The sequence below is a fragment of the Bradyrhizobium sp. UFLA05-109 genome (genome assembly GCF_054185165.1).
This window is the reverse complement of sequence record NZ_JBBIAR010000039.1, coordinates 1-57,671: the sequence shown is the minus strand read 5'-3', so window position 1 is coordinate 57,671 and position 57,671 is coordinate 1. Positions and strand designations below refer to the sequence as shown.

51 protein-coding genes and 2 pseudogenes are annotated in these 57,671 nt (G+C 64.5%); 40 read left to right on the top strand and 13 right to left on the bottom strand.

Annotated features, from left to right (window positions below; genetic code table 11):
• Positions 1-15 precede the first annotated feature (15 nt).
• The 3 genes from Q3C01_RS26605 to Q3C01_RS26595 all read left to right on the top strand — a co-directional run bounded on the left by Q3C01_RS26605 (position 16) and on the right by Q3C01_RS26595 (position 2,006).
• On the top strand, positions 16-801 hold the full coding sequence (locus tag Q3C01_RS26605; protein ID WP_458148254.1) for an alpha/beta fold hydrolase: 786 nt from the start codon (positions 16-18) through the stop codon (positions 799-801).
• A 3-nt stretch (positions 802-804) separates the two neighbouring features.
• A complete protein-coding gene (locus Q3C01_RS26600) occupies positions 805-1,143 on the top strand; it encodes a hypothetical protein (protein ID WP_458148284.1) in 339 nt (112 codons plus the stop codon).
• Positions 1,144-1,334: 191 nt separating this feature from the next.
• Positions 1,335-2,006: a dienelactone hydrolase family protein gene (locus tag Q3C01_RS26595; protein ID WP_458148253.1), complete on the top strand. Its 672-nt coding sequence runs from the start codon at positions 1,335-1,337 to the stop codon at positions 2,004-2,006.
• Positions 2,007-2,028: 22 nt separating this feature from the next.
• Here the strand turns inward: Q3C01_RS26595 and Q3C01_RS26590 are convergent, their stop codons facing one another.
• Positions 2,029-3,804, bottom strand: a complete 1,776-nt coding sequence (locus tag Q3C01_RS26590; RefSeq protein ID WP_458148252.1) for a sigma 54-interacting transcriptional regulator — start codon at positions 3,802-3,804, stop codon at positions 2,029-2,031.
• Between the two features lie 419 nt (positions 3,805-4,223).
• On the opposite strand from Q3C01_RS26590, the gene Q3C01_RS26585 reads away from it, so the two are divergent.
• The 4 genes from Q3C01_RS26585 to Q3C01_RS26570 all read left to right on the top strand — a co-directional run bounded on the left by Q3C01_RS26585 (position 4,224) and on the right by Q3C01_RS26570 (position 8,388).
• Positions 4,224-5,699, top strand: coding sequence for a benzaldehyde dehydrogenase (locus tag Q3C01_RS26585; RefSeq protein WP_458148251.1), 1,476 nt, complete (start codon positions 4,224-4,226; stop codon positions 5,697-5,699).
• A gap of 94 nt (positions 5,700-5,793) precedes the next feature.
• Positions 5,794-6,894: an NAD(P)-dependent alcohol dehydrogenase gene (locus Q3C01_RS26580; protein ID WP_458148250.1), complete on the top strand. Its 1,101-nt coding sequence runs from the start codon at positions 5,794-5,796 to the stop codon at positions 6,892-6,894.
• A gap of 19 nt (positions 6,895-6,913) precedes the next feature.
• Complete coding sequence (locus tag Q3C01_RS26575; RefSeq protein ID WP_458148249.1) at positions 6,914-7,804, top strand: alpha/beta hydrolase; 891 nt, start codon at positions 6,914-6,916, stop codon at positions 7,802-7,804.
• 101 nt (positions 7,805-7,905) lie between these two features.
• Positions 7,906-8,388: a hypothetical protein gene (locus Q3C01_RS26570; protein ID WP_458148248.1), complete on the top strand. Its 483-nt coding sequence runs from the start codon at positions 7,906-7,908 to the stop codon at positions 8,386-8,388.
• A gap of 39 nt (positions 8,389-8,427) precedes the next feature.
• Here Q3C01_RS26570 and Q3C01_RS26565 read toward each other — a convergent pair whose 3' ends face one another.
• The 5 genes from Q3C01_RS26565 to Q3C01_RS26545 all read right to left on the bottom strand — a co-directional run bounded on the left by Q3C01_RS26565 (position 8,428) and on the right by Q3C01_RS26545 (position 11,937).
• Positions 8,428-9,093: an SGNH/GDSL hydrolase family protein gene (locus tag Q3C01_RS26565; protein WP_458148283.1), complete on the bottom strand. Its 666-nt coding sequence runs from the start codon at positions 9,091-9,093 to the stop codon at positions 8,428-8,430.
• 109 nt (positions 9,094-9,202) lie between these two features.
• Positions 9,203-9,589, bottom strand: coding sequence for a contact-dependent growth inhibition system immunity protein (locus Q3C01_RS26560; RefSeq protein WP_458148247.1), 387 nt, complete (start codon positions 9,587-9,589; stop codon positions 9,203-9,205).
• A gap of 305 nt (positions 9,590-9,894) precedes the next feature.
• Complete coding sequence (locus Q3C01_RS26555) at positions 9,895-10,647, bottom strand: polysaccharide biosynthesis/export family protein (protein WP_458148246.1); 753 nt, start codon at positions 10,645-10,647, stop codon at positions 9,895-9,897.
• Positions 10,648-10,829: 182 nt separating this feature from the next.
• Positions 10,830-11,486, bottom strand: coding sequence for a peptide-methionine (S)-S-oxide reductase MsrA (msrA, locus tag Q3C01_RS26550; RefSeq protein WP_458148245.1), 657 nt, complete (start codon positions 11,484-11,486; stop codon positions 10,830-10,832).
• 133 nt (positions 11,487-11,619) lie between these two features.
• Complete coding sequence (locus tag Q3C01_RS26545; RefSeq protein ID WP_458148244.1) at positions 11,620-11,937, bottom strand: hypothetical protein; 318 nt, start codon at positions 11,935-11,937, stop codon at positions 11,620-11,622.
• Positions 11,938-12,324: 387 nt separating this feature from the next.
• Between Q3C01_RS26545 and rpsT the strand changes: the two genes are divergently transcribed.
• From rpsT to Q3C01_RS26490, 11 genes and pseudogenes are all read left to right on the top strand, one after another.
• Positions 12,325-12,591: a 30S ribosomal protein S20 gene (gene rpsT, locus Q3C01_RS26540; protein WP_458148243.1), complete on the top strand. Its 267-nt coding sequence runs from the start codon at positions 12,325-12,327 to the stop codon at positions 12,589-12,591.
• 1,312 nt (positions 12,592-13,903) lie between these two features.
• Positions 13,904-15,322: a chromosomal replication initiator protein DnaA gene (dnaA, locus tag Q3C01_RS26535; RefSeq protein ID WP_458148242.1), complete on the top strand. Its 1,419-nt coding sequence runs from the start codon at positions 13,904-13,906 to the stop codon at positions 15,320-15,322.
• Positions 15,323-15,574: 252 nt separating this feature from the next.
• The gene (gene dnaN, locus Q3C01_RS26530; protein WP_458148241.1) at positions 15,575-16,693 is read left to right on the top strand and encodes a DNA polymerase III subunit beta; all 1,119 of its coding nucleotides are present in this window, start codon (positions 15,575-15,577) and stop codon (positions 16,691-16,693) included.
• A gap of 258 nt (positions 16,694-16,951) precedes the next feature.
• The gene (locus tag Q3C01_RS26525; RefSeq protein WP_458148282.1) at positions 16,952-17,317 is read left to right on the top strand and encodes an endonuclease domain-containing protein; all 366 of its coding nucleotides are present in this window, start codon (positions 16,952-16,954) and stop codon (positions 17,315-17,317) included.
• A 90-nt stretch (positions 17,318-17,407) separates the two neighbouring features.
• Positions 17,408-18,544, top strand: a complete 1,137-nt coding sequence (recF, locus tag Q3C01_RS26520; RefSeq protein ID WP_458148240.1) for a DNA replication/repair protein RecF — start codon at positions 17,408-17,410, stop codon at positions 18,542-18,544.
• A gap of 433 nt (positions 18,545-18,977) precedes the next feature.
• A complete protein-coding gene (gene gyrB / locus Q3C01_RS26515) occupies positions 18,978-21,413 on the top strand; it encodes a DNA topoisomerase (ATP-hydrolyzing) subunit B (protein WP_458148239.1) in 2,436 nt (811 codons plus the stop codon).
• 18 nt (positions 21,414-21,431) lie between these two features.
• Entirely contained in the window at positions 21,432-22,727 is a 1,296-nt protein-coding gene (gene murA, locus Q3C01_RS26510) for a UDP-N-acetylglucosamine 1-carboxyvinyltransferase (protein ID WP_458148238.1), read from the top strand.
• Between the two features lie 233 nt (positions 22,728-22,960).
• Complete coding sequence (locus Q3C01_RS26505; RefSeq protein WP_458148237.1) at positions 22,961-24,349, top strand: MATE family efflux transporter; 1,389 nt, start codon at positions 22,961-22,963, stop codon at positions 24,347-24,349.
• Complete coding sequence (locus tag Q3C01_RS26500; RefSeq protein ID WP_458148236.1) at positions 24,346-24,828, top strand: DUF2867 domain-containing protein; 483 nt, start codon at positions 24,346-24,348, stop codon at positions 24,826-24,828. Before Q3C01_RS26505 ends, Q3C01_RS26500 begins: the two co-directional genes overlap by 4 nt.
• Positions 24,828-25,472 (top strand): annotated as a pseudogene (locus Q3C01_RS26495) (DsbA family protein); the annotation flags it as partial. The gene Q3C01_RS26500 and the pseudogene Q3C01_RS26495, both read left to right, overlap by 1 nt.
• A 95-nt stretch (positions 25,473-25,567) precedes the next feature.
• Positions 25,568-26,878, top strand: coding sequence for an SMI1/KNR4 family protein (locus Q3C01_RS26490; protein ID WP_458148235.1), 1,311 nt, complete (start codon positions 25,568-25,570; stop codon positions 26,876-26,878).
• Positions 26,879-26,884: 6 nt separating this feature from the next.
• Here Q3C01_RS26490 and Q3C01_RS26485 read toward each other — a convergent pair whose 3' ends face one another.
• Positions 26,885-28,000 (bottom strand): FUSC family protein, encoded by a 1,116-nt coding sequence (locus tag Q3C01_RS26485; protein ID WP_458148234.1) that lies wholly within the window; start codon positions 27,998-28,000, stop codon positions 26,885-26,887.
• Between the two features lie 117 nt (positions 28,001-28,117).
• Between Q3C01_RS26485 and Q3C01_RS26480 the strand changes: the two genes are divergently transcribed.
• Complete coding sequence (locus Q3C01_RS26480) at positions 28,118-29,488, top strand: MmgE/PrpD family protein (protein ID WP_458148233.1); 1,371 nt, start codon at positions 28,118-28,120, stop codon at positions 29,486-29,488.
• Between the two features lie 55 nt (positions 29,489-29,543).
• Here Q3C01_RS26480 and Q3C01_RS26475 read toward each other — a convergent pair whose 3' ends face one another.
• Complete coding sequence (locus Q3C01_RS26475; RefSeq protein ID WP_458148232.1) at positions 29,544-30,971, bottom strand: serine hydrolase domain-containing protein; 1,428 nt, start codon at positions 30,969-30,971, stop codon at positions 29,544-29,546.
• A gap of 145 nt (positions 30,972-31,116) precedes the next feature.
• Positions 31,117-32,178 (bottom strand): helix-turn-helix domain-containing protein, encoded by a 1,062-nt coding sequence (locus tag Q3C01_RS26470; protein WP_458148231.1) that lies wholly within the window; start codon positions 32,176-32,178, stop codon positions 31,117-31,119.
• Positions 32,179-32,370: 192 nt separating this feature from the next.
• On the opposite strand from Q3C01_RS26470, the gene Q3C01_RS26465 reads away from it, so the two are divergent.
• From Q3C01_RS26465 to Q3C01_RS26455, 3 genes and pseudogenes are all read left to right on the top strand, one after another.
• A complete protein-coding gene (locus Q3C01_RS26465; protein WP_284261466.1) occupies positions 32,371-33,288 on the top strand; it encodes a pirin family protein in 918 nt (305 codons plus the stop codon).
• 218 nt (positions 33,289-33,506) lie between these two features.
• Positions 33,507-34,421 (top strand): phosphoribosylaminoimidazolesuccinocarboxamide synthase, encoded by a 915-nt coding sequence (locus Q3C01_RS26460; protein ID WP_458148230.1) that lies wholly within the window; start codon positions 33,507-33,509, stop codon positions 34,419-34,421.
• A 2-nt stretch (positions 34,422-34,423) separates the two neighbouring features.
• Positions 34,424-34,714, top strand: a pseudogene (locus tag Q3C01_RS26455) (cyclic nucleotide-binding domain-containing protein); the annotation flags it as partial.
• Positions 34,715-34,819: 105 nt separating this feature from the next.
• On the opposite strand, the gene Q3C01_RS26450 reads toward Q3C01_RS26455, so the two are convergent.
• Both Q3C01_RS26450 and Q3C01_RS26445 read right to left on the bottom strand, forming a co-directional pair.
• Positions 34,820-36,313 carry an NAD-dependent succinate-semialdehyde dehydrogenase gene (locus tag Q3C01_RS26450; RefSeq protein WP_458148229.1) on the bottom strand — a complete coding sequence of 498 codons (1,494 nt, stop codon included), beginning with the start codon at positions 36,311-36,313 and terminating at the stop codon, positions 34,820-34,822.
• A 123-nt stretch (positions 36,314-36,436) separates the two neighbouring features.
• Entirely contained in the window at positions 36,437-36,757 is a 321-nt protein-coding gene (locus tag Q3C01_RS26445) for a hypothetical protein (RefSeq protein ID WP_458148228.1), read from the bottom strand.
• 339 nt (positions 36,758-37,096) lie between these two features.
• On the opposite strand from Q3C01_RS26445, the gene Q3C01_RS26440 reads away from it, so the two are divergent.
• Together Q3C01_RS26440 and Q3C01_RS26435 are read left to right on the top strand one after the other, a co-directional pair.
• Complete coding sequence (locus Q3C01_RS26440) at positions 37,097-38,290, top strand: serine hydrolase domain-containing protein (RefSeq protein WP_458148227.1); 1,194 nt, start codon at positions 37,097-37,099, stop codon at positions 38,288-38,290.
• Positions 38,291-38,406: 116 nt separating this feature from the next.
• Positions 38,407-40,101 carry an AMP-binding protein gene (locus Q3C01_RS26435; RefSeq protein ID WP_458148226.1) on the top strand — a complete coding sequence of 565 codons (1,695 nt, stop codon included), beginning with the start codon at positions 38,407-38,409 and terminating at the stop codon, positions 40,099-40,101.
• A gap of 149 nt (positions 40,102-40,250) precedes the next feature.
• Here Q3C01_RS26435 and Q3C01_RS26430 read toward each other — a convergent pair whose 3' ends face one another.
• Positions 40,251-41,264 carry an adenosine kinase gene (locus Q3C01_RS26430; protein WP_458148225.1) on the bottom strand — a complete coding sequence of 338 codons (1,014 nt, stop codon included), beginning with the start codon at positions 41,262-41,264 and terminating at the stop codon, positions 40,251-40,253.
• A gap of 187 nt (positions 41,265-41,451) precedes the next feature.
• Between Q3C01_RS26430 and murJ the strand changes: the two genes are divergently transcribed.
• The 16 genes from murJ (at position 41,452) to trmB (ending at position 56,559) form a co-directional block, all read left to right on the top strand.
• Entirely contained in the window at positions 41,452-42,987 is a 1,536-nt protein-coding gene (murJ, locus tag Q3C01_RS26425; protein ID WP_458148224.1) for a murein biosynthesis integral membrane protein MurJ, read from the top strand.
• A 102-nt stretch (positions 42,988-43,089) separates the two neighbouring features.
• Positions 43,090-44,142 carry a tryptophan--tRNA ligase gene (trpS, locus tag Q3C01_RS26420; RefSeq protein ID WP_458148223.1) on the top strand — a complete coding sequence of 351 codons (1,053 nt, stop codon included), beginning with the start codon at positions 43,090-43,092 and terminating at the stop codon, positions 44,140-44,142.
• Positions 44,143-44,251: 109 nt separating this feature from the next.
• Positions 44,252-44,746, top strand: coding sequence for a universal stress protein (locus Q3C01_RS26415; RefSeq protein ID WP_458148222.1), 495 nt, complete (start codon positions 44,252-44,254; stop codon positions 44,744-44,746).
• 158 nt (positions 44,747-44,904) lie between these two features.
• Positions 44,905-45,474, top strand: coding sequence for a NifU family protein (locus tag Q3C01_RS26410; protein WP_458148221.1), 570 nt, complete (start codon positions 44,905-44,907; stop codon positions 45,472-45,474).
• A 201-nt stretch (positions 45,475-45,675) separates the two neighbouring features.
• Positions 45,676-46,371: a tRNA (adenosine(37)-N6)-threonylcarbamoyltransferase complex dimerization subunit type 1 TsaB gene (gene tsaB / locus Q3C01_RS26405; RefSeq protein ID WP_458148220.1), complete on the top strand. Its 696-nt coding sequence runs from the start codon at positions 45,676-45,678 to the stop codon at positions 46,369-46,371.
• On the top strand, positions 46,368-46,853 hold the full coding sequence (gene rimI / locus Q3C01_RS26400; protein ID WP_458148219.1) for a ribosomal protein S18-alanine N-acetyltransferase: 486 nt from the start codon (positions 46,368-46,370) through the stop codon (positions 46,851-46,853). The genes tsaB and rimI overlap by 4 nt, the downstream gene beginning before the upstream one ends.
• A 38-nt stretch (positions 46,854-46,891) precedes the next feature.
• Positions 46,892-47,347: a Fur family transcriptional regulator gene (locus tag Q3C01_RS26395; protein ID WP_254101272.1), complete on the top strand. Its 456-nt coding sequence runs from the start codon at positions 46,892-46,894 to the stop codon at positions 47,345-47,347.
• On the top strand, positions 47,347-48,027 hold the full coding sequence (locus Q3C01_RS26390; RefSeq protein WP_458148218.1) for an HAD family hydrolase: 681 nt from the start codon (positions 47,347-47,349) through the stop codon (positions 48,025-48,027). The genes Q3C01_RS26395 and Q3C01_RS26390 overlap by 1 nt, the downstream gene beginning before the upstream one ends.
• 192 nt (positions 48,028-48,219) lie before the next feature.
• Positions 48,220-49,617, top strand: coding sequence for a tRNA (N6-isopentenyl adenosine(37)-C2)-methylthiotransferase MiaB (gene miaB, locus Q3C01_RS26385; protein WP_458148217.1), 1,398 nt, complete (start codon positions 48,220-48,222; stop codon positions 49,615-49,617).
• Between the two features lie 64 nt (positions 49,618-49,681).
• Positions 49,682-50,677 carry a PhoH family protein gene (locus Q3C01_RS26380; protein ID WP_458148216.1) on the top strand — a complete coding sequence of 332 codons (996 nt, stop codon included), beginning with the start codon at positions 49,682-49,684 and terminating at the stop codon, positions 50,675-50,677.
• 56 nt (positions 50,678-50,733) lie between these two features.
• Positions 50,734-51,231 (top strand): rRNA maturation RNase YbeY, encoded by a 498-nt coding sequence (gene ybeY, locus Q3C01_RS26375; RefSeq protein WP_458148215.1) that lies wholly within the window; start codon positions 50,734-50,736, stop codon positions 51,229-51,231.
• Between the two features lie 13 nt (positions 51,232-51,244).
• On the top strand, positions 51,245-52,363 hold the full coding sequence (locus Q3C01_RS26370; protein ID WP_458148214.1) for a hemolysin family protein: 1,119 nt from the start codon (positions 51,245-51,247) through the stop codon (positions 52,361-52,363).
• Positions 52,360-53,973: an apolipoprotein N-acyltransferase gene (lnt, locus tag Q3C01_RS26365; protein WP_458148213.1), complete on the top strand. Its 1,614-nt coding sequence runs from the start codon at positions 52,360-52,362 to the stop codon at positions 53,971-53,973. The genes Q3C01_RS26370 and lnt overlap by 4 nt, the downstream gene beginning before the upstream one ends.
• Before the next feature lie 217 nt (positions 53,974-54,190).
• Positions 54,191-54,604: a helix-turn-helix domain-containing protein gene (locus Q3C01_RS26360; RefSeq protein ID WP_027550026.1), complete on the top strand. Its 414-nt coding sequence runs from the start codon at positions 54,191-54,193 to the stop codon at positions 54,602-54,604.
• A 117-nt stretch (positions 54,605-54,721) separates the two neighbouring features.
• Positions 54,722-55,849, top strand: coding sequence for a M20 family metallopeptidase (locus tag Q3C01_RS26355; protein WP_458148212.1), 1,128 nt, complete (start codon positions 54,722-54,724; stop codon positions 55,847-55,849).
• The gene (trmB, locus tag Q3C01_RS26350) at positions 55,846-56,559 is read left to right on the top strand and encodes a tRNA (guanosine(46)-N7)-methyltransferase TrmB (protein WP_458148211.1); all 714 of its coding nucleotides are present in this window, start codon (positions 55,846-55,848) and stop codon (positions 56,557-56,559) included. Before Q3C01_RS26355 ends, trmB begins: the two co-directional genes overlap by 4 nt.
• A 3-nt stretch (positions 56,560-56,562) precedes the next feature.
• Here the strand turns inward: trmB and Q3C01_RS26345 are convergent, their stop codons facing one another.
• On the bottom strand, positions 56,563-57,645 hold the full coding sequence (locus Q3C01_RS26345; RefSeq protein ID WP_458148281.1) for a DUF2336 domain-containing protein: 1,083 nt from the start codon (positions 57,643-57,645) through the stop codon (positions 56,563-56,565).
• Positions 57,646-57,671: the final 26 nt, after the last annotated feature.

Sequence of the window (57,671 nt, the reverse complement as noted above, 5' to 3'; positions counted from 1 at the left end):
ACACGGCTGAGCGCGATGCCACAGATCGATCGAGACGGAGTTGCGATCCACTACGAAGTCCACGGTAGTGGGCCGCCGCTGCTCCTGACCCACGGCTATTCCTCGACCTCCGCGATGTGGCACGGGCAGATCGATGCACTCGCCAGGCACACCACGCTCGTGCTGTGGGACATGCGCGGTCATGGCCAGTCGGACTATCCCGACGACCCCAATGCCTATAGCGAAGCGCTGACCGTCGGCGACATGGCCGCAATCCTCGACGCGATCGGCGCGCAGCGCGCCATCATCGGCGGGCTGTCGCTCGGCGGTTACATGTCGCTCGCCTTCTATCGCGCACATCAGAAGCGCGTGCGCGCGCTCTTGATCATCGACACCGGTCCGGGCTTCAGGAAGGACGATGCGCGCGAGGCCTGGAACGCGCGCGCACGCGCCACAGCCGACAAGCTCGACCGCGAGGGTCTCGACGTGCTGCAATCGGCGACCCGCGAACGCGCGACCGCCAGCCACCGCAACGCCAAGGGGCTTGCGCTCGCCGCGCGCGGCATGCTGACCCAGCGCGACGCGAAGGTGATGGAGCTCTTGCCCGACATCAAGGTGCCGTCGCTGATCGTGGCCGGCGCCGACGACACGCCGTTCCTCGCCGCGTCCGACTACATGGCGGCCAAAATCCCCGGCGCACACAAGGTCGTGATCCCTTCGGCCGGGCATGCCGTCAACATCGATCAGCCGCAGGCTTTTGTTGACGCGGTGGTCCCCTTCCTGAAAAATCTGCCGCACGAGGCGGGCCGCGAAGGGATCTGAATGATGAAGCCGACGATGGTGACAACTGTCGCGATAGTGCTGGGCATGATGACGGCCGCGGCCCAAGCCGAGCAATGGGTGCCGCCGCGCCAACCCTTCGTCACGACATTGTCGAACACCGCACCGTTGGCCTTCGGGATGGATGCCGCCCAGGCGGCGCAAGCGTTGGGCCAGCCGCTGCAATATGTTCGCGGACGCCCCGGCAACGAGATCTACCTCGCCTTGCGCAATCTCGGCGGCAGCCGGCTCATCCCCTACCGTCACCGCCTGTTCCTGCAATTCCGCCATGGTCGCCTCGCAGGCTGGAAGGAGGACTACGGCGAGAACTGGATGTGGGAGTAGGACGCAACAGAGCCCTCCCCTCATCCTGAGGAGCTTGCAAAGCAAGCGTCTCGAAGGATGAAGGCCCCGCTGCTGCCGCTCGGCCTCCATCCTTCGAGACGCGCACAAGAGCGCGCTCCTCAGGATGAGGGGAGAGAGCGAAATCTCGGAACCAACAACTCACTCAACAACCAACAACGAAGGACAACCTCGTGGGACAGGACATCAGGCTGACGGCCTCCGACAATTTCCAGCTCGGTGCGTATCGTGCCGACCCCACTGGCGCGCCGAAAGGCGCGGTGGTGGTGATCCAGGAGATCTTTGGGGTCAATCATCACATCCGCTCGGTCTGCGACCGGCTCGCCAAGGAAGGCTATGTCGCAATCGCGCCGTCAATCTTCGATCGCACCTCGCCCAATTTCCAATCGGGCTATTCGCCCGACGAGATCGCCGAGGCGCGCAAATTCGTCGCCAATCCCGACTGGGCGGCGATGCTGCGCGATACGCAAGCCGCGATCGAAGCGGTGAAGAGCGCCGGCCCGGTCGGCATCATCGGATTCTGCTTAGGCGGCAGCATCGCCTATGTCGCAGCGGCGCGGCTCTCCGGCCTCTCGGCCGCGATCGGCTATTATGGCGGCGCCATCGTGCGCTTTGCCGATGAGAAGCCGAACGTACCGACACAGCTGCATTTCGGCGAGAAAGACGCCGGCATTCCCCTGACCGACGTCGAGACCATCAAGGGCAAGCGGGCAGACGTCGAGGTCTTCATCTACGCGAGCGCTCAGCACGGCTTCAACTGCGACGAACGGCCGAGCTACGACAAGGCCAGCGCCGACATCGCCTGGCCGCGCAGCACGGCGTTCTTTGCGACGCATTTGAAATGACGAAGGCATCTTCTCGATCCGGCTAGGGCCGCACGCCAAGCCTCCGCAGCCGGTAGTCGAGCTGCGCCCGGCTGATCCTCAGAGCACGCGCGGCGGCCGAGACGTTGCCGCCGGCGCGCGCAAGGGCCGCCTCATAGGTGGCGCGCTCCACATCCGCAAACGATGCTCCATGTTGGGACGACGGCGCAGCCAGCGCGTCCACCGGCTCAATGCCGTCTGCCTGAAGCGGCATCCGTCCAAGCCGTCCCTCGCTGGTAAGCTGGATCGAGAAGGGCGGCAGGAGCTCAGAACCGCTGAACAGATGGGCCACATCGATCATGCCGCCATCATCAGCATAAACGACGCCACGCTCGATCAAATTCTGCAATTCGCGGATGTTGCCGGGATAGTTATATTTGAGCAGCGCGTCGGTCGCACGACGGCTAAAGCCGGTGAGGCGACGGCCGTGCCGCGCACAGTAGACGCCGAGGAAGTGCGCCATCAGCAGCGGAATGTCGTCGCGTCGCTCGCGCAGCGGTGGGATCGCGATCGGAAAAACGCAGAGACGGAAATAGAGGTCCTGTCGGAAGCGTCCGGCGGTCACCTCCGCGCTGAGATCGACGTTGGATGCCGCAGCCACCCGGACATCGAGAGAGATGGTCTTTGTGCCACCGACGCGCTCGATCTTCCGCTCCTGGAGCGCGCGCAACACCTTGCCCTGCGCCGAATAAGTCAGCGAGGCGATCTCGTCGAGGAATAGCGTGCCGCCCGAAGCGCGCTCGAAGTAACCTGCGCGTGACGCGATCGCGCCGGTATAGGCGCCCTTCTCGACTCCAAACAGCTCGGACTCGACAAGCTGCTCCGGAATCGCGGCGCAGTTGATCGCGACGAACGGGCCCGCGCTGCGCCGGCTCATCGCATGCAACTGGCCTGAGAACAGCTCCTTGCCAACACCGGACTCGCCGACAAACAGCACGGTTGCATCGGTGGCAGCGACACGCTCGAGCTGACGCCGCGTGCGAACGAAGGCTGCCGAAACGCCGACCGCAACATCGCCTTTGGCGTCGACCTCGGCAGGAGCCTCCTGTTCGGCAACAGAAACGGCCGCGGCATAAAGAGGGCGGCTCTTCCATTCCAAACCGAAATATTGCCGCTCCGGAGCATTGTCGCCCCAGGCGTCGGCATGCTGACCGATAACGACACAGCGCGGCGCCCCCATGCCTGCGCACTCAATCTCGCGAAAGATCACCGGCCTGCCGAACAGTTTTGTGGTGTAGCCCGAGGGATAGCCAGCCTGGAGCCAGCACACCGGCTCGGTGGCGAGACCATAGCTGGCGACATGCTCGGCCGCTTCCGACGAATCGTCCCAGTAGAACTCACCGAAATAGGTGCCCCTGTCGCGATCAAACTCGAAGTGCCGCGTCGTGACCTTGACGAAACCCTCCGGCGTGTGGACACGCGGTCCCGCAGCCAGCGCGTGGGTCAGGTCTTCGTTCGGAAAGCGTTTCTGGATCAGCGCGGCGTCACGCGCGCCCTGCATGTAGCCCACCCGCATGAAGATCGCCTTGGCGGTTTCCATCCCGAAGGCGTCGATGATCTCGGCGCGCAAGCGCCCGAGCACCTGCGATTGCATCAGGATCATGCGCTGGTCGTTGAGCCAGATGCGGCCATCGCCGAGCGCGAAATGCAGGGACTCCGCAAGATCGTCGAAGGTCGGCGGCGCGCCGGTTTCGATCTGGCTGCTGGCCCCGCGCTTGAGGATCCCCTTCGCGCGGCGCGATGCCTCGGCCAGCGAGACCAACGATTCCTTCTCCGACACGAGGCCCCCCGAATTTCATTAAATGATAAAATCAAGCTTAGAGAAACTTCTCCATTTCAGGAAGTGTCCGCCCCGGTCACCCTGCCCGCCGCGGCCCGCCGGCTCTTGAAGTAAATTACTATCCCATTGATGGGCCTTCCATATCTCGACCGGCCGGCGCTCGGCGCATCCGCCCCGCTGCGGCTGGCACCGGCCTTGCTAATTACCTGCCCATTCGCGGGAGGAAGCGAAGCAAGGGGCCCATCCACGGTCTCCACGACAAGATGCGGGAGCATGAATTCCCGTGCGATCGAGCCGGTGATCCATCGCGATCATCAGCACCCGGCCTTGCGCCTTGGCCTCCTCCCTGCACCCGCGGATCGCGCCCCGCGGGCAGTCAACAAGCGCCGCACCATGCGGGCATAAGGGAGGTTTGTTCGATGAACATGCAGGCTCACGATTTCATCGCCGTCGAGCGCTGGCGCGGCAAGGCATTTTTGGGGGAATGGGTCGCGACCGGCGGCGGCACGATGGACATCAGCGATCCTGCAACGCGCGCCACGCTCGGCTCGGTCGGCATCGGGGATGCGACCGACATTGCGAAGGCTGCGCGCGAGGCGCGCCACGCCCAGCCCGCCTGGGCTTCGATGCTTCCGCAGCAGCGCGCTGCAATCCTGAACAAGGCGGCCGATCTGCTCGAGGCGAACGGCGAGGAGCTGATCGGCTGGATCATGCGCGAGAGCGGATCGATCCAGCCCAAGGCTGCAATCGAGATCGAACATGGCGCAGGCTTCGTACGTCACGCAGCGGCTGTCGCGCTCGAACCCAACGGACTCCTGCTGCCGTCGATGGAAGCGGGCCGCTCGAACATCGCCAAGCGCGTTCCGCATGGCGTGGTCGGCGTGATCTCGCCGTTCAACTTCCCGTTGGTGCTGTCGATCCGCGCCGTCGCCGCCGCGCTCGCGGTCGGCAATGCCGTGGTGCATAAGCCCGATCCACGCACGGCTGTGTCGGGCGGCATCATCATCGCGCGCATTTTCGAGGAAGCGGGCCTGCCGAAGAGCGTGCTTCAGGTCGTGCCGGGTGGCGCGGCCGCGGGTGAAGCCATGTGCGCCGATCAAAACATCGCAATGATCTCGTTCACCGGCTCGGCCGCCGGCGGCAGCAAGGTCGGCGAAGTCGCCGGCCGGCATCTGAAGAAAGTGCAGCTCGAGCTCGGCGGCAAGAATTCGCTGATCGTGCTGGACGATGCCGATCTCAACGTCGCGGCCTCCAACGCCGCCTGGGGCGCATTCCTGCACCAGGGCCAGATCTGCATGTCGACCGGCCTCGTGCTGGCGCAAAAGCGCATCGCCGAAGGCCTGGCGAACCGGATTGCCGAAAAGGCGCGCCATCTGCCGGCCGGCGATCCGTCATCGGGCCGCGTCGCGCTCGGACCGATCATCAGCGACGCGCAGGTCGCAAAGATCCAGTCGATCGTCGACGATGCGGTGGCCAAGGGCGCGCGGCTGCTCGCCGGTGGCAGCCATGACGGCCGCTACTATCAGGCGACCGTGCTGGCCGACGTGAAGCCCGGCATGCTCGCCTTCGAGGAGGAGATCTTCGGGCCCGTGGCTTGCCTCGTCGCTTTCGAGACCGACAACGACGCGGTCACGCTCGCCAATTGCTCCGAATATGGATTGGCTGCGGGGGTCATCTCAGGCTCGGTGGCGCGCGCACGCGCCGTCGGCGAGCGGTTGAATGTGGGCCAGCTCCACATCAACGACCAGACCGTGAATGGCGGCCCGTTCGCCCCCTTCGGCGGCCGCGGCCGTTCCGGCAATGGCAGCCGCATCTCCGGCCCCGCGATCTGGGAAGAGTTCACACAGTGGATGTGGATCTCCGAGAAGCCGCAAGCAACGCCCTACCCGTTCTGACCTTCATCAGGGCGTCCGGCGCATGACGCGCCGGACGAGATGACGAGTCCATCTCCTACCGCAGCAACCGAAATTCGTGACCGGAGACCCCACAATGAAAATCCGTGCCGCCATCGTCCGCGAAAAGGGCGCGCCGCTCAGCCTCGAGAACATCGACCTCGAAAGCCCGCGTGCCGATGAAATCCTCGTGAAGGTCGCCGCCACCGGCGTCTGCCACACCGACCTCGTCGTGCGCGACGGGATGCTGCCAACGCCGCTACCGGTCGTGCTCGGCCACGAAGGCGCCGGCGTCGTCGAAGCCGTCGGGGCCGCGATCACCAAGGTGAAGCCGGGCGATCATGTCGTGATGACGTTCAATTCCTGCGGTGCCTGCCCGAGCTGCCGCGATCACGCGACCACCTATTGCCATGAATTCTTCCCGTGCAACTTCTTCGCCGCACGTGTCGACGGCAGCAGCGGCCTTTCCAGGGACGGCGAGCGCATCAACGGCAACTTCTTCGGCCAGTCGTCTTTCGCGAGCCACGCGCTGTGCCACGAGGCCAATGTAGTGAAGGTCCCGAACGATGTGCCGCTCGATCTGCTCGGCCCGCTCGCCTGCGGCGTTCAGACCGGGGCAGGCGCTGTCCTGAACGCGTTGCGGGTCTCGCCCGGAAAATCCTTCGCCGTATTCGGCGCCGGCTCGGTGGGACTGTCCGCCCTGATGGCTGCGGTCGTGGTCGGCGCGACGACCATCATCGCCGTCGACACCAAGCCGTCACGGCTCAGTGTCGCCACGGCGCTTGGCGCCACCCACACGATCGATCCGACCAAGGTCAATCCGGTCGAGGAGATCATGCGGATCACTGGCAGCGGGCTGAACTTCGCGCTCGACACGACCGGCCTTCCAGCCGTGATCCGCAGCGCCGTCGAGAGCCTCGGTCCACGCGGCGCATGCGGCATCCTGGGCGCCTCCGGGCCGGACGCCGAAATCGTTCTCAACGAGACCCACTTCATGAGCGGCGGGCGCCGGCTCATCGGCATCGTCGAAGGCGAGTCGAACCCGGACACGTTCATCCCGATGCTGATCGACCTTTATCGACAGGGGCGCTTCCCGTTCGACAAGCTCGTGAAGTTTTACGCGCTCGACGAGATCAACAAGGCGATCCACGCCTCGGAAACCGGCGAAGTCATCAAGCCGATCGTGCGGATGAGCTAGGCATCATTCAGGAGGAACCATGTCCAGCGAACAACTCTCGGCCATCCTCGAGATCAGCGCCCAATTCCCGCCGCCCGCGAATGCCGGCCCGGCCGAAATGCGCGCCTGGTTCGAAGCCATCAATGCACCAACGCCCATTCCCGACGGGATCGCGATCGAACGCGTCGCGGCGGGCCCTGTTGGCGGCGACCTGATCCGCTATGCCGGCGCAGACGAAAAGCGCCTGATCATCTACTTCCATGGCGGAGCCTTCTTCTTCGGCTCGTCGCGCTCGCATCGGGTCGTGGCTGCAAATCTTGCGCGCCTCTCGGGCATGACGGTTCTCGCCGCCGATTATCGGCTGGCGCCGGAACATCCTGCGCCGACGGCGCATGACGACGCATTCGCCGTCTACAGATGGGCGCTGGATCGCGGCTATGCGCCGTCGGCAATCGCCCTGACCGGGGATTCCGCCGGCGGCAATCTTGCGCTGGCGATCGCGGTGCGGGCACGCGAGGCAGGTCTGCCGCAACCGGGCGCGCTGGTGCTGATGTCGCCAGCGCTCGACTTCACCGGCGAGAGCGAATCCTATCGCACGATCGCGGATGCGCCGCTGCTCACGCCGCAACTGATGGCGCTGTTCACCAATGTCTATGTCGGACAGGGTGATCCGAAATCACCGCTGGTGACGCCGTTCGACAGCGACCTGTCGAAACTGCCCCCGACCCTCATTCATGTCGGCTCTTGGGAATTGCTGCGCGACGACAGCGTCCGGATCGCTGAAAGGCTGCGCAAGGCCGGCGTGAAGACCGACCTGAAGGTCTGGGAAGGCATGTGCCATTCCTGGCAGCTCTTCGCGCCGATGCTCGACGAGGGCATGGCCTCGATCCATGAAGCCGCCGCCTTCGCGAAAACCCAACTGAAGGCGTGAGCAGCATGCCGCGCCCGCCTCGACGGAAATCGGGTGGGCGCGGCGCGGGCCGCGGCTATAAGGCTTGCAGCATCACGTTGTCGCAAGCCGAGAGGTTGCTCATGCCGCAGCAAGCCACAGCCCGCATCATCCGCAATCCGTTTGGCACGATGGACGTACCCGACGCGGCCGATCGGGAGGTCACGGATTATGCCGCAACCGTGATGCTCGCGGGCGAGGCGGACGACAGCAACGCGGCACAATGGGCTTCGATCCCTGCACCATCTGATCCTCTCGACGGCGCCTGGGCGAGCCGCTGGAACGGCGGTGCCGATCCGACCATTCCGGGCGATGCGCCGGGCAAGTGGAAACAGGGCCGGGCCGAGCTCCGGGTCGCAGGGAATCGGATCTATCTGCGCTTCGACTGGGACGATGGCCGAAGGCACGGGCTCATCGATTCCGCGCGCGACGGTGCACATCGCCTGATCGGAAAATACATCAACTTGACGGACCCCGGCATCACGCGTCCCTGGGTAGGACTCGTGGTCGACGCGGCGCGCATCGACGGATGCTTTCCGAACGGGCGACTCGATTTCAGGCGGTGAAGCGCGAGCCATGACCGGCGCAAGCTTCACTACCGACATTCACTGTGCTGTGCGTGAAAAGATCTCTAGAACTTTGTCAGCCAGAGCGTTGCCGAGATCCGCATTGTTTTGCCCGGAGAAATGGATTCCATCCAGACCGCCGGTCGAGATCACGCTTCCGGCGTCGAAGAACTCGACCTTCATGAAGTTGGCCAGGGACCTGAACTGTGTCGCAAGCTCTGCCGTCTTCTCGCGGCCACCCTCAAACATTCCCTGGAGCCAGGGATCGGCTACGGGCGCAAGTGGAGGCGGCGCCACGACGAGCACCTGCGGGGCCCCGTAAACCGTGCCAACGCCACCAGTCGAAGTGAGCACCTGGCCGACCAGCTTCGACATGCCGACCGCAATCTCATAGGCCGTGCGATGATAGTAACTCTTCGCATCGTTCGTTCCGAGCATGATGATCACGAGGTCCAGCGGAAGGTGACTTGCCAGAGCGGAGGGCAGATAGAGGGATCCGTTCAGGCGCGGATCAACCGGATCATCGATCGCCGTCGTTCGCGCACTCAGACCTTCCTCCACGATTTCGTAATCCGACCCAAGCTTGGAGGCCATGATCCCCGTCCACCGCTCTGGATAAGGAAATCTCGTCGTTGGCGCTCCCTCGCGAACAGCAATCCACCCCCAGGTGAGAGAGTCGCCAAAACACAGAATTCGCCTGCCCATGAGAACCTCGCTCAGTTGAACTAGGAACGGATGCTGCGGAAGATTGCGGCGAATAGAACTAGCACTGCCTCCCGCACTCCGCAGCCCAATTCGGCACTTCCCGGTTGCATCAGGCTGACAAGAACGCTTGGCACTCATCGGCAATCTTACCGCCGCGGGGCACGACAGCCCGAGCAATCAACGCGAGCCGTTCCAATTCGACTGAGTTGTCAGACCAATATGCTTTGTCAACACGCAACAAGGCGCTTAGGAGGTCACCGGGGAAAAATTCCGTTTCCAACAGCGGCTCATTTGAAACCAGCTGAAGTGCTTTTGGAACGAGTATTGATAGCCCGATCTTCTGACTGACCAGCATACGCAGATCGCCCGAGGTGAAATCCTTCAACGGCGTTCGACGCAACCGCAAGCACCTCGCCACCATACCTGTCGGAGCCGTCTCCGGGTCCCCCCAATTCTGCCCATCAATTTGCTCGAGCGTTCGGAGCTCATCAAACATCGGCATCCCCACAGTTCCGGCGACCTTAGAATACTGTGTCAGGTCCTTCTTGTCTTTTAGGCGTGACAGGATTTTCCGTGTGGGGTCAATCGCGTTGCTTCGTCCCCGCAGCTATGGCGTCCAGTCAACCCTGATGAACGGACGTCTTCAGCGCGGATCGTCACGGCTCTCTCAGCATGTCATCCCCATTGCGCAATGGGGATGCGCCGACAGGCGCAGGCCGGAATCCATCGCGCCTGGAGTCGGCGGCAAGATGGATTCCGGGCTCGCGCCTCGCGCGCCCCGGAATGACGATGAGGAGAGATTTAGAACCAGCGCTCGCCGACGTAGACGGTGTCGCCGGGGCCGACGGCGGTGCCGAGCGGCACCACGGCACGCATCGCGCCACCGGCATCGCTGCGGGTCACGGTGACCACGTCGCGCTTGGCGCGCGGCGAGAAGCCGCCGGCGATCGCGACCGCGCTCTCGACCGTCATGTTCGGCACATAGGGATATTGGCCGGGCGCAGCCACTTCGCCCAAGATGAAGAAGGGACGATAGGATTCGATCTCAACCGCCACTGACGGTTCCCGGATGTAGCCGTTGCGCAGGCGCGCGGCGATTTCGGAGGCGAGCCCGGCCGTGGTGCGGCCGCGCGCCGGCACCGCACCGATCAGCGGCATGGTGATCGCGCCGCCGGCATCGATCGCGTAGGTGTTGGTGAGACCTTCCTGGCCGTAGATCACGACGCGCAGCTTGTCGCCGGCATCGAGATGATAGGATGCGTCATAGCGCACCCGCATCGGCGCAGGCATCGGCGCGGCATAGCCGGCCGCTTCGGGCGCGGGAGCTGCGGCAAAGGAATTGCGAAGCGCGCTGATGGCACCGCCACCGGAATTGTCGACGACGGCGACCGGCTGCGGCCCGGCGGGTTGACCGTAGGCCATGTAATCGAGATCGCTGCGCGGCTGCGCGACGGCGACGGGACCGACGGTTTGCATGCAGCCGCCAAGGGCAAGCGCGGCGGACGCTGCCAAGATCGACAATCGAAACGCGCGCGCAACCCGCACTGGAGCCATCCCTAGAACCGAGATGGCTCCAGTCTTGCACCCGTCATGGTTAATAAAGCGTTGAGGGCAGATTACCGGCGTGCGTCACGCTGTCATTCCGGGGCGCGCAAAGCGCGAACCCGGAATCCAGAAGTTGTGGCGCGAGATTCCGGGTTCGATGCTTACGCATCGCCCCGGAATGACGGTGTGGATCACGCGCTCACACCGACGCCGATCGGGCAGGAGACGCCGGTGCCACCCAAGCCGCAATAGCCGGCTGGATTCTTGGCGAGGTATTGCTGGTGGTAGTCCTCGGCGAAATAGAACTCGCCGGCGGGCGCGATCTCGGTGGTGATGGCGCTGAGTCCCTTGGCTGCGAGTGCCTTCTGATAGAGCGCCCTGGACTCGTCGGCCGCCTTCTTCTGCGCATCGCCATAGGTGTAGATCGCGCTTCGATATTGCGTGCCGACGTCATTGCCCTGACGCATGCCCTGCGTTGGGTTGTGGTTCTCCCAGAACGCCTTCAAGAGCCGCTCGTAGGAGATCTTCTTCGGATCGTACACGACCAGCACCACCTCGGTGTGGCCGGTGCGGCCCGAGCAGACCTCTTCATAGGTGGGATTGGGCGTATGGCCGCCGGCATAACCGACCGCGGTGACGTAGACGCCCTCGCCAAGCTCCCAGAATTTGCGCTCGGCACCCCAGAAGCAGCCGAGCCCGAACACGGCCTGCTCGAGACCCGCGGGGTAAGGCGGCTTGAGCTTCTGGCCGTTGACGAAATGGGTGGTGGCGGTGGGTAAAGGCTGCGCACGGCCCGGCAGCGCCTCGGCTGCGCTCGGGAGTGCAGTGGTCTTGCGCATGAACAGCATGGTCGGATCTCCGAAACGAGTTGTCCGTCGCCCAAGCAGGGGCGCCTGAGGCGGCGTGCTCGCGATACCAGTTGAATATAGGCAATTACGCCTGGAGAGGCAGCCCTGTTACGTCGCCGCCTTTCCGGGGTCGTCAGTCCCGCGAATAGCCGATCAGGGGCTTCCGCGGCCGGAACAGGATCATCAGGAGGATGCCGAGAATGCCGAGCACGGCGAAAACCGGCTGGTCCAGGATCAGCCGGATCACCGAGGTCCAGAGCCAGGGGGCCTTGGCCTCGACCCAGGTCCGGAACGCCTGCTGGCTGGACTGATGGATATCGTTCCAGAACTGGCCGAACCGGGTGAACCGCAGGGTCTGGTCCGCCACCCAGCGGGCGCCGTCATAGACCATGAAGATGAAGCCGCCAGCCAGCAGCAACAGGCCGATCAGTCGGAAAAAGCCGCGGATCATGCATCACCCTAAATAGGCCCGTCCGGCCGGGACGAAGCGAAACGCCGCAAGCCAATACCGGGGCGAGAGCGGAAATTCAACCTCGTCAGTACGTTACGGAAGTTCCCGCGTTGGGAGGGGAGCCTTTCCGGCCCCCGAAGCCGTTGACGGTGCCGTAGACCCCCTCTATAAGGGCGCCAACTGGCGGCGGGCGCAATCCCGCCGCCGCTGTTCTTTGAGCCGAGTGAGGCCACCGTATAAGGCGATAGCCGTAAGGCTGGCGCGCGGGTTCTAAAGAACAGCCTTAGCAATCGAACACCCTAAAACCGAGCGTCGATTTCGCGGTTCAAGCAGCCGGCGCTAATCCGAGCAAGAAGCGACCGGTCACCGCAGAGGATTTTTGAGACTATGGCCAACACCACTTCCGCCAAGAAGGCGACGCGCAAGATTGCCCGTCGTACCGCCGTCAACAAGTCGCGTCGCACCCAGATGCGCGGCGCAGTCCGTACCGTCGAAGAGGCGATCAAGTCCGGCGATCGCACCGCTGCGCTGAAGGCGCTGGCGAACGCCGAGCCCGCCTTGATGCGTGCCGCGCAGCGCAACATCATTCACAAGAACAACGCGAGCCGCAAAGTGTCGCGGCTGACGCATCAGATCGCCAAGCTCGGCAAGTGATCTGACCGCATATCGCATAACGCGGATGAAGCCCGGCACGCGCCGGGCTTTTTCGTTTTGTTGCTGCGCGCGGCGGCGAGCGATGCGCCTCAGCAGGCGCGTCTGGCTCGGCGCTCCGCGATCGGAGCTCTTGATCCGAGCTCTGTGACAGGAGCTTGCTGGCAGATGAAGGCACTTTGATCGAAGCTTCTGGAAAAATTCTTCGGCGCTATTTTACCTCCCGTAATTTTACCTGCCGGCGATTCTGTCACACTGGAAACTTTCATCGCAGTTGCGAAAAGCTTGTGTGGACACAGCAGAACGGCTTCCTGCCTCGCCATTATTTTGCCCACCGTAGTTTCCAGGGGAGCCGTGCGACGACAGGGTTACCCTGCAAAACGAGACTCGAAAAACGATGTCTCGATAATCACTTATCCACATAGTGACGGGAAGCATTTGGAAAATTGGCTCGCACGGCACTCGCGTGACGCTTTTGTAAATTTTTTTTGCGCGCCGTCGGAGAATTGTCACATGACGCGCATTGCCTTCGATTCTGCACGGCGATTCAAAAACTTGGTTCTCGACCCTGTGAACAACTCTGCGCGCACGTTAACGCAGATCAGGATTTAAGCTCCTCAACTGTGAATCAATTCCGTTGCGAGTCTCCCCGCATCGTGTATTTCTTAAAGCCGTCCGCAGCGCCCACGATCTTGAGACCAGCGCGGTTTTGGAAACGGGGCGAGCGTGCAAATCGGCGGCGGTGTGCACGTGGGCGACGCTTTACCAAGCGATTGTCGGTTTGAAACCCATAGCAATATGGGAACGGTGGTGCTTTGTGCAAATTTCTCCAAGCGGGGCATTCGTGTCTCGTTTGCGTTCAGGCGCGACGGAGAGACGGCAACGGGCGACCCGACAAGCGCAAAGGCAGCGCCACCCGGACGAGTTAGGAACGACGGGCGGACTTCGCGTTGGGAATGTGGAGTTCCTGCACGAAGTTCATAGGCGACACGCAGGACCTTGCCGTGCGCAATCACGGCAGGACGGGGAGGCACCATGTCGAACGAACGTAACGCGGTATTGAATCACACATCATCATCCAACGATGCCGTTTCGAATTCGTCGTCCGACCAGCCTCCGGCGAGTCCTTCCGCGCTGAGTACGCGCTGACCTCGCGAACCCTCCATTCTTGACATCACTGGTCTGCCTCGCGGCGTTCGCGCCGAACGGATGACCTTTGCCTTCAGGATGGCCTCGCTTGAGGTCGTGCCGTGGCAGGAAACCTGCAACGGCACTCGCAACGCAACACCTTATCTCCAAAGAAAAGTTACAAACGATGACATCGGAACAGGATCGCTGGTCACGCGTGAAGGGGCGACTGCGCTCAAGCGTTGGTGAGGACGTCTACACGAGCTGGTTTGCGCGCATGGATCTCGAAGGGGTGCAGGACGAGAGCGTGCGGCTGTCGGTCCCTACGCGCTTCCTGAAAAGCTGGATTCAAGCCCACTATGCCGAGCGCGTGCTCTCCTGCTGGCAGGCCGAGATGCCGGAAGTGCATCGTATCGACCTCACCGTGCGCACCGCTGTGCGCCCGACCATTGCGCTCAAGGAAGCGCCAGCGCCGATCGAGGCCAAGCGCATGGACGGCCGTCCCTCGGCCGAGCTGCGCGCCACCGCGATCGCGCCGGTCTCCGCCAGCCATGACGCGCTCGGCGGCTCGCCGCTCGATCCGCGCCTGACCTTTGCAAGCTTCGTCGTCGGCCGCGCCAATACGCTGGCGCATGCGGCGGCACGCCAGGTCGCGGAAGGACGCCGCGGCGATCCCGTGATGTTCAACCCGCTCTACATCCATGCCGGCGTTGGCCTCGGCAAGACGCATCTGCTCCAGGCAGTGACCTGGGCCGGCAATTCCGGCAGCGAGCGCAAGGTGCTCTATCTCACCGCGGAAAAATTCATGTACGGCTTCGTCGCCGCGCTGAAGACGCAGACTGCGCTCGCCTTCAAGGAAGCGCTGCGCGGCATCGACGTGCTCGTCATCGACGACCTCCAGTTCCTCCAGGGCAAGTCGACGCAGGCCGAGTTCTGCCACACGCTGAATGCGCTGATCGATGCCGGCCGCCAGGTCGTGATCGCCGCCGACCGCCCGCCGTCGGATCTCGAGAGCCTGGACGATCGCGTCCGCTCGCGGCTTGCCGGCGGCCTCGTGGTCGAGATGGGATCGCTCGGGGAGGATTTGCGGCTTGGCATTCTCAAGTCGCGCGTCGCAGCCGCCCGTGCCCATCATGCAAGCTTCGACGTGCCCGAGGAGGTGCTGAACTATCTGGCGCGCAGCATCACCCATAACGGCAGGGACCTCGAGGGTTCGATCAACCGGCTGCTTGCTCACTCGAAGCTGAACAACCAGCCGGTGACGCTGGAGATGGCCGAGCGCGAGGTGCGCGACCTGATCCGGCCGCAGGAGCCCAAGCGCATCAAGATCGAGGACATCCAGCGCGTGGTGGCGCGGCAATATAATGTCAGCCGCTCCGACCTCCTGTCCTCGCGCCGTACCGCCAACGTGGTCCGGCCACGGCAGGTCGCGATGTACCTCGCCAAGACGCTGACCCTGCGCTCGCTGCCGGAGATCGGCCGCCGCTTCGGCGGACGCGACCACACCACCGTGCTGCACGCGGTGCGCAAAATCGAGGCACTGGTCAGCAAGGATACGGCGCTGTCCGAAGAGGTCGAATCCTTGAAGCGGCAGCTTCAGGAATAAACCCCTAGAGCCATTCCGAGCTGCCATTGATCGTCCCGGCTTCGCCGCCGGGACGGGGGCAAAATCGGGATGTAAATCGTGGGGAACAGCACCCCAATCCCTTGAATCGGATGGCTATACGCGCCACCTTGCGCGACCTTGACGGCTTTGATCATATCGGCTGGATGATCCGGCTCTGTCGGGTTTCTTCCGTGCCGCGGCGCCGTTTTCGGCCGCCCGGCTTTTCCATCCTGGGATCGGGCGGGTAGTGCAATGAAGGTTACGGTCGAACGCGCGCAACTCCTGAAATCGCTGGGCCACGTCCACCGCGTGGTCGAGCGGCGCAACACGATCCCGATTCTCGGCAACGTGCTGGTGCGCGCAGAGGGCGCAAAATTGTCGCTGAAGGCGACCGACCTCGACCTCGAGGTGACGGAGACGCTCGCCGCGGAAACCGCGACCGCGGGTTCCACGACCGTGCCGGCGCACATGTTCTACGACATCGTGCGCAAGCTGCCCGACGGCTCGCAGATCGTGCTGGAAGGCGACGGTGATCGCTCGGTACTGGCGATCCGCGCCGGCCGCTCGCGCTTCACGCTCCAGACGCTGCCGGAAAATGATTTTCCCGATCTTGCAGCCGGCGACATGTCGCACTCCTTCAATCTTGCCGCCAAGGACGTGAAGCGGCTGATCGACCGCACCCAGTTCGCGATCTCGACCGAGGAGACGCGCTACTATCTCAACGGCATCTATCTGCATGCCGCAGGCTCTGCCAAAGCGGCGACCTTGCGCGGCGTCGCCACCGACGGCCACCGCCTCGCCCAGCTCGACCTGGTGCAGCCCACGGGCGCCGCCGGCATGCCCGGCGTGATCGTGCCGCGCAAGACCGTCGGCGAGGTGCAGCGCCTGATCGAGGACAGCGAGGCCGAAGTCACGATCGAGCTGTCGCAGGCCAAGATCCGCTTCACCATCGGCAATGTGGTGCTGACCTCAAAGCTGATCGACGGCACCTTCCCCGACTACGGCCGAGTCATCCCGCAGAACAACGACAAGGAGCTGGTCGTCGACAAGAAGGACTTCGAGGCCGCGGTCGACCGTGTCTCCACCATCTCCAGCGAGCGCGGCCGCGCGGTGAAGCTATCGCTCTCCGCTGGCAAGCTGGTGCTGTCGGTGACCAATCCGGATTCCGGCAGCGCCACCGAAGAGCTCGAAGTCGAATACGCCTCGGATGCGCTCGATATCGGCTTCAACTCGCGCTATCTGCTCGACATCGCCGCCCAGATCGAGGGCGAGGTCGCAACCCTCAAGCTCGCCGACCCTGGCTCGCCGACCCTCGTCCAGGACCGCGACGACAAGAGCGCACTGTACGTTCTGATGCCGATGCGGGTGTGAGGCGCGTGGATCCGCGCCGATGCGAAGCAATCTCTCATGACCTAGGAGCGATGCGCATTGCTGTGCCCTCTCCCCTTGCGGGAGAGGGCAGCTCCGACATCAGCGACAACCTCACGGGGGTGAGGGGTCCTCTCTCCGCACATTCGATGCGGAAGCAACCCCTCACCCGCCGTCGCTTCGCGACGGCACCCTCTCCCGCAAGGGGAGAGGGTGAAGCGCCGCCAACACTTCACGAACAGTGCGCGAGGCGAGGAAGCCGTGCCACAGGACCCGCACCATCGGCCGACCGCCAAACATCTCCGCCAATTTGCGAAGAATATGCGGCACGAACCGACCAATGCAGAAGCCGCAATGTGGCGCTTGCTCAGGGATCGACGGCTTTCTGCCTTCAAGTTTCGCCGACAAGTCCCGGTCGAGAATTACATTCTCGACTTCGTCTGTTTTGAGAAGCGGCTTGTGATCGAGATTGACGGCAGTCAGCACGCGGAATCGAAAGGCGACGCAACCCGTGAAGCAGCGCTCTCAGCCGAAGGATTTCAAACCGCCCGCTACTGGAACAACGATGTGTTGCAACAGCCTGCGGCCGTATTGGAGGACATCCTTGCAAAGCTCAGTGCGCGGTAAGATACCCCTCACCCGTCGCCTCACTTCGTGAGGCACCACCCTCTCCCACAAGGGGGAGAGGGTGAAGAGTCCGGTTTGCGCGAATAAAGCATGACCCCCTCCCGCATTCATCGCCTGACGCTGACGCAGTTTCGCAATTACCGGGCGGCGGGGCTCGAGACGGCGGCTGACATGGTGGCGCTGGTCGGACCCAATGGTGCGGGCAAGACCAATTGCATCGAGGCGATCTCGTTTCTGTCGCCGGGCCGGGGCTTGCGGAGGGCGACGCTGGAAGACGTCGCCGACAATCAGGGCGACGGCTCCTGGGCCGTATCGGCGCAGGTCGAGGGCGCGCTGGGCCTTGCCACGCTCGGCACCGGCATCGATGCGCCGCGCGCCGACAGCGCGGTGAGCCGGCGCTGCCGCATCGACCGCGAGCCGGTCAATTCGGCGAGCGCCTTCGGCGACCACATCCGCATGGTGTGGCTGACGCCGGCAATGGACGGCCTGTTCATGGGCGCGGCCTCCGAGCGGCGGCGCTTCTTCGACCGCCTGGTGCTCGCGATCGACAGCGAGCATTCGGGGCGCATTTCCGCGCTCGAGCGTTCGCTGCGCTCGCGCAACCGGCTGCTCGAAGTCCGCAATTATGACGACCATTGGTGCGACGCCATCGAGCGCGAGACCGCCGAGCTTGCGGTCGCGGTCGCAGCGACGCGTGGCCAGACCGCTGCAAAACTCACCGATATGCTCAATGCCCGCGCGCAGTCCTCCGCCTTCCCATCGGCGCAGATCGCGCTCGACGGTTGGATGGAAAACGCGCTGCTCACGGAGACTGCAACCGCGGTCGAGGACCGCTACCGCCAGATCCTGCGCGACAACCGTCCGCGCGACGCGATCGCCGGACGCACCACGGACGGACCGCATCTCACCGATCTGCAGGTCGTCTACGCGCCAAAGGGAATGCCGGCGCGCGATGCCTCGACCGGCGAGCAGAAGGCGCTGCTGATCGGGCTCGTGCTGGCGCATGCAACGCTGGTTGCCGAGATGACCGGCATCGTGCCGCTCTTGCTGCTCGACGAGGTCGTCGCGCATCTCGACCCCAATCGCCGCGCCGCCCTGTTTGCCGAGCTGCAAAAACTCGGCGCGCAGGTGTGGTTAACCGGCGCCGATCCCGCCGCCTTTGCCGAGATCGGCGGCTCCGGAGAGGTGTTCGACGTCGAGAACGGGGGCATCACGGCCCGCCGGTAGGGCGTCACCCTTGAACCTGACGGGTTGCCGCAGCGACTAGTTTCTCGAGGCCGCGCCGACAGCGGCTGAGCAGGCGGAGTTGACGTTCACATCCCCGGAGGGGCCGGCCACCCTCAAGCTTGGCCGCGCCAAGGGCGAGACCACGGTCAGCCTCGTGCAGCAGAGTACGCAGGCCGCGGCCAAGGCCGATATCCTGCCGATGCCCGGAAAAGCGCGGTCATTTTCGACGCGAAAAAGCGCCCTCGAATCGGGCTTTTTGCGTGCTTCAGAATCGGCCCTCGATCGCCTTGAAAGCTGGCTAAAAATCCCTATCTCGTCAAAGGGTTGCGGGAGGATACTTTGCGCTAGGCGCAATCCTCCTTTCATGGCACAAATACCTCCCAAATCAGCGCCTTTTGCGCCGCTGATTCGGACGTCACCTCGAAGGCCTCTCATGACAGAACCTGCTCGGCAGCCGCGTGCCGAAAACGAGCCCTCCAACGCGAGCGAATACGGCGCGGAATCGATCCGCGTGCTCAAGGGTCTCGATGCCGTCCGCAAGCGTCCGGGCATGTATATCGGCGACACCGACGACGGCTCGGGCCTGCATCACATGGTCTACGAGGTCGTCGACAACGCGATCGACGAAGCGCTGGCTGGCCACGCTACGCGCGTCGACGTGATCCTCAATGCCGACAATTCCGTCACGGTGCGTGACGACGGCCGCGGCATTCCCGTCGACATCCATAAGGGCGAAGGCATCTCGGCGGCCGAGGTCATCATGACCCAGCTCCACGCCGGCGGAAAATTCGACCAGAACTCCTACAAGGTCTCCGGCGGCCTGCACGGCGTCGGCGTCTCCGTCGTCAACGCGCTGTCCAGCAAGCTCGGGCTTCGCATCTGGCGCGACGACAAGGAGCACTACATCGAGTTCGCCCATGGCGATGCCGTCGCGCCGCTGAAGGTCGTTGGCGATGCGCCGGGCAGGCGCGGCACGGAAGTGACGTTCCTGGCCTCGACCGAAACCTTCAAGAACGTCGAATATGATTTCGCGACGCTCGAGCACCGTCTGCGCGAACTCGCCTTCCTCAATTCCGGCGTCAACATCATCCTCTCCGACATGCGCCATGCGGTCGAGAAGCGCGAGGAGATGCATTATTCCGGCGGCGTCGAGGAGTTCGTCAAATATCTCGATCGCAACAAGAAGGCGCTCGTTCCCGCGCCGATCATGGTGCGCTCGGAAGCCAACGGCATCGGCGTCGAGGCGGCGCTGTGGTGGAACGACAGCTACCACGAGAACGTGCTCTGCTTCACCAACAACATCCCGCAGCGTGACGGCGGCACCCATCTCGCCGGTTTCCGCGGCGCGCTGACGCGCCAGGTCAACGGCTATGCCGAGGCCAACGCGAAGAAGGAAAAGATCGCGCTCACCGGCGATGACTGCCGCGAAGGCCTCACGGCCGTGCTGTCGGTGAAGGTGCCCGATCCAAAATTCTCGTCGCAGACCAAGGACAAGCTGGTGTCCTCGGAAGTGCGTCCCGTGGTCGAGAACGTGCTCAATGAGGCGCTCCAGGCGTGGTTCGAGGAGCACCCCAGCGAAGCCAAAATGATCGTCGGCAAGGTGATCCAGGCGGCCGCTGCCCGCGAGGCCGCGCGAAAGGCGCGCGAGCTGACGCGCAAGAGCCCGCTCTCGGTCTCCTCGCTGCCCGGCAAGCTCGCCGACTGCCAGGAGAAGGATCCGGCGAAGTCGGAGCTGTTCATCGTCGAGGGCGACTCGGCCGGCGGCAGCGCCAAGCAGGGCCGCAACCGCGAGTTCCAGGCGGTGCTGCCGCTGCGCGGCAAGATCCTCAACGTGGAACGCGTGCGCCCCGACAAGATGCTGTCGTCCGAGCAGATCGGCACGCTGATCACCGCGCTCGGCACCGGCATCAGCGATGACTTCTCGGTCGAGAAGCTGCGCTATCACAAGATCATCGTGATGACGGACGCCGACGTCGACGGCGCCCATATCCGTACGCTGCTGCTGACCTTCTTCTACCGGCAGATGCGCGACATCATCGACGGCGGCTATCTCTACATCGCCCAGCCGCCGCTCTATAAGGTCAGCCGCGGCAAGTCCGAGCAGTATCTGAAGGACGAGCGGGCGCTGGAAGACTATCTGATCGATGCCGGGCTCGACGATTGCGTGTTCAGCTCCGGAAACGGCGGCGATCGCACCGGCCGTGACCTGCGTGCGCTGGTCGACGACGCCCGGGTCGTCCGCAGCATCCTGCGCAATCTGCACAGCCGCTATAACCGCAAGGTCGTCGAGCAGGCCGCGATCACCGGCGTGCTGAACAAGGCGATCTACGGCGATCCCGAGAAGGCTGCCGCGGCCGCGCAATACATCGCCGGGCGCCTCGACAGCCAGGCCGAGGAGGTCGAACGCGGCTGGGTCGGCCAGTTCGTCGAGGGCCAGGGTTTCCTGTTCGAGCGCACCGTGCGCGGCGTCAAGGAAGCCGCCATCATCGACGACGCGCTGCTCGGCTCAGTCGAAGCCCGCAAGCTCGACGAGTACACGACGAAGCTCCAGGACGTCTATGCCCGCTCCGGCAAGCTGCGGCGCAAGGACACCGAGCACATCGTCCACGGCCCCGTCGATCTGTTCGAGGCCGTCACTGAGGCCGGCCGCAAGGGCATCACGCTCCAGCGCTACAAAGGTCTGGGCGAGATGAACCCGGAGCAGCTCTGGGAAACCACGCTGGACACCGAAGTGCGCTCGCTGCTCCAGGTGAAGGTCAAGGAGGTCGACGAGGCCGACGATATCTTCACCAAGCTGATGGGCGACGTGGTCGAGCCGCGCCGCGACTTCATCCAGGAGCACTCGCTGAGTGCGACGATCGACATCTAGGCAACAGGGGCAGAGGCAGTGGCGCCCATTCAGTATATCGTCGAGGGCGGTCACCGGCTCTCGGGCTCGATCGAGCCATCCGGCAACAAGAACTCGGCGCTGCCGATCATCGCCGCTGCCCTGCTCACCGAACATCCGGTGACGCTTCAGAACGTGCCGCGCATTCGCGACACCGAGACGCTGGTCGAGCTGATCCGCTCGGTCGGCGCATCGGCCGAATGGCGCGAGCGCAACACCCTCGTCATTCACGCCAAGAGCATCCGCGCCGCCGATCTCGATCCTGAGCTCTGCGTCCGCATCCGCGCCTCGATCCTGCTCGCAGGTCCCCTGCTCGCCCGTTGCGGCGAGGTGATGCTGCCGCCGCCTGGCGGCGATGTCATCGGCCGGCGCAGGCTGGACACGCATGTGCTGGCGCTGGAGCAGTTGGGCGCCAAGGTCACTGCGACCGACCGGCTGGAATTCCGCGCTCCAAAACTGACCGGCGCCGACGTGTTCCTGGACGAGCCGAGCGTCACCGCGACCGAGAACGCACTCGTTGCGGCCGTGGCCGCCGACGGCGTCACCTATTTGCGCAACGCCGCCTCCGAGCCGCATGTGCAGGACCTCGCCAACTTCCTGGTCGCGCTCGGTGCGAAGATCGAGGGCATCGGCACCAACACGATGGTCGTGCATGGGCAGGCGACGCTGGGCTCGGCGACGTATGCGATCCAGCCCGACCATATCGAGGTCGGCTCGCTGATCGGGCTTGCAGCGGTGACGCGCTCGCCTTTGCGCATCGTCCGTGCGGGCGTCGAGCATTTGCGCTCGATCCGCATGGGCTTCGAGCGGCTCGGCATCGTCTGCCGCGTCGAGGGCGACGATCTGATCGTGCCGTCCAACCAGACCCTGAAGATCCAGGACGATTTCGGCGGCCACGTGCCGAAGCTGGAGGACCAGCCCTGGCCGGCCTTCCCGGCCGATTTGATGTCGATCGCAATCGTCACCGCCACGCAATGCGAAGGCGTGATCCTGATGTTCGAGAAGATGTTCGAGTCCCGGATGTTCTTCGTCGACAAGCTGATCGCGATGGGTGCGCGCATCGTGCTGTGCGACCCGCACCGCGCGATCATCGCGGGGCCCAGCCGCCTGCGTGGCGCCTCGATGATCTCGCCCGACATCCGCGCCGGCATGGCCATGCTGCTCGCTGCCGTCTGCGCCGAGGGAACCTCGACGATCAATAATGCCGACCAGATCGAGCGCGGCTACGAGCGCATCGACGAGCGGCTGAACGCGCTCGGCGCCAAGATCAAGCGTGTGCCGGAGCGGAAGGGCTGATCTTCGCCTCTCCCCGCCTGCGGGGAGAGGCCGGATTGCATCGCAGATGCAATCTGGGTGAGGGGGAGCCTCCGCGAGTCCAACTGCCACCATTTTCGCGGAAGCAGCCCCTCACCCCAACCCTCTCCCCGTAAGAACGGGGAGAGGGAGAAGAGGCAGGTCCCGGCTCGCGCTTCGCGCATCCGGAACAAGAGAGCCATGTTTTCGACGCGCCGCGATGCTAAGCCTCGCCCATGCTCGAAACCGTCCGACGTCAATCGCAGCAACTCGCCGCGCCCAACCACCTCGCCGACGAATTCGGCGAGACGTTGCGGCTGGCCGTGCCGATGATGCTGACGCAGCTCGGGCAGATCGCGATGATGACGACCGACCTCGTGTTGATCGGCCGGCTCGGCGAGGACGCTGTGGCGGCCGCCGCGCTGGCGCACACCGTCTACTTCATCAGCTTCACCTTTGGCCTCGGCCTCGTCGCCGCGGTGGCGCCGCTGGCGGCGCAAGCCTTTGGCGCCGGAGACGTCAGGCGCATACGGCGCTCCCTGCGCGTCGGGCTGTGGGTCGCGCTGTTGATCTCGCTGCCGATGATGGCCTCGCCGCTCTACGGCGAAGAGATCCTGCTGGCGCTCGGACAGACGCCGCATTCGGCCGCGCTTGCGCAGCGCTATCTGTTCGGGCTTGCCTGGGGCATTGCGCCGGCGCTCGGCTTCATTGCACTGCGCGGGTTCATGGGCGCGGTGAACCGGCCGCAGCCGCCGCTGTGGATCACCTTTGCCGCGATCCCCGCCAATGCAGTGCTGGTCTATCTGTTGATCCACGGCCTGTTCGGCCTGCCGCAGCTCGGCCTGCTCGGCGCGGGGCTCGCGACGACGCTGATCAACTTCGGCACCTTCTTCGCTGCGCTGGCCATCGCCGCGTTCCGAAAGCCGTTTTCGGACTATCATCCGCTCGTGCACCTCTGGCGTGGCGACTGGCCCTTGACGCGCGAGCTGCTCATGATCGGCGCGCCGATCTCGTTTGCGCTGCTGATGGAATACGGCATGTTCTCCTCGGCCGCGCTTCTGATGGGACTGATCAACACCACCGCGCTTGCCGCCCACCAGGTCGCGCTCCAGGTCACCGCCGTCCTGTTCATGATCCCGCTCGGCATCGGCATGGCGGCGACGGTTCGGGTCGGACACGCGTTCGGCCGCAACGAGCCGGCCGCGGTGAAGCGCGCTGGCCTGGTCGCAACGCTGCTCGGAATCGCACTCGTCGCGGCGCTAACGCTTGCCATCGTGATCGGGCGATATGCGCTGGCGCGCCTGTTCTTCGGCGGTGGCGAGACGAGCTCGGAGACGATCGAGCTGACCGCGACACTGCTCCTGGTCGGTTCGACCTTCTTCATCGCCGACGGTCTCCAGACCATCATCGGCGGGGCGCTGCGCGGCCTCAATGACACCAGGATGACGCTGGTGTTCGCCATCATCGGCTATTGGTGCGTCGGCTTCCCGAGCGCATGGCTGCTCGCCTTCAACGCGCAGCTCGGCGCAGTCGGTGTCTGGATCGGGTTGTCGCTCGGGACGTTCGTCTATGCCACCCTTCTGATCTTGCGCTTCCAGCGGCTGGCGCGCAGATTGGGGGCATGACGTCCGTCCGCGAAGTCACCCCCGAGGTTGACGCCGACGCACTGCTCGCCGGCGCACAATTCATCGACGCCCATCGCGTCGCGATCGGCGGGAAGGCGCTCACCGCCCGCGAGGCCTGCGTCCGGATGGTGCTGCACGGGCCGCGCTGGATCGACGCGCTCTTGCGCCTGCGCAATATCCTGGTGATGCCCTTCGGGCTGAAGACGTCGGGCGAGGGCGCACCGGCGCCGGGCGGCCTGATCGGCCTGTTTCCGGTGGTCAGCGAAACGCCGGAGCGCCTCGTCGCCGGCTTCGACGACTATCATCTCGACTTCCGCCTCGTGGTCGATGTCGCCGGCGACGCGACGCAGAAGCAGGTGACCTCGACCACGCTGGTGCGGACGCATAATCTGCTCGGCCGCACTTATCTCACGCTGATCAAGCCCTTCCACAAGCTGGTGGTGCGCGGCATGATGGGGCGGATCGTGGAGGCAGTCTGATGACCCTCTCAGTCGACCTGTTCTTCTCCTTCCGCAGCCCCTACAGCTATCTCGCGCTGCCGAGGACGCTGAAGCTCGTCGAGGAGTATGATCTCGCGGTGAATTTGCGGCCGGTCTATCCGCTGGCGGTCCGCGTGCCCGGCTTCTTCAAGAGAACCAACCGGCAGTTCATCCCCTATATCATTCTCGACAGCAGCCGCGTGGCGCAGCACGAGAACATTCCTTTCCGCTTTCCCCATCCCGATCCGGTCGTGCAGGACAGGACGACGCTGGAGGTCGCGGCAGAGCAACCCTACATCCACCGCCTGACCCGGCTCGGCGCCATGGCCCAGCTCGAAGGCCGCGCGCTCGCATTCGCCTCCGAGATCGCGCGGGTTCTATGGGACGGTTCGGTGGCGGGATGGAACGAGGGCGATCACCTCGCACGCGCTGCCGAGAAGGCGGGCTTCGATCTGGCCGCGATGGATGCGGCCATCAGCGCCGATCCAAACCGCTACGAGCAGGTGATCGCCGACAACGAAAAGGATCACGCTGCCTCCGGCCATTGGGGCGTGCCGACCTTCGTGTTCGAGAAGGAGCCGTTCTTCGGCCAGGACCGCATCGATCTCCTGGTCTGGCGCATGCAAAGCAAGGGCCTGGCGCGACCCCGCGGCCATGAACCAGTTTCTCCGCGCAAGCGACTGAGACCTGACGGCCGGCAGCTGTGCCGACCGACGTCTTGCTCGCGTTCGGAGATCGCATGTATCTGGCCAAATTCTTCCATCGTCCGCCCGGTGATAACGATCGCGAGCTGCTGCTGATCCTGGGCGGCGATCCCATGATCATCGGTACCTACATGCGCGAGGGACAGGACGGATCGGACGAGTTTCTGCGCGAGACCTATTCGGATGTCACCGTGGCGATCTCTGCGTTCCGGCGCGAAGCGGCCGGGCTCATCGACGCCGGTTATTTCGAGACCAGCCACACCAAATATACACTGCGCGACCTCTTGCCCGATCCGCAGGCCAAGCCGGATTGGCAGAAGGGCCTGGACGAGCTGATGATGGCCGCGCTCAGCGCGCCGCTTATCGAGCAGGCAAAGCATCTCCGGGCGCTGAGGGGCACGTCGGCCGAGCACGAGCCGCTGTATCTGTGGCTTGCCGCTCATCACGGCCTCGCGGCCGATGCGGACGCGCAACCGACGCTCCGTTTTGCCGAACGGGCGCGCGATACGCTGACTGCGCGGCGTGCCGCAAAGCAGCCGCACTACGCCTGGTCGATTTACGAGAGCGATCTGGAGGGGCGTATTCTTGAGTCGCTCAGCGACGCCTATGTGCGCGCGGGCAATCCATCCGCAGCGCTCGCGGCGATCGAGCGAGCCTGCAGGGTCGCCGCAAACCACGAGCGCATCCTGCAGCGCGCGAACGTGATCTGCGCTTGCTTTCCCGGGCGGCGGGAGGAAGCCTTCGACGACGCCTATCAATGGTCGCGGTTCGGCGGCTACGAAGACATCATGTCGTTCCCCGACTATGCCGACTACGAAGCGCGACGCAAGGCGGGAACGTCGGCCAAGGGCTGGCGCTGGAAGCCCGGCACGCCGGCAAGCGACGCGGAGATCGGGAGAACGGAGCAGGAGCTCGGGGTGCAGCTGCCCGACGACTATCGCAACTTCCTGCTAACCCGTGGCGAGACTGAGCTGCTGGTCCGGTTGCCCGAATCGTCGTCCGAGCTGCGCTTCCATGCGCCTGACGAACTAACCACGCAGCAGCGCAATGTCCTGAATTTCATCGCCCATTCCGAAGACGAGCTCGAAGACGCCTGCGATTATTTCCGCAAGGAGTACGGCGTATCGCTAACGCGCCTGATACCGGTCGCAGAACCGTCGCAGCTCAGCCGCTGCCTCCTGCTCCATGTCGAGCCCGGCGAGCGTTATGGCTGGTGCTTTCAGTGGGACCATGACGGCGCATGGGAACTGGAGCAGCCGCAGCCGGGCTTCGATGTCGCGTTGAAGGCGCTGACTGAGGGTATCGAGCGGCGCGACGCGGCGCAGCTCGCGTTCTTCGATCTCTAGCGCAATTTATTCCGCAACCCGCACCGGCTTGTCCGCCGCCGCTTCCGACCACTCGCCGATGACGCGATCGAGGTCGCAGAGATTCTGGTGCATCTGCTCCAGCGAGAAGCCGAGCGCGAAGAAGCGCTCCGCGGTGTCGCCGGGCTGGCCGCGGATCAGGCCGTCGCGGCGGACGGCAGCGACCGCATCGGCATAGTTTTGGAGCGCGACGTGCACGGGATGGATTGGCGGCGCGCCGGCGCCGCTCCGCAGCGCCGCGGCTGCCGAGCGCAGGAATTGCGCGATGACCATGCCGACCTCCGAGAGCGGCGCGGCGAGCCGGGTCTGCACGTCGGCCGGCAGCGGCACCACGGTGGCGCGGCCGATCATCACGACGTCGTGGCGCAGCCGCAGGACGGTTCGCAGCAGCGGACCGGTGTCGGGCCCGCTCGACAGGCGCGCCGAGCGCTCGCGCTCGGCCTCGGCGCCGGTGGCGTTGAGCCCTACCATCGCGGTGCCGATGCCGTCCTGGATCCGATGCAGCGCGTCGTTGTCGCGGCCCCGCGTCAGGCCAGCCAGCAGTTCGGTGAAGGCGTCGGCGATCAACTCGAGCAGGCGCGCGGCGCCGGCACGAATCTGCCGGATCGCACGCGATGGCAGCACCAGGAAGGAGACGAGCAGCCCAGTGATCGCGCCGACCGCGACCTCGCTGACGCGATCGATCGCCGAAGTCATGGGATCTGAATGATGCATGGTGGGAACCAGGAGCACGATCACGGCGGTCACGGTCGCCGCGCTGAGACTCGGGTTGATCGCGGCGATGAAGGCGAGCGGGGCGACGGACAGGACCAGAAGCCCCAACAGCCCGGCTTCGCTGGAATAGGGGATCAGGATTGCAATGGCGCCACCATAGATGGCGCCGCCGATCGTCCCGAGCATGTAGTCGCGCGTCGCCTTCAACGAGCGCCCGACGCTCATCTGGGTCACGATCAGCGAGGTCAGGACCGCCCAGAGCGGCAGCAGCAGGTGCAGCGCGGTCGCGATCACATAGGCTGCGGTTGCCGCGACCGTGACCCGGATCGCCAGCCCCAGTTGCGTCCTTCGCGACCGGACCTGATCGTATAGCTGCCGTGCGAATGCCATCGTCGAATATCCCGATCCACCTAACCGGCCAAAAGCATAGCTGATACCCGCAGCCGAGGGGCGACTTGAAAGGGGAAATCCGCCCGCCTACCCTGCCGGCCAAAACGAGGAAACACGATGGCCCAGGAAACCGCAACGCTCGCCGCCTATGTCGCCAATCTGAAGTACGGGGATATTCCGGCGGAGGTGCTCGAGCGCGCAAAAGTGCTGACGCTCGATTTCCTCGGCAGCGCGATTCGCGCGCGCCGCGAGGCGGAATCGACGCCGTCGCTGCTGAAGATGCTGGAGGCGCTCGCGCTCGACGGCAAGGGCGAATCCACCGTGTTCGGCGATGTCAAGACCTGGACGCCGGCGGTCGCCGCGCTCCTCAACGGCGCCCTCGGCCACTCCCTCGATTTCGACGACACACATGCGGATTCCTCGCTGCATCCGAGCGCGCCGGTGGTGCCGGCCGCATTCGCGGTCGGCGAGATGGTCGGCGCCTCCGGTCGCGACGTGCTGACCGCGATCGTCGCCGGCTACGAGGTCTGCTGCCGGCTCGGCAACGCGCTTGATCCGACCTCGCATTATGCCCGCGGCTTCCATCCGACCGCGACCGCAGGCACCTATGGCGCGGCTGCCGCCGCCGCAAAGTTGTTCGGCCTGTCCGAGACGCAGATCATCTCGGCCTTCGGCGTCTCCGGCAGCCAGGCCGCAGGCTCGCTGCAATTTCTGGTCAACGGCGCCTGGAACAAGCGCTACCAGGTCGGCGCCGCCGCCATGAACGGCGTGATCGCAGCGACGCTGGCGCGCAACGATTTCATCGGCTCGACGGAATCGGTCGAGGGCAAGCACGGCCTCCTGGTCGGCTACACCGATGACGCGTATCCGGACAAAGCAATCGCCGAGCTCGGCAAGAGCTATGAGACCATGAAGATCGGCGTCAAACCGTATCCGAGCTGCCGCTACACACACGCCGCGATCGACGCGCTGATCGCGATGCGACGCGAGCACAATCTGACGCCCGGGCAAGTCAAGCGGGTCGAGATTGGGCTGCATCGTAACGGCATCACGCTGACCGGCGATGCCACCACCAAGCGGCACCCGCGCTCGATCGTCGGCGGCCAGTTCTCGATGTTCTTCACCGGCGCGCTCGCGCTCGACCAGGGCAGCTTTGGCTGGGACGATTATGGCAGGCTCGGCGATGCCACGATCGATGCGCTCGCGGACAAGTTCGACGTCGTGCAGGATGCTCGCCTGGAGGGGCGCGTCCATCCCTTCGGCGCGCGCGTCAGCATCACCACCGACGATGGCGTGCACGAGCGGCTCTACGCCGATCCCTCCGGCGAGCCCAACTCGTTCCCGGATGCGCAGGCGATGCAGCAGAAATTCCTGACACTGGCACGACCGGTGCTGAAAGCACGCGCGGAGCAATTTGCGGATGCGATCCTGTCGCTGGAGCGGTTTGATCGCGTGGCGAAAGCGACGCAGTTGGGGAGGCAGAACTAGCAGTGGCGCCTCGCTCACCCTCCCCTGGAGGGGGAGAGTAAGAAGCAACGAGCACTCAATTCCCGCCCGCCATCTTGCTCCTGTCATGCGTCGCGGCGACCACGTCGCGGACGAGGTCGAACACGCCATCCACCTCCGGCGGCCAGTTCGGCGAGCGACCGAGGCGCACGATCACCAGACGCTCGGACGGGATCACGATCGCATATTGCCCGATCGTCCCCTTGGCGAAGAAGGTATCGCGCGGCCAGCCGTGTTCGACGCGAAATTTCGCGCCAAAGCTGTCGCCCTGGTTGGTCCAGAAGCCGGCGCCGATGCCGACCCAGGCGTTCGGCGTGGCTGACGCCGAGTAGTTCACCCAACCCTCCGGCAGGATGCGCTTGCCGCCGGCGACGCCGTCGTTGAGATAAAGCTGGCCGAAGCGCGCCCAGTCGCGTGCGGAGGCCAGCATTTCGCCGGAGCCCTCGATCGTGCCGGCACCGTCGAGCTGAAGCGTGACGTTGACCATGCCGAGTGGCGCGAACAATTCGCGGCGCGCGAAGCGGAGCGCATCGGCGGGCTTCCCGCCGGCGGCGTCGCGCAGCAGATGCGCGAGGATGAGGAAGTTGCCGTCGTGATAATTCCACGCCGTGCCCGGCGCGGTTGCAAGCGGCGCACGCTCGGCAAAGCTGGCCATATCGTCCTCGGCATATTTCATGGCGTTGACCGGTTCGAGCGCGGAGCCGAGCGAGGCCTGCAACGAGCTTCCGAGCGCAATGCCTGCGGTGTGACGCAGCAACTGGTCGACAGTGATGGCATGGCGCGGATCATCCAGATTTTGCCAGGCGACGATGGGCGCGGGCCCGTCGAGCTTGAGCTTGCCTTGGCGCACGAGAATGCCCGTCAATGCAGACATCACCGACTTCGTCATGGAGAAGCCGAGCAGCTGCGTCTCCGGTCCGATGCCGTCGGCATAGCGCTCGGCGATGATGCGGCCGGCCTTCATGACGACGATCGCGCGGGTGCGGCGATAAGGCGGCTGCGCGGGCTCGGCGAAGGCGCGATCGAGCGCAGCTGCCAGGCCCTCGCTTTGTGGAGGCACGAGCCCGGGGCCGGCGATCTCGGGGAGTAACGTAGGCTGCTTATCGCCAGGCGGCAACGCGACGTCGACGATCCCCTGGCCGTGCTCGAGCGTGCAACCAAGTCCCTCGCGATAGACGGCATGGCTGCGGCCAATCCCGAACAGGGACACCGTGACATCCTTGCGCGTGCGATCGACCCGAAAATCCATGGCCCAGGTGAGCAGACCCGCGCCCGGCATCGCGTCGGTGGTCTCGGCGAGGTCGTGCATGGGATCGAGGCCGGAGACGAAGATCTCCGAACAGAGCGTGTGGGCGATGAAGCCGGTAGCAACCTTGGGCACGTCGCGGGCCCGCGCCGCGCCGAGCGCGAGGCCGGCACAGGCGATGGCGGTGGTCAGGAGGACGATCTTACGGCGACGGGTCACGGGCTTTCTCCGGCTGCGGGGCGTGTGGCGGAAAAGGAGCCTGATATGAGCGGTGGGCGCTCGCCGGATTTGAAAAACGACCTCGTCGAAAGTGATTGATGCTAGTCGATTTCGAAATTCTTACGTGATTTCAAAGATCTAAAATCTAGACTGCATCGACCTTGAGCCGCCGGTACTCCGTCGGCGTCACCCCCGTCACTGCCTTGAAGGCGCGATTGAACGGGCCGAGCGACTGGAAGCCGGCGTCCATCGCGATGGTGATGACGGGGACCTCGGCCTGGGCGGGATCGGCCAGCGCGGCCTTGGCTTCCTCGATACGGTGGTTGTTCAGAAACACATTGAAGTTGCGATAGCCGAGCCGCTGGTTGATCAAACGGCGCAGCCGGTATTCGGGAATTTTCAGCCGACCCGCCAGCACGCCGATGGTGATGTTCTCCTGGCGGTAGATCCGCTCGTCCGCCATCAGCCGCATCAGGGCGTCGATGAGTTTTTGGTCGGCGGCGTCTTCGGCCGCTTGCGGGCTGAACACGATCGCCGGTGCGGCCTCCGCGGCGGCCGGAAACAGATCGGCGCCATCCACGCGCATCATGGCATAGACGATCGCCGCGATGGTGCAGGCGAGCGCGCCGGCATTGATGGTTTCGACGACATCGCCGACGTGGTGCCCGGCGGCGGCGATCTGGAGCACTGCGTTCAGCCCGCCATAGAGCGCGGTTGCGCAGACGATGAAGACGCGAACGCTGCGGCGGCGCTCGACCAGGTCGGCCGGCCAGGAGGCGATCGTCTGCCCGACCGCAAGCGCGATGAAGGCGAGCACGATCAGATTGACCAGCCTCACCGAGAACCGCACATGACCGCTGGGTGCAATCCAGACGCAGCCTGCGAAGCTGAAGGCCGTCACCAGCGCCCAGACCCATCCGTGCCACCAGCGGAGGCGAAACTCGTCGTCGAACAGGGAGCGTGTGAACAGCCAGAACACCACGATGGTGCCGGTCGACAACGCGATCAGCGGTGCATGCCAGAGCGGGATCCGCGACGTGACATCCACCGAATAGCTCACCGCATGCGCGACCGAGCCCAGCGCGAAGGCCGCGCCGAGCCGCGCCGCCAGCACATTGCGGAAATCCGAGACCAGCAACGCCGCCAGCACCAGCAGCAGCGCCACGCTGGCAGCGCGAAAGGCAAGTTCGGTTGCGGCAAGTGTCATCGAATGGTGCGGTCGCGCGTGAAGGAAATCAGCCGAACATCCTCCGTCAGGCCGGTTTTTTCAAGGACGACCTGATCGACAGGGTTAGCGATGCCTCTTCACGCGTATGCGATGATCGGTCCGGGCTTTGTCGCGACGATCCCGTGAATTTCTGCTACGATCGGGCTCAAGAAACTCAAGAAGGAGCCCGTCATGAGCTGGATGCCCGACAACGATCCCGTGCTCGGCGATCCCAAAACATGCGACGCGCTAGATCTCGTCATCGTACCGCGCACGCGCGATCTCGGCGATGGGTTTGAGGTCCGCCGCGCGCTGCCGCATGGCAAGCGGCAGATGGTCGGGCCTTTCATCTTCTTCGATCATTTCGGCCCGGTGCAGTTCGTCTCCGGGAAGGGCATGGACGTGCGGCCGCATCCGCATATCGGCCTTGCCACCGTCACCTATCTGTTCGACGGCGCGATCATGCACCGCGACAGCGAGGGCAACATCCAGGAGATCCAGCCTGGCGCGATGAACCTGATGACCGCAGGCCGCGGCATTGCGCATTCCGAGCGCACGCCGGATACGCAGCGCGCCTCGGGCCAGAAGATGCTGGGCTTGCAGAGCTGGATCGCGCTGCCGGCGGCATCGGAAGAGATCGCCCCATCGTTCCAGCATTACGCCGCCGGCGATCTGCCGATGATCTCCGAACGCGATTTCACAGCACGGGTGATCGCCGGCTCCGCGTTCGGCATCACGTCTCCCGTATCGATGGTCTCGCCCTGGTTCTATACCGAGGTCACGGCGGCGGAAGGCGCGCGCGTGCCGCTCGATCCCGATCACGAGGAGCGCGCGATCTATGTCGTCGACGGCGAGGTCGAGATCGCCAATGAGCGGTACGAGGGACCGCGGCTGCTGATCTTCCGCCCCGGCGACCGCATCACCGTAAAGGCCGTGAGGCCGACGCGGATGATGTTTCTCGGCGGCGATGCGCTGGAGGGCCCGCGCCACATCTGGTGGAATTTCGTCTCCTCCAGCAAGGAGCGGATCGAGCAGGCCAAGCAGGACTGGAAAACCGGCCGCTTTGCGGCGGTTCCGCAGGAACACGAGTTCATTCCGCTGCCGGAATAGGCTATCTCTGCTGCGTTACAAGCATTCGCCCTCATCCTGAGGAGCCCGCGACAAGCGGGCGTCTCGAAGGATGGCCACGGGGCGAGAGCCCGGCCTTCATGGTTCGAGACGCGCTTACCGCGCCCTCACCATGAGGGTCATGTAACGTCGTAGACCCATCCCGATCTCCAGCCGCGTTTCCCGCTCGACTTGAGATCTCCTGTCCGAAGGCCCTGCCGATGACCACCATGCTCTCCAGTGATCTGCCGCTTCCCAAGATCGGGCGTGGCAAGGTGCGCGATATCTACGCCGTCGATGACGACCGTCTGCTGCTCGTCACCACCGACCGCATCAGCGCCTTCGACGTCGTGATGGGCGAGACCATCCCGATGAAGGGCGCGGTGCTCACGCAAATCAGCGCCTTCTGGTTCAGGGAACTCGAAGGCGTGGTGCCGCATCACGTCATCAGTGCCAACACGGACGAGATCATTGCAGCCGTGCCAGCGCTGAAAGCGCACCGCGCCGACATCCTCGGCCGCGCGATGCTGTGCAAGCGCACCACGGTGTTTCCAATCGAATGCGTGATCCGCGGCTACATCTCCGGCTCCGCCTGGAAGGAATACGCGGCGTCCGGCACGCTTGCCGGAGAAAAGCTGCAGGCGGGCCTCGTCGAGAGTGAAAAACTCAATCCTGCGATCTTCAGCCCGGCGACCAAGGCCGAGACCGGCCATGACGAGAACATCACGATCGCGCGGATGCGCGAGATCGTCGGCGACGAGGTCGCCCATACGCTGGAGAGCATGACGCGCGCGATCTACACGCTCGGCGAGGAGCTGGCGCGCAAGCAGGGCATCATCATCGCGGACACCAAGTTCGAGTTCGGCCGCGACAAGGACGGTCGCATCATCCTGATCGACGAGGTGATGACGCCGGACAGTTCGCGCTTCTGGGCGGTCGACGCCTACAAGCCCGGCCAGCCGCAGGCGAGCTTCGACAAGCAGCCCTTGCGCGACTACCTCGATGCTGAGCGCCGCGCCGGCCGCTGGAACGGCGACGCGCCGCCCCCGCCGCTCCCGGCGAGCGTGGTCGAGGCGACGAGCAAGAGATATCTGGAAGCGTATCGGCGCGTGACGGGGGCGGAGCTGAAGATTTAGCTCTCCGCGGACGTGTCGGCGTCATGGTCCCGGCCGACGACCGCACCACGCGCGTGCGCAGCCTCGGCCCCTACACCACGATCGGCGAGATGGGTCTGGTGTCGCATACGCCGCGCAGCGCGACCATCCAGGCCGAGGTCGCAAGCGTGCTCTATGTGCTGAACACGCACCAGTTCGATGCGATCAGGGACGAAGACCCCGAGCTCAGCCACAAGCTGCTGACCTATTTCGTGTCGGTCATGGCCGAGCGGCTGAGCTTTGCAAACAGGACGATCGCGGTGCTGCGGCGCTGATGAAGGGCGCAGCCCGGATGGACGCAGCGCAATCCGGGTTTCTCACCAGTCTCGGATTTCGCTTCGCTCCATCCGGGCTACGGGACTCAATCCGCGGCTACAGGCCTACACCCCCGCCATCATCACGTATTTGATCTCGACATATTCTTCCATGCCGTGATGCGAACCCTCGCGACCGAGACCACTCTCCTTCACGCCGCCAAAGGGCGCGACTTCCGTCGTGATCAGGCCCGTGTTGACGCCGACCATGCCCGACTCCAGCGCCTCGGCAACGCGCCAGACGCGGCCGAGGTCGCGGGAGTAGAAGTAGGAGGCGAGGCCGAACGGCGAGTTGTTGCACATCGCGATCACCTCGGCTTCGTCCCTGAAACGGAACACCGGCGCGAGCGGGCCGAAGGTCTCTTCATGCGCAACGAGTGCATCCGGCTTGACGTTGGCGAGCACCGTCGGCTCGAAGAAGCTGCCGCCGAGCGCATGGCGCTTACCGCCGGTGACGATCTTGGCGCCGCCCTTGACTGCATCCTCGATGTGCTTTTCGACCTTCAGCACTGCGTCCATATTGATCAGCGGCCCCTGCACCACGCCGGTTTCGGTGCCGTCGCCGATCTTCATCGCCGCAACCTTCCTGGACAGCTTCTCGACGAACTCGTCGTAGATCTTGTCCTGGGCATAGAGGCGGTTGGCGCAGACGCAGGTCTGACCCATATTGCGATATTTCGAGACGATCGCACCTTCAACCGCCGCATCGATATCAGCATCGTCGAACACCACGAACGGCGCATTGCCGCCAAGCTCGAGGCCGAGCTTCTTCACCCCGACGGACGCCTGCTGATAGAGGATCTTGCCGACCTCCGTCGAACCGGTGAAGCCGACGAAGCGCACGGCGGGATGCTCGCACAGCACCTTGCCGATCGCCGACGAATTGCCGGTGAGGATGTTGAACACGCCCTTCGGCACGCCGGCTTTTTCGGCGAGCGCGACCAGCGCAAGCGCCGTCAGCGGCGTTTCATTCGCGGGCTTCAGCACCACGGTGCAGCCGGCCGCGAGCGCAGGCGAGACCTTGCGGGTGATCATGGAGCAGGGAAAGTTCCACGGCGTGATGGCCCCGCAGACGCCGATCGGCTGCTTGATCGCAAGCAGGCGCGCATCGGGACGCTGGGTCGGGATCGTCTCGCCATAGACGCGGCGGGCCTCCTCGGCAAAGAACTCGACATAGGCGCCGCCGATATCGACCTCGCCGAGCGCCTCAGTCAACGGCTTGCCTTGCTCGGAGGTCAGGATCAGCGCGAGATCCTCGCGATTGGCCGCGATCAATTCGAACCATTTGCGCAAGATGTTGGAGCGCTGCTTGGCGGTCAGCTTGGCCCAGGCCGGGAAGGCGCGCTCGGCAGCTTCTACCGCCTGCGTCGTCTCCGTTGTGCTCATGACCGGGACCTTTGCGAGCTCGACGCCGTTCGCCGGATTGGTCACCGGCCGTGACGGCGTACCGACCCAGGCGCCATCGATGTAGCAGGCCTCGCGCAGCAGCGAGGGATCCTTGAGACGATCGCGCAGGGTGGAGGTGGCTTGCGAGGTGCGTGCAGCGGCGGTCGGGGTCATGGCGTTGCTCCTGGGACTGTCGGATTGGCCCGGAATATAGGGGTATGCCGCGCGTATTGCACCGCCCCGCAACGCAAGTCTGCTTTTAGCTAATCTTGTAGCTAATCTGGGGGGTGGCGCTGCCTACGCTGCGCCGCTCATGTAGGTCTCGCGCCGGCCAATCATGCGCTCGGCGGCTGCCTTGGCATCAGCCCTGGTCGAGGTCGCGCAGGTCCGGTATTCGAGATCCGGCGCGGCGGTAGTGTCGCGCCGGCCAAACCACGATTTCGAGCCGACCGGCAGCAGTGCGAGGGCCTGCGCCAGATTGTCGACCGCACCGAAGGAATATAGCGCGCCGGTCCCGGCGATCCGGACCTCGTATATGCCCGGCGAAATCGGCGCCTCGAGGTTCTCGCCCCGCCCCTGACGGGGATAGCGTTTCCATTCACTCCAGGTCGAAATCATTTTAAGCCCCCCGCGGCCGTCGAGGCCGCCAAGATTTGCATCAATCGTTTGGCCGGCCGCGTCGATTAGCCGGGTTCGAACGCCTTGGTTCACAAAATGTTTCCGAGCAGTATGCGCAAAGCATACTGCCTGGCATCCCGCGAGGTCTCGGCGAAGTGCGGCCATCCACCGCAGATTGTGACGAGGTGTTGCAGTTTCGTCCGCTTGTCCTCCTTCGCGGGTGCCCCGTCGTCAAGTCACGACATCGCGAACGGTGCAGCGGTTGAGATGCTTGCCGCACTTGGTTGTCGGGAGGACAATCGATCGCTTCCAACAATAATCAAACCGGAGGAAACGCGCATGCAAAGCAAAGCCCAGATTGATCAGGTTCTGCGCCAGAAGAGCGACGCGAAAGCCATTCCCGGCGTCGTCGCCATCGCCGCGACAGGCAAGGACCTGCTTTATGAAGGCGCGTTTGGCAAGCGTGACCTGTCCAAGCCCGATGCGATGACGGTGGACAGCGTGTTCTGGATTGCCTCGATGACGAAGGCGGTCACCGCGGCGGGCGCGATGCAACTGGTCGAGCAGGGCAGGCTCTCGCTTGAAGCGCCGATCAGCACGGTGTTGCCGGACCTCACCTCAGTGCAAGTGCTCGAAGGTTTTGACGCCAGCGGCGCGCCCAAGCTGCGCCCGGCATCGAGACCGATCACGCTACGTCAGCTCCTGACCCATACTGCCGGCTTCTGCTACGACGTGTGGAACGGCGACTGCGCGCAATATCTGGAGAAGACCGGAACTCCGAACATCTTTTCCTGCCAGAACGTCGCACTGAAGGCCCCGATCATGTCCGATCCCGGCACACGCTGGGAATATGGCATCAATATCGACTTCGTCGGCAAGGCCGTGGAAGCCGTCAGCGGCAAGAAGCTCGATGCCTACTTGCACGACAATCTGTTCGCCCCCCTCGGCATGAGCGATACCGCGTTCAAGATCACCGACAACATGCGCCAGCGGCTGGTCGCCACGCATGCACGCGGCGAGGATGGTTCGCTGGCGCCGATCCCGTTCGAGATCGAACAGAATCCGGAATTCCACATGGGCGGCGGCGGCCTTTACAGCACCGCCGGCGACTACATCAAGTTCACACAAATGATCCTCAACAAGGGCCGCGGCAACGGCAACCAGGTGCTCAGGCCGGAGACGATCTCGACGATGAGCCAGAACCACATCGGCGATCTCAACGTCACCAAGTTGACCTCCGTGGCACCGATGTACACCAACGACGTCGATCTCTACCCCGAGCAGGCGAAGAAATGGGGCCTCAGCTTCCTCATCAACACCGTCAAGACGGCTGAAGGCCGCAGCGCCGGCAGCTTCGCCTGGGCCGGACTTGCCAACACCTATTTCTGGATCGACCCGTCACGTGACGTCACAGGCGTGATCCTGATGCAGTTGTTGCCGTTCGTCGACAAGGACTGCCTGGAAGCCTTCTCCGGCTTCGAACGTGGCGTCTATGCCGGCCTCGATGCCGGAAGCGGGCAGAGGGCGGCATAGCCCCTTAAGTCTAAGACGCGCCTTGTCGCGCGCGCTTGCAACAAGATGTACCTTGCCCCGAAGGCTCTCGCCCTCGGGGCACGTGGCCGTGATGAACCAGGCTGGAGGACACGACCTTGGCAGACAAAGCTGACAGCTATGTTTGTGGTATCTCCGATACGCCGCTGCTCGGCGACACGATCGGCCGCAGCCTCGACCTGGCCGTGCGGCGCTGGGGCGATCGCGAGGCGCTGGTCTCGCCCAGCCACGGCGTGAGATGGACCTGGAAGGAGTTTGCCGAACGGGTCGACGCGCTTGCCGCCAGCTTCCTAGCGCTCGGTCTCGAGCGCGGGGCGCGGATCGGCATCTGGTCGCTGAACCGCCCGGAATGGACCTTGACCCAGTTCGCGGCCGCCAAGGCCGGACTTATTTTGGTGACCATCAATCCCGCCTATCGCCTGAGCGAGCTTGAATTCGCGCTTCACAAGGTCGGCTGCGCGGCGATCGTCACGGCGACGGCCTTCAAGACCAGCAACTACATGGAGATGCTCAACACGCTGCTACCCGAGCTTGCCAGCGCCAGGCCCGGGCAGCTGCACGCGGCGCGACTCCCCGATTTGCGCATCGTCATCCAGATCGGCGGCCCCGCCGTATCAGGCACGATCCCGTTCGACGAGGTCGCGCGCATGGGTGGCGCCCGTCACCGGGAACAGCTCGCCGCACTCGGCGCGTCGTTGCAGTTCGACGATCCCGTCAACATCCAGTTCACCAGCGGCACGACGGGGTCGCCCAAGGGCGTGACGCTGACCCATCACAACATCCTCAACAACGGCTATTTCACGGGCCGCGCGATGCGGCTCACCGAGACAGACCGCATCTGCATCCCGGTGCCGCTCTATCACTGCTTCGGCATGGTGATGGGCAACCTCGCCTCCGTCACGCTCGGCGCGGCCATGGTCTACCCTGGCGAGGGCTTCGATCCGCTCGTAACGCTGCGCACGATCGAGCAGGAGAAGTGCACTGCAGTCTATGGCGTACCGACCATGTTCATCGCCGAGCTCGATCACCCCGAGTTCTCGACCTTCAACCTGACATCGCTGCGCACCGGCATCATGGCCGGGGCGCCGTGTCCGATCGAGGTGATGAAGCGCGTCAACACCGAGATGAACATGCAGGAGGTGACGATCGCCTACGGCATGACCGAGACCAGCCCGGTCAGCTTCCAGAGCGCGGTCGATGATCCGCTCGAACGCCGCGTCTCCACCGTCGGACGCATTCATCCGCATGTCGAGGTCAAGGTCGTCGATCTCGACGGCAAGATCGTCAAGCGCGGCGAACGCGGCGAGCTCTGCACCCGCGGCTACAGCGTCATGCTCGGCTATTGGGAAGACGAGGAAAAGACCGCCGACGTGCTCGACGCCAACGGCTGGATGCACACCGGCGACCTCGCCACCATCGACGATGAGGGCTATTGCAACATCGTCGGCCGCATCAAGGACATGGTGATCCGCGGCGGCGAGAACCTCTATCCGCGCGAGATCGAGGAATTCCTCTACCGCCACCCCAAGATCCAGGACGTCCAGATCTTTGGCGTGGCGGATACCCGCTACGGCGAGGAGCTCTGCGCCTGGATCCGCGTCAGGTCGGGCGAGAAGCTGTCCGCCGAAGACGTCCGTGCCTTCTGCGAGGGCCAGATCGCCCACAACAAGATCCCGCGCTACGTCGAATTCGTCGACGAGTTTCCGATGACCGTGACGGGAAAGATCCAGAAGTTCCTGATGCGGGATGCCGTGGAGAAACGGCTCGGGCTGAAGGCGGCGAAGACAGCGTGAGGGCAATCACATCACAATGAAGCTGTCATTCCCCGCGAAAGCGGGGAATCCAGTATTCCAGAGGCCGCGACGTTCACAACGACCGCCTCGGCGTACTGGGTCGCCCGGTCGAGCCGGGCGATGACATCGGAGACTGAGGCGAGCCCGAGCTACGCCGTCAGCCCGCGCTGCTGCGCCAGCTCCTTCAGCGACACTTGCGGACGCGCGCCGATGTGCTGAATCACTTCGGCCGCAGCGAGCGCGCCGAGCTGGCCGCATTGCTTGTAGGAGAGATCCCGCGCCAGGCCGAACAGGAAGCCGGCAGCGAAGAGATCGCCGGCGCCGGTGGTGTCGACGAGCTTGTCGATCGGCGAGGCCGGTACCGCGACGGCATCTTCGGACGACACCACCATGCAGCCCTTCTCGCTGCGCGTGACCACGCCGAGATTGACGTCGTTGCGGAGCTGCTTGAGCGCGGTGTCAAAGTCAGACGTGGTGTACAGCGAGTGCAATTCCGACTCGTTGGCGAACACGATATCGACCGTGCCGTTACGCATCAGCGACAGGAACTCGTCGCGATAGCGGTCGACGCAGAAGGAATCCGACAGCGTCAGCGCCACCCTGCGGCGCGCATCGTGCGCGATCTTGGCTGCCTTGACGAAGGCATCCTTGGCATTCTTCGGATCCCAGAGGTAGCCCTCGAGATAAACAATGCGCGCGGCTGCGATCTCGGCCGGATCGATATCGGCGGGCGACAGATCCTGCGCCGCGCCGAGATAGGTGTTCATGGTACGCTCGCCATCCGCCGTCACCAGGATATAGGAGCAGCCGGTGGCCGGACCATCCTTGGCGGCCGGCGTGTCGAAGGCAACGCCTGCGGCGCGGATGTCGTGCACGTAGAGCTTGCCGATCTGGTCGTCCTTGACCTTGCCGACATAGGACGCCCGCGCCCCCAGGCTTGCGACGCCGACGATGGTGTTGGCAGCCGAGCCGCCGGAGACCTCGGTGGCCGGCCCCATGTCCTTGTAGATGGCGGCGGCGCGGGCCTCATCGATCAGGGACATGCTGCCCTTGGTCATGCCGTGCTTGGCGAGAAAAGTCTCGTCGGTCTGGACCAGCACGTCGAACAGCGCGTTGCCGATCCCCAAGACGTCATATTTGGCGTCAAATTTCGCGTCAGCCATTCACCTTGATCCTGTTGCCCGATTGCGGTTACGCGGAAAATCCGCTTCCTGTTCAGCTTGAAAATCCGGCTCGCGGCCTATCACGTTAGGCCCCGCGCGAGCAAGCAACGAAGGGTTATCTTTTGACGCGTTTTCTTCACGCGAACGGGGACCACTTCGCTCGAAAACGCTATGGTATGCACTTCTGATGATCCGCTCCTTCCTGACAGTCTCGACGGGAACATTGGCCTCGCGGCTATTGGGGTTCGCGCGCGATTCCCTGATTGCGGCGCTGCTCGGCACGGGCGTGGTGGCCGATGCGTTCCTGGCGGCCTTCCAGCTCGTCAACGTGGTGCGCCGGCTGCTCAGTGAAGGCGCGCTCAATGCGGCGCTGGTCCCGGCCTGGCTGCGCACGCGCGAGCGCGACGGAGAAGAGGCTGCGGCCGCTTTCGCAGGACGCGTGCTGGGGACGATCAGCGCGGCACTGATCGGGGCCTCGATCGTCATCGCGCTGGTGATGCCGCTGATCATCACCATCATCGCCCCGGGATTCGCCGGAAGCGACACGCGCGATCTTGCCGTGGCGAACGCGCGGCTGATGCTGCCCTACCTCGCCTTTGCCGGACCGGTCACGGTGCTGATGGGGTTGCTCAACGCGCAAGGCCGCTTTGCGCTCACCGCGTTCTCGCCGCTGCTGTTCAACATCGCGCTGATCGCCGCGATCGCCGCTCTCTTGCTGGGACACGCCGATGCGGTCTTCGCCGCGTGGACGCTGGCGGCAACCGTCGGCATCGCCGGCTTCTTGCAATTGTTGATGCTGGGCTCGCAGCGCAGCGCGCGCCTCGCCACGCCCTTGCGCGTCACCTTCGACAAGGAAATGCGCGGTTTCTTCGCCAAGGCGATCCCCGGCATGATCGCAAGCTCGGGGCCGCAATGGCTGATGGTAGCCGGCGCCATCATTGCATCGGCGACGCCATCGGCAGTCTCCTGGCTCTATTTCGCCAACCGCCTGATCGAATTGCCGCTCGGCATCGTCGGCGTCGCCATGGGTACCGTGCTGGTGCCGGAGCTGACACGCGCGACCGGTAGCGGCGACCGCAGCGCCGTGGCGCACGCTGAATCTCGGGCGCTCGAGCTCGCCACGGGTCTCGCGCTGCCGGCGACCCTTGGCCTGATCGTGCTGGCCGAGCCGATCGTGCGGCTGCTGTTCGAGCATGGCGCGTTCGGCGCGAGCGACAGCGCGGCCACGGCACGCGCGCTGATGGCACTGGCGCTGGGACTGCCGGCTCATGTCCTGATCAAGGCGCTGGCGCCGGCCTTTTTCGCGCGCGGCGATACGGTGGCGCCGCTGATCGCGACTGCAAAAGGGTTCGTGGTCGCCGTAGCGCTCGCCGTGGTGCTCGGCCATGTCTTCGGCGCGACCGGCATTGCGGCGAGCATCGCCTGCGGCGCCTGGAGCAGCGCGCTCTCGCTGCTTCGCAAGGGTGCCACCGAATTCGGCTTCGCGGTCGACGACGCCGCCCGCAGGCGGCTGCCGCGGGTCGCGCTCGCCGCGCTCGCCATGGGCACTCTGCTCTGGCTCGCGACGGCCATCGCGCCCACCGGCGGCCACAGCCTGCTCGGGATGATCGTTCTCGGCCTCCAGATCGCGAGCGGCCTGGTGGCCTATGGCCTGTTCCTGAGACTGTTCGGCATCGCCTCCTGGCGCGAGGTGCGCGCCGCCTTGAGGCGGCGGGCGCATTAGGACCAGGGCGCGTGAGAAGCAGCGAATTACACTTGACGGAGCAGCGCCGCTGTTGGAAACGACGGCCCGTACCTTCCAGGAAAGCTTGCCAGGAAAGCTGCCATGCCATTCGTTGAACGGGTTTTTTCGGGCGTCCAGCCGACGGGCAATCTGCACCTCGGCAACTATCTCGGCGCGATCGTCAACTTCGTGAAGATGCAGGAAACGCACAACTGCATCTATTGCGTCGTCGACATGCACGCGATCACGCAAGGCGTGGACGTCTGGGGCGGACCGGCCGAGCTCGCGCGGAACACCCGCGAGGTGACTGCGGCGTTCATCGCCAGCGGCATCGATCCGAAGAAGCACATCGTGTTCAACCAGAGCCAGGTCGCCGGCCACGCCGAGCTCGCCTGGATCTTCAACTGTGTCGCGCGCATGGGCTGGCTCAACCGCATGACTCAGTTCAAGGAGAAGGCCGGCAAGGATCGCGAGAACGCCTCCGTCGGGCTTTACGATTATCCGGTGCTGATGGCGGCCGACATTCTGCTGTATCGCGCCACGCATGTGCCGGTCGGCGAGGACCAGAAGCAGCATCTCGAGCTTTCACGCGACATCGCGCAGAAGTTCAACAACGATTTTGGCGATTCGATTCGTGGTCATGGCTTCGGCGACAGTCTGTTCTTCCCGCTGCCGGAGCCGCTGATTACGGGACCGGCGACGCGCGTGATGAGCTTGCGCGACGGCACCAAGAAGATGTCGAAGTCCGACGCGTCGGACTATTCGCGTATCAATTTGACCGACGATGCCGACACCATCGCGCAGAAGGTCCGCAAGGCGAAGACCGATCCGGAGCCGCTGCCGACGGAGGAAAAGGGCCTGGAAGCGCGCCCCGAGGCGGACAATCTCGTCGGCATTTTCGCTGCGCTGTCGGGCCGGGCGAAAGCCGACGTGCTGCGCGATTTCGGCGGCGGCCAGTTCTCCAGCTTCAAGAACGCGCTGGTCGATCTCTGCGTGACAAAGCTGGCGCCGATCGCCGGCGAGATGAAGCGCCTGGTCGCCGACCCCGGTCACATCGACGCCATCCTGAACGACGGCGCCGACCGCGCGCGCGCGATTGCGGACGAGACCATGGCGCTGTCCAAGGACATCGTCGGCTTCATCCGCAAGCGCTGATTTTTGCGCCTGCGAAGTCTGGCCGACGCCAGGAGCGCCGGCCAACGTCCCTCTCCCAAAGACAAAGGGAGTGTGGCAGCATGTCGGGCGTGGATACGCCGGGACATGCATGAGCAGCACGCGACGATGCTTCGAGCCGGGTCACAAACCCAAATGCCTTGTCATCGTTGACGACACCGCCGAATGGGATCGCGCGGTCTATTACGCCAGCCGCTGGGCGATCCGCGCCGGCGGCGGCGTGGTGATGCTGCGCATCATCGAGACCGAGGACCAGAACCAGCAATGGCTGGGGGTCGCCGACATCATGCGCGCCGAGGCGCAGGAGGAGGCCAACGCGGCGCTCGACCGCGCCGCCGGGCGCGCCAACGGCATCGCCGCGATCACACCGGAGCGCGTGATCCGGGAAGGCGCCCCGATGGAACAATTGCTCGAGGTGATCGACCAGGACCCTGATATCGCGATGCTGGTGCTCGCCGCCAATCCCGGCGCCGAGGGACCGGGGCCGCTCGTCGCGCTGCTCGCCAATGCGGTCGGCACGTTCCCCGTACCGGTGACGATCATTTCGGGCGAACTCAGCGACCCCGACGTCGATGCGCTGTCGTAGGACCCTTCACCTCTCGCTACAAAGCGTGGGGGGCGAGGTTAACCCGCTGATCTCGCAGCGAAACTCCCCCTCCTGCCCCTTGACCGTGCGTTTGGCGTCGCCATCTGGTACTGAGAGCTCACGCGCCGGCCTTGAACCGGCGATGTCCGGAGAAAACCATGTTCATTCAGACCGAAGCCACCCCCAATCCCGCCACGCTGAAGTTCATCCCCGGCCGCCTCGTGTCCGACGGCGGTCCGATGGAATTTGCGAGCCGCGAAGCGTCCACGCGCTCGCCGCTCGCCGAAAAGCTGTTCGACGTGCCTGGCGTCACCAGCGTGTTCTACGGCAGCGACTTCATCACCGTGACCAAGGCGAGCGGTGAATGGCAGCAGCTCAAGCCAGCGATCCTCGGCGCCATCATGGAGCATTACATGTCCGGCGCGCCGCTGCTTGCCGATGGCGTGGCCGCCAGCGACGACGACCTCGACGAGGAAGACGAATTTTTTGACGAGGCGGATGCCGAGACGGTCGACATGATCAAGGATCTGATCGAGACGCGCGTGCGGCCTGCGGTCGCCAATGATGGCGGCGACATCACCTTCCGCGGCTTCAAGGACGGCGTCGTCTACCTCAACATGAAGGGCGCCTGCTCCGGCTGCCCGTCGTCGACCGCGACGCTCCAGCACGGCATCCAGAACCTGCTCAGGCATTTCGTGCCTGACGTGGTCGAAGTCAGGCCGATGTGATCAAGGTATCGTAGGGTGGGTAAAGGCGCATTTGCACCGTGCCCACCATCCAAGATGAGATAGCAGTGGTGGGCACGCCTTCGCTCTTCGAGCTACGGCGGACAAGCCGCTTTGCCCACCCTACGAAGTTCGGCGAGAGTGGCGGATAAGCGCTTGGTTCGCTAGACTATTCGCTATTCGCCACTCGCCATTCGTTCTTTCATGCTGATCCTTGCCATCGATACTGCGCTCGACGCCTGCGCCGCCGCCGTGCTCGACACCGAAACGGCCAACCTGCGCGCCCAGGAAACGCTGCCGATGAAGCGCGGGCATGCGGAAGCCTTGATGCCGCTGATCGCGCGGGTGATGCAATCGGCTGGGCTCAGCTTCACCGCACTCGACCGCATCGCGGTCACCACAGGTCCCGGCAGCTTCACAGGTCTTCGGGTCGGCATCTCGGCCGCGCGCGGACTTGCGCTCGCCACCGGCAAGCCGGCAGTAGGGCTGACGACGCTGTCGGCCTATGCTGCCGCCATCGTCAGCCAGAACAAGTCGGCGCCTGTCGTCTCTGCGATCGATGCGCGGCATGATCACGTCTATTTCCAGGTCGTCGCCGGCGACGGCAGCCAGCTTGTCCGGCCAAGAGTTGCAGGCGTCGATGAGGCGATTGCCGCCTCGCAATTCGGCGCGCCGCATCTGGTCGGCAATGCCGCAAAAATTCTCGCCGACCGCTGGCCGAAAGACAGATCTCCACCGATCGCCGTCGATCCGCAGGCCGCGCCTGACATCAATTGGGTGGCGTGGCTGGGTGCGGCCGCAGATCCCGACACCACACCGGCGCGTCCGTTCTATCTGCGTGCGCCCGATGCGAAACCGGCAGCCAATCCGCCGCTCGCAGCACACGCCGCACCCTCATGAGGAATTGGCTCGCCGAATGGTGGCGCGGCGGCAGCGCCATCGTCGAGGGCGCGACCGCGCGCGACGCGGCAAAGCTCGCACAACTGCATGGCGCGTCCTTTGCGCGCGGCTGGGGCGAAGGCGAATTCGAGAGCATGATGAGCGAGCGCAACACGCTGGTGCATCGCTTGCGATTGGGACACAAGACGATCGGCTTTGCGGTCTCGCGGATGGGTGCGGACGAGGCGGAAATCCTCTCCATTGCCGTCGACCAGGCCTACCGCGGCCGCGGGTTCTCCCGTGCGCTGCTCTTGACCCATCTCGGCCACCTCGCCGGCCGCGGTGTGCGCACTATATTTCTCGAAGTCGAGGAAAATAACCGGCCGGCGCGGGCGCTCTACGACGGCATCGGATTCATGGTGGTCGGGCGCCGCGAACGCTACTATAAGCAGGCGAACGGGGAACAATTGAACGCACTTCTGATGCGACGTGACTTGTCGTAACATCGATTGAACAAGGCGCTCGTCAGGCAGACAACCCTATGACCGTACTCAAACATTCTTCCGCGACCAAGGCGACCGGCATCGAGGCGCGCTGTGCCGCCACCGGCATGCGCATGACCGAGCAGCGCCGCGTCATCGCCCGCGTGCTCGCGGAAGCCGTCGATCATCCCGATGTCGAGGAACTCTACCGGCGCTGCGTCGCCGTCGACGACAAGATCTCGATCTCGACCGTCTATCGCACCGTAAAGCTGTTCGAGGATGCCGGCATCATCGAGCGCCACGATTTCCGCGAGGGCCGCGCCCGCTACGAGCAGATGCGCGACAGCCATCACGACCATCTCATCAATCTGCGCGACGGCAAGGTGATCGAATTCACCTCCGAGGAGATCGAGAAGCTCCAGGCGGAAATCGCCCGCAAGCTCGGCTACAAGCTGGTCGATCACCGGCTCGAGCTCTATTGCGTCCCGCTCGACGACGACAAGCCCCAGAACTAGTGCCAGTCGATCTCATCATCTTCGACTGCGACGGCGTGCTCGTTGACAGTGAGGTCATCTCCTGTCGTGCGCATGCGGACGTGCTGACGCGCCACGGCTACCCGATCACGCCGGAGCAGGTGCTGGTCCGCTTCCTCGGCGTATCCGAGCGAGATGCGCGGCTGATGGTCGAACAGGAGATCGGCCGCAAGCTACCCGACGATCTGGAGCAGCAGGTGACCGCGGCGACGCTGCGATTTTATGCCAGCGATCTGCTGCCGATCACCGACGTGGCCGCTGCGATTGGCGCAATCGATTTACCCAAGTGTGTTGCATCAAGCGGCACACCAGAGAAGATTCGTCACGGCCTGTCTTGTGCCGGGCTATACGATATGCTTGCTCCGCATATCTTTTCCGCAAGCCAGGTCGCACGCGGCAAACCCGCCCCCGATCTGTTTCTGTTTGCGGCCGAGCAGATGAAGGCAGCGCCGGAACGATGCCTTGTGATTGAGGACAGTGTTCCCGGGGTGACCGGTGCGTACGCTGCCGGGATGACCGTGCTGGGCTTTCACGGCGGCAGCCACTGCCCGCCCGGCCACGCCGACAGGTTGCGTGCCGCCGGCACCAGACTAACGTTCGACGACATGCGGCAATTGCCGGAACTGGTGCGGCGGGTGGATGCGGACGCTGCAGTGGGCTGATTTCGCCCGTTCGACGTCATTCCGGGGCACGCGCAAAGCGCATGAACCCGGAATCCGGAGGTTTTGGCGCAAGATTCCGGGTTCGATGCTTCGCATCGCCCCGGAATGACGGTCTTTCAGGCGCCCGTTCGCTGGATTTTCGCCCTCTCAACCTATATCTGAGGGGCGTTCTCCACCTCAAATCCGGGTTCCATGACGCCGCCGCGCAAGCTGCACATCAAATCATATGGCTGCCAGATGAACGTCTACGATGCCCAGCGCATGGTGGACACGCTGGCGCCGGAAGGATTCGTGGAGACGGCCAGCGTCGAGGATGCCGACCTCGTCATCCTCAACACCTGCCATATCCGCGAGAAGGCGTCGGAGAAGGTCTATTCCGAGCTCGGCCGCCTGCGCGTCGCCAAGGACGAGGCGGCGCGCGGTGGCCGCACCATGCAGATCGCGGTCGCCGGCTGCGTGGCGCAGGCCGAGGGCGAGGAGATCGTGCGCCGCGCGCCGGTCGTCGATGTCGTGGTTGGCCCGCAAAGCTATCACCATTTGCCGGAGCTGTTGAAGCGCGCAGGCCATGATGGCCGCGCGATCGAGACAGAATTTCCGGCCGCCGACAAGTTCGGCTTCCTTGCCCAGCCCAAGCCCGAAGCGATCCGTGCGCGCGGCATTTCCGCCTTCGTCACCGTGCAGGAAGGCTGCGACAAGTTCTGCACCTTCTGCGTCGTGCCCTATACGCGCGGCACCGAGGTCTCGCGCCCCGTCGCGAAGATCGTCGACGACGTGAAGCGGCTCGCCGACAACGGCGTGCGCGAGCTCACGCTGATCGGCCAGAACGTCAATGCCTATCACGGCGAGGGACCGGACGGACAAAGCTGGCCGCTCGGCAAGCTGCTCGAGCATCTCGCGCGGATTCCCGGCATTGCGCGACTGCGCTACTCGACCAGCCATCCCCGCGACGTCGATGACAGTCTGATTGCCGCCCACCGCGATCTTCCAGGCCTGATGCCCTTCGTGCACCTGCCGGTACAATCCGGCTCGGACCGGATACTGGCCGCCATGAACCGCAAACATACCGCCGATGATTATCTGAAAGTCATCGACCGTTTCCGGGCTGTGCGCCAAGACATTGCTTTTTCATCAGATTTTATCGTGGGCTTTCCGGGGGAGACCGAGCAAGATTTTCGCGCGACACTCGCACTGGTCACACAAATCGGCTACGCTGCAGCCTACTCGTTCAAATATTCGGCCCGGCCGGGAACCCCTGCCGCGGACATGCAGGAGACGGTGTCCCTAGTCGAGATGGACCAGCGATTGGAGCGGCTCCAGGAATTGATCGACGCCCAGCAATCGGCCTTCAACAAGGCTGCGATTGGCACAACCGTCGACGTGTTGTTCGAGCGCGAGGCGCGCAAGGACGGCCAGATCGTCGGCCGCACCGCTTACCTTCAGCCCGCGCATGTGATGGCATCGCCCGACATCATCGGAAAAATCCTGCCGGTTCGTATCGACAGCCTCGAACGCTACAGCCTGCTCGGCGAGCTCGTGACGCCCGAGCCCGCGCAGCGGCCCGCTTTATCGCCAATCGCCACTGGAGCCTGAACCCTTGCCAAAAAGCGCATCGGATTCGTCTTCGTTCGCTCCCAGCCGCAAATTTGACCGCGACATGCAAGTTCCGCCCGAAACCCAGGTCGTCATCGACTTCGACGACAACCGCGCCGCTTCGGCGCTGGTCGGCCCCTACGGGCAGAACTTGGCGCAGATCGAGCGCCGGCTCGGCGTCGTCGTCGACTCCAAGGGCAACCACATCACCATCGGCGGCACGCGCGATGGCTGCGACGCGGCGCGGCGCGTGCTGGAAATGCTCTACGCCGAGGCGGTGAAGGGGCAGGATCTCGACCAGGGCGAGGTCGAAGGCGCGATCCGCGCCGTGATCGCGCAGGGCTCGCTGTTCGAGTTCGACGCCAAATCGGCCAAGTCGACCTTCGAAAGCATCAACCTGCGCAAGCGGCCGGTGCGCGCGCGCACCGCCGCGCAGGATTCTTACATCCGCGCATTGAAGCGCCACGAGCTGGTGTTCGGCATCGGCCCCGCCGGTACCGGCAAGACCTGGCTCGCTGTCGCGCACGCTGCGCAACTGTTCGAGCGCAAGGAGGTCGACAAGATCATCCTGTCGCGCCCGGCGGTAGAAGCTGGCGAGCGGCTCGGCTTCCTGCCCGGCGATCTCCGCGAGAAGGTCGATCCCTATCTGCGCCCGATCTACGACGCGCTGTATGACCTGATGGACGCGCGCATCGTCGAGCGCGCGCTGCAGACCGGCGAGATCGAGATCGCGCCGCTCGCCTTCATGCGCGGCCGCACGCTGACCAATGCCGTGATCATCCTGGACGAAGCGCAGAACACCACCTCGATGCAGATGAAGATGTTCCTGACCCGTCTCGGCGAGAACAGCCGGATGATCGTGACCGGCGATCCGTCGCAAATCGACCTGCCGAACGGCCAGACCTCCGGCCTGTCGGAGGCGACCCGTTTGCTCGGCGGCGTCGAGGGCATTTCACAAGTTCATTTCACCGCCGAAGACGTGATCCGCCACGAGCTCGTGGCACGGATCGTTGCCGCCTATGAAGGGTCGGCGCAGCGGCCCGCCGCAGGCAAGCCATAGCGAGAAAAGCCGGATCGAAGGACGCAAGACAAGCGCCGTCCGTTCCGAACAACACCATGTCGCATTCCAACCTTCCCATGACCGAGGTTCTCGTCGTTGCCGACTGTTGGCAGAGCGAGCCCGGTGCCGAAGCGGTGATCCAGCGCGCGATCGCCGCGGCCGCCTCTTCCGTCGACGACGACGTCACCGACGCCGAAGTGGCCGTGATGCTGACCGATGATTCCGGCATCCGCACGCTGAACAGCAACTGGCGCGGCATCGACAAGCCGACCAATGTGCTGTCTTTCCCTGCACTCCAGCCGGAGGGCGAATGGAAGGCCGGGGATGCCCCGCGCATGCTCGGCGACATCGCCATCGCCTACGAGACGCTGCGGCGCGAAGCGGACGAGGAACAGAAGCCGTTCGACCACCATTTGAGTCATCTTGCGGTGCACGGGTTTCTGCATCTGATCGGCTACGACCACGAAAACGACGCTGACGCGGAGGAGATGGAAGCGCTCGAACAGGACGTCCTGGCCCAACTCGGTATCCCAGACCCCTATGCAGAGCGCTGACGGATCGATCGACATGGCGGATTCCGAACCAATCCACGACAATCCGCGCAACACCCGCAACCTGCCCGCGGTGGTGCAGCCGGGCGAGATCACGCGTCCGACTGCCGAAGGCTGGCTGATCCGCGCCATCCGCACGCTGTTCGGCTGGAAGGCGGGATCGGTCCGCGACGATCTCCAGGTCGTGCTCGATGCCACGACGCCTGACGATGCCGGCTTCTCTGCCGTCGAGCGCACCATGTTGCGCAACATCCTCAACCTGCATGAGCGCCGCATCGCCGACGTCATGGTGCATCGCGCCGACATCATCGCGGTGAAGCGAGACATCCCGCTCGGCGAGTTGATGGACCGCTTCGAGAGCGCGGGTCACTCACGCTTCGTGGTCTATAACGAGACGCTCGACGATCCCGTCGGCATCGTGCACATCCGCGATCTCCTGACCTTCATGACGGCCAAGGCCCGCGTCTCGGAAGCCACCAAGACCAAGCGCAAGAAGCCGCTGCCCGCCGGTCTCGATTTGCGCGCCGTCGACCTCGCGCTGCCGCTGCAGGACGCCAACATCATCCGCAAGCTCCTGTACGTGCCGCCCTCGATGCGGGCGATCGACCTGCTCGCGCAAATGCAGGCCTCACGCATCCATCTCGCGCTCGTCGTCGACGAATATGGCGGCTCCGACGGGCTGGTCTCGCTCGAGGATATCGTCGAGCAGATCGTCGGCGAGATCGACGACGAGCATGACAGCGACGAGCCACCGTCGATCGTGCGCCAGCTCGACAATTCCTTCATCGCCGATGCGCGCGCCAGCCTCGACGACGTCCGCTCCGTGATCGGCGAGGATTTCGTGACCGGTGAAGCCGGTGAAGAGGTCGAGACGCTCGGCGGCTATCTCGTCAGCTTCGTCGGCCGTCTGCCGGTGCGCGGCGAGGTGATCTCCGGCCCCGGCAATTACGAGGTCGAGGTGCTCGACGCCGATCCGCGCCGCGTCAAGCGCCTGCGCATCGCGGCTCGCAAGGAACGTCCGGCCCCGCGCACCCAGCGCGAAAGCCGCCGCCGCGAAGCCTCACCCGAGCAAGGCACGCCGCCACCCGGCGACACGTCCAATCCGCCACCCGGCGACGGAGCCGGAACGCAGTGACCCCAGCACAACGACTTCGGATGGTCGCGCTTGCCGTCATCCTGACCTGGGGATGGAAGCGCGCGCTCATTGCCATGGCGGCCGGCGCGCTCTCGGTGCTGGCGCTGGCGCCGTTCAACGCCTGGCCGGTGCTGTTTCTGACCTTCCCCGTACTGGTCTGGCTGATCGACGGCGCCGGCGGCGGCCGGTTCGGCGGCGTTCCCGCCGCGGCGCTGACCGGCTACTGGTTCGGGCTCGGCTATTTCGTTCCCGGCCTCTACTGGATCGGCTACGCCTTCTTCGTCGATGCCCAGACCTTTGCCTGGCTCACGCCGTTCGCGGTGCTGGGCTTGCCGGCCTATCTCGCGATCTACACGGCGATCGGATTTGCGTTGGCCCGGCTGCTCTGGACCAAGGACGCCGGGCGCATCCTCGCGCTCGCGGCAAGTCTCACCGTCGCCGAATGGCTGCGCGGCCATGCCCTGACCGGCTTTCCCTGGAATGCCTTCGGCTATGCGCTGTCCGAGCCGCTGCCGCTCGCACAGACCGCGTCGCTGATCGGCCTGTGGGGCATGACGTTCCTGACGGTCGCGATCTTCGCCAGCCCGGCGGCGCTGATCGACCGCACGCCGGACAAGAAAATTCCGTGGCGCGTGCCGGCCGCAGCGATCGCATTGCTGATCGTCATGGGCATCTTCGGCGCGATCCGCCTGTCGCTCCATCCAACGACGATGGTCGCAGGCGCAAAGCTGCGCCTGATGCAACCGAACCTCCGGCAGGACGCCAAGTTCAACTACTCCGCCAAGGCGGAGGTGATGAAGAAGTACCTGGCTTTGTCGGACCGCGCCTCCGGACCCCAGTCGACTGGCGTACGCGATGTCACCATCCTGATCTGGCCGGAATCCGCGTTTCCATTTTTCCTGACCCGCGAAGCCGACGCGATGGCGCAAATCGCGGACCTCCTGCCCAAGGGAACAGTGCTGATCACGGGATCGGTCCGTGCGCCCGATCTGCCACCGGGCACGCGAATCACGCGCGCCTATAACTCCATCTATGTGATCGACCACGACGGCAGCGTGCTTTCCGTCTACGACAAGCTGCACCTGGTACCGTTCGGAGAATTTCTTCCCTATCAGGACCTGATGGAGGAGATCGGCTTCGAGCAGCTGACGCGGGTCCAGGGCGGTTTCATTCCCGGCACCGTGCGGCATGCGCTGCCGGTACCGAGCGCGCCGTCTGCCCTACCGCTCATTTGCTACGAGGCCATCTTTCCCGGCGACGTTGCGGGACTCAAGGAGCGGCCGGGCTGGATCGTCAACCTGACCAATGACGGCTGGTTCGGAATTTCCACTGGTCCCTACCAGCACATGGAGCAGGCGCGGATGCGCGCCATCGAGCTCGGATTGCCGCTGGTCCGCTCCGCAAATACAGGGGTTTCGGCGGTCGTCGATCCCGTCGGCCGGGTCGTCGCCAGTCTTGGCCTCGGCATCGAAGGCGTGCTGGATTCGGGCCTGCCGGCCGCGATCCCGCCGACCGTATATGCCAGGACCGGCGACATTCCGGCCGCGATCCTCGTCGCGCTCGCCGTCATTCTTGCAGTGCGCAAGCGCATTGCCAGACGGTTTCCCTGATCGCAGGCGGCGCAGTCGGTAAACTTTTGACAACCGTAATCCACCGGTTGACAGAGCCGCAGCGTGCTCCGCATTCTGCCCTTGCTGCACCAAGACAGTGGGCGTTGCTAAATTTCTCCGCAATGTTTCCCAAAAATCCAACGAGAGGTTTTGGCGACGTTATCACCTGACGCATACTCCCCTGTTGCGCTAAAGGTGTCTGAGGAGGGCAGAGGAGATGTCGAAAGCGCCCAACCCTGTTGACAAATATGTCGGCAGCCGCGTGCGCATGCGCCGCATCATGTTGGGCATGAGCCAGGAGAAGCTTGGCGAAGCGCTTGGCCTGACATTCCAGCAGATCCAGAAATACGAGAAGGGCACCAACCGGGTCGGCGCGAGTCGCATTCAGCAGATCGCAGAAATTCTCCAGGTGCCGGTGTCGTTCCTGTTCGAGGGCGGACCAAGCGGCACGCCGGGCCCGGACGGCTTCAGCGAGGGCGCCTCGCCCTCTTACGTCTCCGATTTCCTCGCCACGTCGGAAGGGCTGGCGCTGACGAAAGCCTTCACCCGAATCACCGACTCCAAGCTGCGTCGCTCGATCGTCGATCTCGTCGAGCAGATCGCAGCCCGCGAAGGCCCCGACAAGCGCTGACGCGTCCTGCATTCGGGCCATGAGGCTCCGCCAAATCTGGCCTATGTCGTGGTGTGTGGTCCGCGTATAAATGCGCGGCCTTCCATGACATTCCTCATCCGAGCAACAGGCGACGACATGTCCAGCTCAAATCCGTTCGACACTGCGACCATCCTTGAGGGGATCCGCCGCTGGGTGGAGATCGAGACACCGACGGAAGCATCTGAGCAGGTCAACAAGCTTGTGTCCGTCGTCACCGAGCAGCATCGCGGCCTGCCCGTCACCACCGAACGCGTCGCGGGCGTCAATGGCTGCGGTGATCATCTCGTGGTGCGCTCGGCATGGGGACAGGACAAACCCGGCATCCTCGTGCTCAGCCACCTCGATACCGTACACCCGATCGGCTTCATCGAGCGCCTGCCCTTCAAGATCGAGGGTGACAGTGCCTTCGGCCCCGGCATCTACGACATGAAGGGCGGCGCCTATATCGCCCATCACGCCTTCCGCAACCTCTGCGCCACATCCGACCACTCGCCGCTCGGAATCACCCACCTGTTCACCTCGGACGAGGAGATCGGCAGCCCGACCTCGCGCGCGCTGATCGAAGCGGAAGGGCGGAAGGCGAAATATGTGCTGGTGACGGAGCCGGCGCGCGACGGCGGCAAGATCGTCACGGGCCGCAAGGGCGTCGGGCGCTTCGAAGTCTTCATCAAGGGCGTGCCCGCGCATGCGGGCTCGCGGCCCGAGGATGGCCGCAGCGCCATCCGCGAGCTCGCCAATGTCATTCAGACGCTGGAAGGGATGAACGATCTCAGGCGCGGGGTGACCGTCAATGTCGGCGTGGTGCGTGGCGGCACGCGGCCGAACGTCACGCCGGAAGAAGCCTATGCCGAGGTCGACTTGCGCGTACTCAGCAATGCTGACGCCGAAGAATTCGTCGGAAAGATTCTTGGGCTGACGTCGAAGACCGATGGCGTCACCGTCAATGTGAAAGGTGACCTCAACCGGCCGCCTTACGAAAAGAGCAATTCCGGCGCCTCGCTCTATGAGCACGCGAAAACGCTCGCGGGCGAGCTCGGCTTCGATCTGATCGACACTCACACCGGCGGCGGATCGGACGGCAATTTCACCGCGGCGCATACCGCAACGCTCGACGGACTCGGCGTCGACGGCAAGGGCGCACACACCCACTATGAGCAGCTCTATGTCTCCTCGCTCGAGCCGCGCGCGCGGCTGCTCTATCGCCTGTACCAGACGCTGCAATGAGCGAGCGCAGATCGGACCCGGCTCGCGCTGACGACGGCGAACGGGCATTCTTCGGCCGGCGCAAGGGGCACAAGCTCCGGCAGCACCAGGCCGACCTCGTTGCGCATCTGCTGCCGCATCTTGCGCTCGACATCACGCAAGACACGCCTGCGAATGCGCAGGAGATCTTCGATCCCGCCGCGCAAGCGCTGCGGCTCGAGATCGGCTTTGGCGGCGGCGAGCATCTCGCGGCAGAGGCGCAAAACTTTCCAGCCACCGGCTTCATCGGCTGCGAGCCCTATGTCAACGGCATGGCAAAAATCCTCGCGCAGATCGAGGCGCACAATATCGGCAATATCCGCCTGTTCGCGGGCGATGCCGCCGAGCTGCTGGCCTGGCTGCCCAACTCTTCGCTGTCGCGGATCGACCTGATCCATCCCGATCCCTGGCCGAAGCGGCGGCACTGGAAGCGGCGCTTCGTCCAGGACAAGACCATTGCCGCGATGGCACGCGTGCTCGGAAGCGACGGCGAATTCCGCTTCGTCTGCGACATCGACGATTACTGCGCCTGGACGCTGTCGCACCTCGCACGCTCGCCGGACTTCGTCTGGCTCGCCGAGCGCGCCGACGATTTTCGGCAGCCCTGGGAGGGCTACACCATGACGCGCTACGGCAGAAAGGCCGAGCGTGAGGGCCGCAAGGCGGCGTATTTGCGATTCCGGAGAGTCTGAGCCTCAGATCGCCTGGCGGCTGCGCCAGAAATTCACGACGCGCTCCGCGGTCGACGGCATCAGCTTGGTGAAGTTCATTCGGGCTGCTTCAATATCGGCGGCTGCGGGCACGCGCTGCGGGCCGTACCACAGAAGGATCAGGGCGCGCACGGTCGGCCAGCCGAAATTCAGAACCCGGCCCAGGATCAGGATCGGATCGTAACGGTCGCCAGCGATCAGCCGGTCGAGCACGGAGAGCCTGACGCCGGACATCGCGGACAGCGCAGCGATGGATTCCTCGTATTTGTGGGCCTTGGCGAAGCCGAGCAGCGCGCTTTCGCCGAGGTGGCCTTCGCGATTGAGACCGAGCACGGTGCGCTGCGCCGCCGAGAAGTCGCGGCGCGGACCTTGCGGCAGCGAGGCCTCTTCGATCTCGTTCATCGCCCGCCTGATCTCCATCTGGCGCGCAGGCTTGACCACGCTCGACAGACGACGACGGATGACATCCAGCGTTCCGCCCAGAAGCTCCTTGAGCTGGTCGCCGGAGAGATCATCGCGCTGGCCGATCTTGAGCGTCAGCACGCCGTCCTGCGCCGCTCGTTTGATCAGCTCCGAATAGCCGCCTTCTGAAAACATCGCACCGGCATTGCCGGCAGCACGCCGCACCACGTCGCGATCGCCGCGCTCGACCAGCACATCGGTGATATCGGCGGACAGAATGGGCCGCTCGGTCATGGCGAGAAGGTGACCCTGACCTTTCAGGCGCGCGATCTCGATCAGCGCGGCTTCGTCGAGCACCGGCGAGCGGCGCAGCACGGGGCCCGCCACCTGAATTTCATTCTCGCGCGCGAGCTGGCCGATGAGGTGGCGCGGCGCGTTGCCCACGCGCGAAAACCGTTCGGCGAGATCGATGCGCGCTGTCAGATCGGCATGCGGAACGAGATCGATCAGGAGGTTGTCGAAGAGATCGACGAGATCAGGCCTGAGCTTGGCAGCGTCCTGGAAGAACAAATCGGCGATGGCGCGCGCGATGTCGCTGCGACGCCTGGGATCACCGCGCCTGACGATCTCGTCCAGTCCGGGAATGAGCGACGTGGCAACGGTCATGAAACGCAAACTCGCATTGGACACGC

Bases quoted from the DNA above. Each gene is read 5' to 3' on its own strand.
- Q3C01_RS26605 (WP_458148254.1), top strand. From the start codon at position 16: ATGCCACAGATCGATCGAGACGGAGTTGCGATCCACTACGAAGTCCAC.
- Q3C01_RS26600 (WP_458148284.1), top strand. From the start codon at position 805: ATGAAGCCGACGATGGTGACAACTGTCGCGATAGTGCTGGGCATGATG.
- Q3C01_RS26585 (WP_458148251.1), top strand. From the start codon at position 4,224: ATGAACATGCAGGCTCACGATTTCATCGCCGTCGAGCGCTGGCGCGGC.
- Q3C01_RS26580 (WP_458148250.1), top strand. From the start codon at position 5,794: ATGAAAATCCGTGCCGCCATCGTCCGCGAAAAGGGCGCGCCGCTCAGC.
- Q3C01_RS26575 (WP_458148249.1), top strand. From the start codon at position 6,914: ATGTCCAGCGAACAACTCTCGGCCATCCTCGAGATCAGCGCCCAATTC.
- Q3C01_RS26570 (WP_458148248.1), top strand. From the start codon at position 7,906: ATGCCGCAGCAAGCCACAGCCCGCATCATCCGCAATCCGTTTGGCACG.
- Q3C01_RS26565 (WP_458148283.1), bottom strand. From the start codon at position 9,093: ATGGGCAGGCGAATTCTGTGTTTTGGCGACTCTCTCACCTGGGGGTGG.
- Q3C01_RS26560 (WP_458148247.1), bottom strand. From the start codon at position 9,589: ATGTTTGATGAGCTCCGAACGCTCGAGCAAATTGATGGGCAGAATTGG.
- Q3C01_RS26555 (WP_458148246.1), bottom strand. From the start codon at position 10,647: ATGGCTCCAGTGCGGGTTGCGCGCGCGTTTCGATTGTCGATCTTGGCA.
- msrA (WP_458148245.1), bottom strand. From the start codon at position 11,486: ATGCTGTTCATGCGCAAGACCACTGCACTCCCGAGCGCAGCCGAGGCG.
- Q3C01_RS26545 (WP_458148244.1), bottom strand. From the start codon at position 11,937: ATGATCCGCGGCTTTTTCCGACTGATCGGCCTGTTGCTGCTGGCTGGC.
- rpsT (WP_458148243.1), top strand. From the start codon at position 12,325: ATGGCCAACACCACTTCCGCCAAGAAGGCGACGCGCAAGATTGCCCGT.
- dnaA (WP_458148242.1), top strand. From the start codon at position 13,904: ATGACATCGGAACAGGATCGCTGGTCACGCGTGAAGGGGCGACTGCGC.
- dnaN (WP_458148241.1), top strand. From the start codon at position 15,575: ATGAAGGTTACGGTCGAACGCGCGCAACTCCTGAAATCGCTGGGCCAC.
- recF (WP_458148240.1), top strand. From the start codon at position 17,408: ATGACCCCCTCCCGCATTCATCGCCTGACGCTGACGCAGTTTCGCAAT.
- gyrB (WP_458148239.1), top strand. From the start codon at position 18,978: ATGACAGAACCTGCTCGGCAGCCGCGTGCCGAAAACGAGCCCTCCAAC.
- Q3C01_RS26505 (WP_458148237.1), top strand. From the start codon at position 22,961: ATGCTCGAAACCGTCCGACGTCAATCGCAGCAACTCGCCGCGCCCAAC.
- Q3C01_RS26500 (WP_458148236.1), top strand. From the start codon at position 24,346: ATGACGTCCGTCCGCGAAGTCACCCCCGAGGTTGACGCCGACGCACTG.
- Q3C01_RS26490 (WP_458148235.1), top strand. From the start codon at position 25,568: ATGTATCTGGCCAAATTCTTCCATCGTCCGCCCGGTGATAACGATCGC.
- Q3C01_RS26485 (WP_458148234.1), bottom strand. From the start codon at position 28,000: ATGGCATTCGCACGGCAGCTATACGATCAGGTCCGGTCGCGAAGGACG.
- Q3C01_RS26480 (WP_458148233.1), top strand. From the start codon at position 28,118: ATGGCCCAGGAAACCGCAACGCTCGCCGCCTATGTCGCCAATCTGAAG.
- Q3C01_RS26470 (WP_458148231.1), bottom strand. From the start codon at position 32,178: ATGACACTTGCCGCAACCGAACTTGCCTTTCGCGCTGCCAGCGTGGCG.
- Q3C01_RS26465 (WP_284261466.1), top strand. From the start codon at position 32,371: ATGAGCTGGATGCCCGACAACGATCCCGTGCTCGGCGATCCCAAAACA.
- Q3C01_RS26460 (WP_458148230.1), top strand. From the start codon at position 33,507: ATGACCACCATGCTCTCCAGTGATCTGCCGCTTCCCAAGATCGGGCGT.
- Q3C01_RS26450 (WP_458148229.1), bottom strand. From the start codon at position 36,313: ATGACCCCGACCGCCGCTGCACGCACCTCGCAAGCCACCTCCACCCTG.
- Q3C01_RS26445 (WP_458148228.1), bottom strand. From the start codon at position 36,757: ATGATTTCGACCTGGAGTGAATGGAAACGCTATCCCCGTCAGGGGCGG.
- Q3C01_RS26440 (WP_458148227.1), top strand. From the start codon at position 37,097: ATGCAAAGCAAAGCCCAGATTGATCAGGTTCTGCGCCAGAAGAGCGAC.
- Q3C01_RS26430 (WP_458148225.1), bottom strand. From the start codon at position 41,264: ATGGCTGACGCGAAATTTGACGCCAAATATGACGTCTTGGGGATCGGC.
- murJ (WP_458148224.1), top strand. From the start codon at position 41,452: ATGATCCGCTCCTTCCTGACAGTCTCGACGGGAACATTGGCCTCGCGG.
- trpS (WP_458148223.1), top strand. From the start codon at position 43,090: ATGCCATTCGTTGAACGGGTTTTTTCGGGCGTCCAGCCGACGGGCAAT.
- Q3C01_RS26415 (WP_458148222.1), top strand. From the start codon at position 44,252: ATGAGCAGCACGCGACGATGCTTCGAGCCGGGTCACAAACCCAAATGC.
- Q3C01_RS26410 (WP_458148221.1), top strand. From the start codon at position 44,905: ATGTTCATTCAGACCGAAGCCACCCCCAATCCCGCCACGCTGAAGTTC.
- tsaB (WP_458148220.1), top strand. From the start codon at position 45,676: ATGCTGATCCTTGCCATCGATACTGCGCTCGACGCCTGCGCCGCCGCC.
- rimI (WP_458148219.1), top strand. From the start codon at position 46,368: ATGAGGAATTGGCTCGCCGAATGGTGGCGCGGCGGCAGCGCCATCGTC.
- Q3C01_RS26395 (WP_254101272.1), top strand. From the start codon at position 46,892: ATGACCGTACTCAAACATTCTTCCGCGACCAAGGCGACCGGCATCGAG.
- miaB (WP_458148217.1), top strand. From the start codon at position 48,220: ATGACGCCGCCGCGCAAGCTGCACATCAAATCATATGGCTGCCAGATG.
- Q3C01_RS26380 (WP_458148216.1), top strand. From the start codon at position 49,682: ATGCAAGTTCCGCCCGAAACCCAGGTCGTCATCGACTTCGACGACAAC.
- ybeY (WP_458148215.1), top strand. From the start codon at position 50,734: ATGTCGCATTCCAACCTTCCCATGACCGAGGTTCTCGTCGTTGCCGAC.
- Q3C01_RS26370 (WP_458148214.1), top strand. From the start codon at position 51,245: ATGGCGGATTCCGAACCAATCCACGACAATCCGCGCAACACCCGCAAC.
- Q3C01_RS26360 (WP_027550026.1), top strand. From the start codon at position 54,191: ATGTCGAAAGCGCCCAACCCTGTTGACAAATATGTCGGCAGCCGCGTG.
- Q3C01_RS26355 (WP_458148212.1), top strand. From the start codon at position 54,722: ATGTCCAGCTCAAATCCGTTCGACACTGCGACCATCCTTGAGGGGATC.
- trmB (WP_458148211.1), top strand. From the start codon at position 55,846: ATGAGCGAGCGCAGATCGGACCCGGCTCGCGCTGACGACGGCGAACGG.
- Q3C01_RS26345 (WP_458148281.1), bottom strand. From the start codon at position 57,645: ATGACCGTTGCCACGTCGCTCATTCCCGGACTGGACGAGATCGTCAGG.